General features: G+C 39.3%; 53 protein-coding genes and 1 pseudogene (1 of these 54 cut by a window edge). 13 read left to right on the top strand and 41 right to left on the bottom strand.

Features of this window, described 5'->3' with window-relative positions:
* From serA to F968_RS02025, 3 genes are all read left to right on the top strand, one after another.
* Positions 1–607, top strand: the final stretch of a protein-coding gene (gene serA, locus F968_RS02015; RefSeq protein WP_004789759.1) for a phosphoglycerate dehydrogenase. The gene continues 626 nt to the left of window position 1, outside the view; only the last 607 of its 1,233 coding nucleotides appear in the window; its start codon lies beyond the left edge, outside the window; the stop codon is at positions 605–607.
* 98 nt (positions 608–705) lie between these two features.
* Positions 706–1,590 (top strand): EamA family transporter, encoded by an 885-nt coding sequence (locus F968_RS02020; protein ID WP_004789761.1) that lies wholly within the window; start codon positions 706–708, stop codon positions 1,588–1,590.
* A 92-nt stretch (positions 1,591–1,682) separates the two neighbouring features.
* Positions 1,683–2,546, top strand: a complete 864-nt coding sequence (locus F968_RS02025; protein ID WP_004789762.1) for an EamA family transporter — start codon at positions 1,683–1,685, stop codon at positions 2,544–2,546.
* A gap of 7 nt (positions 2,547–2,553) precedes the next feature.
* Here F968_RS02025 and F968_RS02030 read toward each other — a convergent pair whose 3' ends face one another.
* The 3 genes from F968_RS02030 to truB form a co-directional block, all read right to left on the bottom strand.
* On the bottom strand, positions 2,554–2,997 hold the full coding sequence (locus F968_RS02030; protein ID WP_001019905.1) for a hemerythrin domain-containing protein: 444 nt from the start codon (positions 2,995–2,997) through the stop codon (positions 2,554–2,556).
* Between the two features lie 212 nt (positions 2,998–3,209).
* Positions 3,210–3,986: a sulfite exporter TauE/SafE family protein gene (locus F968_RS02035; RefSeq protein WP_004789764.1), complete on the bottom strand. Its 777-nt coding sequence runs from the start codon at positions 3,984–3,986 to the stop codon at positions 3,210–3,212.
* A 19-nt stretch (positions 3,987–4,005) separates the two neighbouring features.
* Positions 4,006–4,911: a tRNA pseudouridine(55) synthase TruB gene (gene truB / locus F968_RS02040; RefSeq protein ID WP_004789766.1), complete on the bottom strand. Its 906-nt coding sequence runs from the start codon at positions 4,909–4,911 to the stop codon at positions 4,006–4,008.
* 153 nt (positions 4,912–5,064) lie between these two features.
* Here truB and F968_RS02045 point away from each other — a divergent pair, with 153 nt between their 5' ends.
* Complete coding sequence (locus F968_RS02045) at positions 5,065–6,096, top strand: lipase secretion chaperone (RefSeq protein ID WP_004789768.1); 1,032 nt, start codon at positions 5,065–5,067, stop codon at positions 6,094–6,096.
* Positions 6,097–6,213: 117 nt separating this feature from the next.
* Positions 6,214–7,155, top strand: coding sequence for a lipase family alpha/beta hydrolase (locus F968_RS02050; RefSeq protein ID WP_081399461.1), 942 nt, complete (start codon positions 6,214–6,216; stop codon positions 7,153–7,155).
* A 53-nt stretch (positions 7,156–7,208) separates the two neighbouring features.
* Here the strand turns inward: F968_RS02050 and rplS are convergent, their stop codons facing one another.
* The 12 genes from rplS to ispH form a co-directional block, all read right to left on the bottom strand.
* Positions 7,209–7,577, bottom strand: a complete 369-nt coding sequence (rplS, locus tag F968_RS02055; protein WP_004789772.1) for a 50S ribosomal protein L19 — start codon at positions 7,575–7,577, stop codon at positions 7,209–7,211.
* Positions 7,578–7,796: 219 nt separating this feature from the next.
* A complete protein-coding gene (gene trmD / locus F968_RS02060; RefSeq protein WP_004789774.1) occupies positions 7,797–8,552 on the bottom strand; it encodes a tRNA (guanosine(37)-N1)-methyltransferase TrmD in 756 nt (251 codons plus the stop codon).
* A 42-nt stretch (positions 8,553–8,594) separates the two neighbouring features.
* Positions 8,595–9,143: a ribosome maturation factor RimM gene (gene rimM, locus F968_RS02065; RefSeq protein ID WP_004789777.1), complete on the bottom strand. Its 549-nt coding sequence runs from the start codon at positions 9,141–9,143 to the stop codon at positions 8,595–8,597.
* A gap of 20 nt (positions 9,144–9,163) precedes the next feature.
* Positions 9,164–9,415: a 30S ribosomal protein S16 gene (gene rpsP, locus F968_RS02070; RefSeq protein WP_000260334.1), complete on the bottom strand. Its 252-nt coding sequence runs from the start codon at positions 9,413–9,415 to the stop codon at positions 9,164–9,166.
* A 147-nt stretch (positions 9,416–9,562) separates the two neighbouring features.
* Positions 9,563–9,988 (bottom strand): type IV pilin protein, encoded by a 426-nt coding sequence (locus F968_RS02075; RefSeq protein WP_004789779.1) that lies wholly within the window; start codon positions 9,986–9,988, stop codon positions 9,563–9,565.
* Positions 9,985–10,467, bottom strand: coding sequence for a type IV pilin protein (locus tag F968_RS02080; protein WP_004789780.1), 483 nt, complete (start codon positions 10,465–10,467; stop codon positions 9,985–9,987). Before F968_RS02080 ends, F968_RS02075 begins: the two co-directional genes overlap by 4 nt.
* Before the next feature lie 10 nt (positions 10,468–10,477).
* A complete protein-coding gene (locus F968_RS02085; RefSeq protein WP_004789781.1) occupies positions 10,478–14,332 on the bottom strand; it encodes a PilC/PilY family type IV pilus protein in 3,855 nt (1,284 codons plus the stop codon).
* An 11-nt stretch (positions 14,333–14,343) separates the two neighbouring features.
* The gene (locus tag F968_RS02090) at positions 14,344–15,153 is read right to left on the bottom strand and encodes a PilX N-terminal domain-containing pilus assembly protein (RefSeq protein WP_004789782.1); all 810 of its coding nucleotides are present in this window, start codon (positions 15,151–15,153) and stop codon (positions 14,344–14,346) included.
* Complete coding sequence (locus F968_RS02095) at positions 15,150–16,154, bottom strand: PilW family protein (protein ID WP_004789783.1); 1,005 nt, start codon at positions 16,152–16,154, stop codon at positions 15,150–15,152. Before F968_RS02095 ends, F968_RS02090 begins: the two co-directional genes overlap by 4 nt.
* Positions 16,154–16,714 carry a type IV pilus modification protein PilV gene (gene pilV / locus F968_RS02100; protein ID WP_081399447.1) on the bottom strand — a complete coding sequence of 187 codons (561 nt, stop codon included), beginning with the start codon at positions 16,712–16,714 and terminating at the stop codon, positions 16,154–16,156. Before pilV ends, F968_RS02095 begins: the two co-directional genes overlap by 1 nt.
* Complete coding sequence (locus tag F968_RS02105) at positions 16,708–17,181, bottom strand: pilus assembly FimT family protein (RefSeq protein WP_004789785.1); 474 nt, start codon at positions 17,179–17,181, stop codon at positions 16,708–16,710. The genes pilV and F968_RS02105 overlap by 7 nt, the downstream gene beginning before the upstream one ends.
* Before the next feature lie 170 nt (positions 17,182–17,351).
* Positions 17,352–18,302: a 4-hydroxy-3-methylbut-2-enyl diphosphate reductase gene (gene ispH / locus F968_RS02110; RefSeq protein WP_004789786.1), complete on the bottom strand. Its 951-nt coding sequence runs from the start codon at positions 18,300–18,302 to the stop codon at positions 17,352–17,354.
* 122 nt (positions 18,303–18,424) lie between these two features.
* Between ispH and gmk the strand changes: the two genes are divergently transcribed.
* The 7 genes and pseudogenes from gmk (at position 18,425) to bfr (ending at position 23,372) form a co-directional block, all read left to right on the top strand.
* Entirely contained in the window at positions 18,425–19,054 is a 630-nt protein-coding gene (gene gmk / locus F968_RS02115) for a guanylate kinase (RefSeq protein ID WP_004789787.1), read from the top strand.
* Between the two features lie 72 nt (positions 19,055–19,126).
* Positions 19,127–19,405: a DNA-directed RNA polymerase subunit omega gene (rpoZ, locus tag F968_RS02120; protein ID WP_002116990.1), complete on the top strand. Its 279-nt coding sequence runs from the start codon at positions 19,127–19,129 to the stop codon at positions 19,403–19,405.
* A gap of 80 nt (positions 19,406–19,485) precedes the next feature.
* Positions 19,486–19,575 (top strand): annotated as a pseudogene (locus F968_RS20195) (hypothetical protein); the annotation flags it as partial.
* A 39-nt stretch (positions 19,576–19,614) separates the two neighbouring features.
* Entirely contained in the window at positions 19,615–21,720 is a 2,106-nt protein-coding gene (locus F968_RS02125) for a RelA/SpoT family protein (protein WP_004789788.1), read from the top strand.
* A 144-nt stretch (positions 21,721–21,864) separates the two neighbouring features.
* The gene (locus F968_RS02130; protein WP_004789789.1) at positions 21,865–22,248 is read left to right on the top strand and encodes a RidA family protein; all 384 of its coding nucleotides are present in this window, start codon (positions 21,865–21,867) and stop codon (positions 22,246–22,248) included.
* Positions 22,249–22,467: 219 nt separating this feature from the next.
* Positions 22,468–22,662 carry a bacterioferritin-associated ferredoxin gene (locus F968_RS02135; protein WP_004789790.1) on the top strand — a complete coding sequence of 65 codons (195 nt, stop codon included), beginning with the start codon at positions 22,468–22,470 and terminating at the stop codon, positions 22,660–22,662.
* Positions 22,663–22,907: 245 nt separating this feature from the next.
* Positions 22,908–23,372: a heteropolymeric bacterioferritin subunit Bfr gene (gene bfr, locus F968_RS02140; protein WP_000678123.1), complete on the top strand. Its 465-nt coding sequence runs from the start codon at positions 22,908–22,910 to the stop codon at positions 23,370–23,372.
* A 42-nt stretch (positions 23,373–23,414) separates the two neighbouring features.
* On the opposite strand, the gene F968_RS02145 is transcribed toward bfr, so the two are convergent.
* From F968_RS02145 to F968_RS02225, 17 genes are all read right to left on the bottom strand, one after another.
* Complete coding sequence (locus F968_RS02145) at positions 23,415–25,043, bottom strand: PglL family O-oligosaccharyltransferase (RefSeq protein WP_004789791.1); 1,629 nt, start codon at positions 25,041–25,043, stop codon at positions 23,415–23,417.
* A 111-nt stretch (positions 25,044–25,154) separates the two neighbouring features.
* A complete protein-coding gene (locus F968_RS02150) occupies positions 25,155–26,465 on the bottom strand; it encodes an O-antigen ligase family protein (protein WP_004789792.1) in 1,311 nt (436 codons plus the stop codon).
* Positions 26,466–26,520: 55 nt separating this feature from the next.
* The gene (locus tag F968_RS02155; protein WP_004789794.1) at positions 26,521–26,958 is read right to left on the bottom strand and encodes a pilin; all 438 of its coding nucleotides are present in this window, start codon (positions 26,956–26,958) and stop codon (positions 26,521–26,523) included.
* A 349-nt stretch (positions 26,959–27,307) separates the two neighbouring features.
* Positions 27,308–27,868, bottom strand: coding sequence for a TPM domain-containing protein (locus tag F968_RS02160; RefSeq protein ID WP_004789795.1), 561 nt, complete (start codon positions 27,866–27,868; stop codon positions 27,308–27,310).
* Positions 27,862–28,944 carry a TPM domain-containing protein gene (locus F968_RS02165; protein ID WP_004789797.1) on the bottom strand — a complete coding sequence of 361 codons (1,083 nt, stop codon included), beginning with the start codon at positions 28,942–28,944 and terminating at the stop codon, positions 27,862–27,864. The genes F968_RS02160 and F968_RS02165 overlap by 7 nt, the downstream gene beginning before the upstream one ends.
* 24 nt (positions 28,945–28,968) lie before the next feature.
* Positions 28,969–29,559: a LemA family protein gene (locus F968_RS02170; RefSeq protein WP_003653797.1), complete on the bottom strand. Its 591-nt coding sequence runs from the start codon at positions 29,557–29,559 to the stop codon at positions 28,969–28,971.
* Between the two features lie 130 nt (positions 29,560–29,689).
* Positions 29,690–30,577, bottom strand: a complete 888-nt coding sequence (locus F968_RS02175) for a metal-dependent hydrolase (RefSeq protein ID WP_004789800.1) — start codon at positions 30,575–30,577, stop codon at positions 29,690–29,692.
* 171 nt (positions 30,578–30,748) lie between these two features.
* Positions 30,749–32,170 carry an FAD-dependent oxidoreductase gene (locus F968_RS02180; protein WP_004789801.1) on the bottom strand — a complete coding sequence of 474 codons (1,422 nt, stop codon included), beginning with the start codon at positions 32,168–32,170 and terminating at the stop codon, positions 30,749–30,751.
* A 69-nt stretch (positions 32,171–32,239) separates the two neighbouring features.
* Positions 32,240–36,715 (bottom strand): glutamate synthase large subunit, encoded by a 4,476-nt coding sequence (gene gltB, locus F968_RS02185; RefSeq protein WP_171065142.1) that lies wholly within the window; start codon positions 36,713–36,715, stop codon positions 32,240–32,242.
* Between the two features lie 461 nt (positions 36,716–37,176).
* Entirely contained in the window at positions 37,177–38,055 is an 879-nt protein-coding gene (locus F968_RS02190) for a hypothetical protein (RefSeq protein WP_004789804.1), read from the bottom strand.
* Positions 38,056–38,071: 16 nt separating this feature from the next.
* Entirely contained in the window at positions 38,072–39,154 is a 1,083-nt protein-coding gene (aroB, locus tag F968_RS02195; RefSeq protein WP_004789806.1) for a 3-dehydroquinate synthase, read from the bottom strand.
* A gap of 28 nt (positions 39,155–39,182) precedes the next feature.
* Entirely contained in the window at positions 39,183–39,752 is a 570-nt protein-coding gene (gene aroK / locus F968_RS02200) for a shikimate kinase AroK (RefSeq protein ID WP_004789808.1), read from the bottom strand.
* A gap of 11 nt (positions 39,753–39,763) precedes the next feature.
* Positions 39,764–41,929: a type IV pilus secretin PilQ gene (gene pilQ, locus F968_RS02205; protein WP_004789810.1), complete on the bottom strand. Its 2,166-nt coding sequence runs from the start codon at positions 41,927–41,929 to the stop codon at positions 39,764–39,766.
* Between the two features lie 62 nt (positions 41,930–41,991).
* Positions 41,992–42,519: a pilus assembly protein PilP gene (locus tag F968_RS02210; RefSeq protein WP_004789813.1), complete on the bottom strand. Its 528-nt coding sequence runs from the start codon at positions 42,517–42,519 to the stop codon at positions 41,992–41,994.
* Between the two features lie 10 nt (positions 42,520–42,529).
* On the bottom strand, positions 42,530–43,279 hold the full coding sequence (locus tag F968_RS02215) for a type IV pilus inner membrane component PilO (protein WP_004789816.1): 750 nt from the start codon (positions 43,277–43,279) through the stop codon (positions 42,530–42,532).
* Positions 43,276–43,917 (bottom strand): PilN domain-containing protein, encoded by a 642-nt coding sequence (locus tag F968_RS02220; RefSeq protein ID WP_004789818.1) that lies wholly within the window; start codon positions 43,915–43,917, stop codon positions 43,276–43,278. Before F968_RS02220 ends, F968_RS02215 begins: the two co-directional genes overlap by 4 nt.
* Complete coding sequence (locus tag F968_RS02225) at positions 43,917–44,975, bottom strand: pilus assembly protein PilM (RefSeq protein WP_004789820.1); 1,059 nt, start codon at positions 44,973–44,975, stop codon at positions 43,917–43,919. The genes F968_RS02220 and F968_RS02225 overlap by 1 nt, the downstream gene beginning before the upstream one ends.
* A 161-nt stretch (positions 44,976–45,136) precedes the next feature.
* Between F968_RS02225 and ponA the strand changes: the two genes are divergently transcribed.
* Positions 45,137–47,704: a penicillin-binding protein PBP1a gene (gene ponA, locus F968_RS02230; protein ID WP_004789822.1), complete on the top strand. Its 2,568-nt coding sequence runs from the start codon at positions 45,137–45,139 to the stop codon at positions 47,702–47,704.
* 132 nt (positions 47,705–47,836) lie between these two features.
* Here the strand turns inward: ponA and F968_RS02235 are convergent, their stop codons facing one another.
* From F968_RS02235 to F968_RS02275, 9 genes are all read right to left on the bottom strand, one after another.
* Positions 47,837–48,661: a putative RNA methyltransferase gene (locus F968_RS02235; RefSeq protein ID WP_004789825.1), complete on the bottom strand. Its 825-nt coding sequence runs from the start codon at positions 48,659–48,661 to the stop codon at positions 47,837–47,839.
* Positions 48,662–48,663: 2 nt separating this feature from the next.
* Positions 48,664–48,996 (bottom strand): DUF7709 family protein, encoded by a 333-nt coding sequence (locus F968_RS02240; protein WP_004789826.1) that lies wholly within the window; start codon positions 48,994–48,996, stop codon positions 48,664–48,666.
* 59 nt (positions 48,997–49,055) lie between these two features.
* The gene (gene mraY / locus F968_RS02245; RefSeq protein WP_004789827.1) at positions 49,056–50,174 is read right to left on the bottom strand and encodes a phospho-N-acetylmuramoyl-pentapeptide-transferase; all 1,119 of its coding nucleotides are present in this window, start codon (positions 50,172–50,174) and stop codon (positions 49,056–49,058) included.
* Positions 50,175–51,575 carry a UDP-N-acetylmuramoyl-tripeptide--D-alanyl-D-alanine ligase gene (locus F968_RS02250; protein ID WP_004789830.1) on the bottom strand — a complete coding sequence of 467 codons (1,401 nt, stop codon included), beginning with the start codon at positions 51,573–51,575 and terminating at the stop codon, positions 50,175–50,177.
* A gap of 8 nt (positions 51,576–51,583) precedes the next feature.
* Positions 51,584–53,083 (bottom strand): UDP-N-acetylmuramoyl-L-alanyl-D-glutamate--2,6-diaminopimelate ligase, encoded by a 1,500-nt coding sequence (locus tag F968_RS02255; protein ID WP_004789832.1) that lies wholly within the window; start codon positions 53,081–53,083, stop codon positions 51,584–51,586.
* Between the two features lie 3 nt (positions 53,084–53,086).
* On the bottom strand, positions 53,087–54,919 hold the full coding sequence (gene ftsI, locus F968_RS02260) for a penicillin-binding protein PBP3 (protein WP_004789833.1): 1,833 nt from the start codon (positions 54,917–54,919) through the stop codon (positions 53,087–53,089).
* An 11-nt stretch (positions 54,920–54,930) separates the two neighbouring features.
* A complete protein-coding gene (gene ftsL, locus F968_RS02265; RefSeq protein ID WP_004789835.1) occupies positions 54,931–55,263 on the bottom strand; it encodes a cell division protein FtsL in 333 nt (110 codons plus the stop codon).
* The gene (gene rsmH, locus F968_RS02270; RefSeq protein WP_004789837.1) at positions 55,263–56,186 is read right to left on the bottom strand and encodes a 16S rRNA (cytosine(1402)-N(4))-methyltransferase RsmH; all 924 of its coding nucleotides are present in this window, start codon (positions 56,184–56,186) and stop codon (positions 55,263–55,265) included. Before rsmH ends, ftsL begins: the two co-directional genes overlap by 1 nt.
* A gap of 231 nt (positions 56,187–56,417) precedes the next feature.
* Complete coding sequence (locus tag F968_RS02275; RefSeq protein ID WP_004789839.1) at positions 56,418–57,410, bottom strand: sulfate ABC transporter substrate-binding protein; 993 nt, start codon at positions 57,408–57,410, stop codon at positions 56,418–56,420.
* Positions 57,411–57,671: the final 261 nt, after the last annotated feature.

Here is a 57,671-nt window from a genome sequence, read left to right on the forward strand (position 1 = left end):
ATTACATGTGCCTGATGTTCCATCTACACGCAACTTCTTCACTAAAGCACAATTTGCAAAAATGAAAGAAGGCGCAATCTTTCTAAATGCTGCACGTGGTACATGTGTAGTGATTGAAGATTTAGCAGATGCAATCAAATCTGGTCATATTGCTGGTGCAGCGGTTGACGTATTCCCTAAAGAACCAAAAGCAAATGGCGAAGAGTTTGTTTCTCCACTTCGTGGCTTAGACAATGTGATTTTGACTCCTCACGTTGGTGGTTCAACCATGGAAGCGCAAGCAAACATCGGTTTAGAAGTTGCAGAGAAATTTGTTGCTTACTCTGACAAAGGTATGACACTTTCTGCGGTAAACTTCCCAGAAATCGCGTTACCGTTGACTGCTGGCCAACACCGTTTATTGCACATTCACAAAAACGTACCGGGCGTATTGTCTAAAATCAACAACTTGTTTGCTGAACAAGGCATCAACATTTCTGGTCAATCACTCATGACTAAAGGCGACATCGGTTACCTCGTAATGGACGTTGACGCTTCTGCTTCTCACGAAGCTTTAGATATGTTGCATGAAGTTGAAGGTACAATTCGCGTGCGCGTATTGTTCTAATACGAACTGTAAATTTAAAAGCCACAGCATTGTCTGTGGCTTTTTTATGGACATTTACATTATCATGTGAAAAGTATACCAATCGATCAAATAATAAAATGTCCAGTTCGAACCAGAAATCTCAGCTACATGCGTTGGGTTTTCTTATTCTCGCTATGCTGAGCGTACAAAGCAGCGCATCTTTAGCTAAATTTCTGTTCCAGAGCTTTCCCACCCTTACCGTTTCAGCAATGCGCTTATGCTTAGGTGCAATTATTCTTGCCTTTATTTTTAGAATTTGGCGAATTAATTTTAGTCAGGTCCGCTGGAAAGCTATTTTAGCGTATGGCTTTGCTCTTGCAGGAATGAACGCACTTTTTTATCTGTCAATTGAACGGTTACCCATTGGTATTGCAGTTGCTTTTGAATTTATTGGCCCCTTAAGTGTAGCCTTATACCATGCACGCCAAAAATATGATTTTGTTTGGGTCTGTTTAGCGATTGTTGGCCTCATTTTACTTTTCCCTTTCAATCAGGCTCATAGTCTGGATTGGATCGGAGTGTTATTTGCGGTTAGTGCTGGCGCATGTTGGGCACTTTATATTATTGCTGGACAAAAACCTTCAGGTATATCTGGCAATCACACTGTGTGTTTAGGAATGAGTGTGGGCGCATGCATCTTATTACCCATTACTTTTTTCTCAGGCTCAATAGGTCAAGTTATCGAACTCCCTTATCTTTTTTATTTTATTGGTTTGGCAATTTTAGCCAGCGCATTACCCTTTTCCTTAGAAATGCTAGCCTTACGTAATTTAACGCCCTTAAGTTTCGGAACATTGATGAGCCTAGAGCCTGCAGTTGCTGCACTTTCTGGTTTTATCATTTTAGGTGAGTATTTGTTATGGAATCAATGGTTGGCACTTGCAACAATTATTGCAGCTTCGGTCGGTTGTACCATAACCACCCAAAAAGCACGTCAGGAACGTGAAAAAACAGTAAGTTAAATCGACTAAAACCACGAGTTAAAACATGGGATTCGCTATAATTAACCCTTGTTCGTTTTAAATAATATTAGATGAGGCCCTAGGGTATTTCCATGCAGAATCTTCCCATTATTGCTGTGCTATATATGATTCTGTCGATGGTCTCATATCAAATCAGCGCTTCATTTGCTAAGCAACTCATCGCGATATTAGACCCTCTCACTGTTACAGTTTTAAGGCTGAGCTTTGCAACGGTCATTGTCGCTATAATGTTCCGCTCATGGAAAATCTGGACACGCTTACCCTATTTAAAATGGCGTGATTTATTGATGTACTGCGCGTCTTTGGGCCTCATGAATATTTTATTCTATACGTCGCTTGGAAAATTACCTCAAGGAATTGCTGTGGGCCTAGAGTTCATTGGTCCATTAGGTCTAGCTCTACTTTCTATTAAACAAAAGAGTGACTACATTTGGGTGGCATTCGCGATGTTAGGTATTGCACTGATGGTGCCTTGGCAAGACCCAACGCAACACCACTTTTCCTACGTCGGTGCTGCCTGCGCGCTAGGTGCTGGATTTTGCTGGGCCTTCTATATTTATTTTGGTCAGAAAGTTGTGACCCAAAATATAGGGATGCACGCTTTAACCATTGGAATTGGATTATCTGCCCTAACCTTACTACCGATTAGCATCTGGCATAATGCTCCTGCATTACTTGAGACGCAGTACTGGGGTAAAGCATTACTTATTGCAGTTTTAGCGACGGCTATTCCATATGCACTCGACTTAATGGCACTCAAACAACTTACTAAATTAACTTACGGCACCCTAACGAGTTTAGCACCAGCATTGGCAGCATTAACGGGTTTCTTATTGCTTCACGAAGAAATCAGCATGCTGCAATGGGTGGCTTTAGGTTGTGTAATGTTGGCATCAATTGGCGTTACTTTAAGAAGTACTAAAAAAGTAGCATAGTTAAATACTATTGCTGCTTTTTATACTTTTTATATTCCTTTAAATATTTATTACCGAGTGTTTCTTTTTCACTATCTTTAAGAATTTTTCCCGCCTGTTGAAAAAATTTATGCTCTTCTTCTTTTAAATGATGATGAACTTTTTCACTCAACTGTTTGGCAGTTGCTAACCAGCTTGGGCTACTCATATCGGTTTTTTCAAGTTGTTCAACCAACTCATCCATTTCATGATGTTCGGATAAAGCATGTCTCGTAATATCTAAACCGACATCATCAAACATTAAAGGAATATATAAATAACGGTCTTCAGCAACTGAATGGGCATAAAGTTCATTTTTTAATGCATCAAATAATTCTTTTCGTTCTTCGGTTAAACCATGTGTCTGGATTAATTGCTCAGAAAGGTTGCGTTGATTTTCATGGCTTTCTCTTAATGCTTCGAAAATATTCATTCTCTTCCTCATTTTTAGCTAAAAAATCTTTTTTATTTCAAGGTTTATCATACGTTGAAATTTATAATATTTAAGTAGCTTAAAATGAGACTATTTTTTACACAGTTTTCTTTCTAGTAAGTTTCTGTAATGATTTTTATATTTTAAATTATGAAGGATACATAAAAAGTATGAACTGCTCTTTAAGATCAGTTCATACTTTTTTATCTTATTTAACCTGTAACAAACATTTGATAGCCCAAACGGCAAATTAGAATACTGACTAAAATTAAAAAGATAATACGGACAAAACCACTACCATATTTAAGCGCGGTACGCACCCCAACAATAGAGCCAAGCACGTTAGCTACCGCCATCATCAAACCAATATGCAAAATAGCGTGACCTGTTGGAATGAAGAAACTCAGTGCAGCCAAGTTTGTCATAAAATTACCAATTTTTGACAAAGCTGAGGCATGTAAAAAATCAACTTGTAAAAAACGGATAAAGAAAAAGATAAAGAAGCTACCGGTACCCGGACCAAAAATACCGTCATAAAAACCAATCGCCAAACTACCAATAGCAGCCAAAATTAACATTTTATTGGTAATTTTTTGCTCTGTATGGACTTGACCAAAGTTCTTTTTAATTAAGGTATAGATGGCTATTACAATCAACATTACAAACACAAAAGGACGTAATACCGATTGGGGAATTAACGATAAACAAGCCGCACCAGCAAAAGAACTAATCAGTGCACAAATAGCAATAACGGCTAAAAGCTTCCATTGCAACTTTACTCTTTTTGCAAAAGTATAAGCTGCAGATGCAGTACCAAAGATTGAAGATAATTTATTTGTACCAATAACCGTTGCAGTCTGCATGTTCGGAAAAGTACTCATGATACCGGGAATCTGGATGAGTCCACCGCCGCCTACAGCAGCATCAATTGCTCCCGCAGTAAACGCAAAAAAGATCAAACTAAGGATAACATCCCATTCCATACCCATGCTCTATACTCTACATCTACTACAAATTTAAGATACGCTTAGGTACCAACCGTTTTTTATCAGTAATCTCAGCTAAGCCTAAACAGCGCTCACCCGAAAACACCAAAACTTCTGCTTCTGCAGAATGCTCAATATTGCTTTCTAAACCGTTGCAAAAATATTTTTCACGTCCTTCTGGAACTTGAATTTTTAGGAAATGGTCAACTGGAGCATAAACAGGAAGTAACAATGCTTCTCTTTGCTCTTCAGTTAAGCTTTCCAGATATTCAATGGTATAATTCGGAATAAGCTCAAAATGTCCTGTTTGAGTCCGGTTTAGCATCGTTAAATGCCCACCACAACCAAGTGCTTCACCAATATCTTCACCGAGTACACGAATATATGTTCCTTTAGAACAAGTGACATCCAGAGTGATACTATTTTCGGTAAATTCAATGAGCTCTAAAGCATAAATTGTGACTGGGCGTGCTTCACGCTCAATCTCAATACCTTTTCGGGCAAGCTCATATAATGGTCTGCCTTCTTTTTTCAAAGCCGAGTACATCGGCGGAACTTGTTGAATATCACCTCTAAATTTTTCTAAGGTTTGTTCAATAAGCTCTGGGTTAAGAACAGGAACAGAGCGTTCTTGTAGAATCTCCCCTTCCACATCACCCGTCGTTGTGGTTTGCCCCAATCGAACAGTAGTTTGGTAGCGCTTTGTTGAGTCCAGCAAATAATGTGAGAACTTGGTGGCCTCTCCCAAACAAATCGGGAGTAAACCTGTCGCCAATGGGTCTAAAGCTCCAGTATGACCTGCTTTTTGGGCGCGATATAACCAACGCACTTTTTGCAAAGCCGCATTTGAGCTGAGCCCTAATGGTTTATTTAATAGAAATACACCACTGATATGGCGACGAGAAATTTTTTGATTTTTTGTCGTCATTTTTACTGGAACACAAAGCTAGAAAAAAGTGCCGACATGTTAGCAAATTCGGCAAGATATTTTCACAATATTTAGGTGCCTTTTCACTTATTTTATGGCACATTAATGATCGAGTAAAAAAACAACAAATTAAAACTTAAGGAAGATATCTTTATGCAAGGGATGCAGAAGAAGGTATTGTGGTGCGTGCTCGGTTTTTTTATTTTGAGCCTCATTGCATGTGTCTATTGGTTAAGTACTGACTCAAAAAATACATCAGCCCAAGTCAGTGAAAATACAGCTCAAAACTTAGCATCAGCCCCATCCACAGATCATTCATCGTTAAATGAAGATGCTTATCATAGTAAAAGTCAGCAAGACACTGAAGTTAACTGCCAGTTAAAAATTGATAGTTCCCAGCATTTAGTCGTTAACAGTCAAACACGCGACTGCTTTGAATATTTTATTACTCAATATGGCGAAAACGATTTAGAACAGATCAAAAATCACTTTGGGAAATTTATTCAAGGACAATATTTAGAACCAGCACGCTCACAGATTATGGATTTATGGGCCCGCTATTTAAAATATCGTGAACAACTTGCTCAAATCCAAACGCCTTCAGCAAAACAACAAGATAAAAATTATTTTCAAAAGATCTTTAATTCAATTCAAGATATTAGAAAACGTTTCTTTTCAACTTCTGAAATTGAAGGTCTTTTCTCGAGCGAAGATATCTATCAGAACTATACGCTAGATCGAATGCAGATACTCGAAGACTCTTCTCTAAGCGAAATTGAAAAAGCACGAAAACTTAAAGAACGTTTTGAGGAACTTCCAGAAGACTGGCAGCAAAACCTGCAAGAACTTTCTAAACTTGATGATTTACATACCCTGACCAAACAAATTAAAGCTCGTAAGGGTTCAGCAGAAGAACTTCGACAGATGCGTACAGCACTCGTTGGAGCAGAGGCGACTCAACGATTAGAAACTTTAGATACAGAGCGGAATGCTTGGCAACAAAGGGTCACAAGTTATCTCGATGGTCGAGATGAAATTATTAAAAGTAACATGAGTGATAGCGCCAAAAATCAAGCTATTCAACAGTTACGTCAACAACAATTCAATTCATCACAAGAACAACTAAGACTTCGAACTTTTGAAACGGTCCATGATCAGGGAGGTGAGCTGCCATTTAATTACTAAGCCTTTCCTTTTTTTGGAACTGGCTAAACATTCACTAGCAGTAAGAAGCTGCTTTTCATACAAAATAAAAATAGTGAGTAAAAAATGAAAAGGAAGTTAATGTTTTTCTGCGCTGCAATGCTCTCAGGACTGAGTATTTCAGCGGCCCATGCAACAAATGCTGAACAAGTTAAAAGCTCGTTCGTTTATTCATCTTACGCGCAAACAAAATATCCAATGGTTTTTAATCATGGTATGGCGGGTTTTAACAGAATTGGAACAGATACGCTTGGTCTCGATTACTGGTACCAAATTCTTCCTGATCTTGCCCGTAATGGAGGAAATGTCTGGGCTACAAGGGTCTCACCATTTAACTCAACAGAAGTGCGTGGAGAACAACTTGCCCAGCAAGTAGAAGAGATTATTGCCATTACTGGTAAACCTAAAGTCAACTTAATCGGTCATAGCCATGGGGGTCCAACAATTCGCTATGTAGCCGGTATCATGCCAGAAAAAGTTGCCTCACTTACCACGATTGGTGCGCCTCATAAGGGATCACCAATGGCAGATGTCATTCTGAACGTTGAGGGTACTCCTCTGTCTGGACTGGCAACGTTAGTAAATTGGTTTTCAGCAGCGATTACTTGGGCAGGAGGTCTAGATCCGACTAGCTATCCGCATGACTCTTTAGCAGGTGCGCATAGTTTATCAACTCAAGGTTCAGCTCAGTTTAATGCTCAGTTCCCTATGGGTGTACCAATCACTTCTTGTGGTGAGGGAGCATATCAAGAGAAAGGCATTTATATGTATTCTTTCTCTGGAAATAAAGCCTTAACCAATCCATTAGATCCATTTGATATTGCTCTTACAGGCAGTAGCTTAGTGATCGATCCATTTGGTGATAATGATGGACTAGTTTCCCGATGCAGTGCCAAATTTGGTAAAACAATTCGTGATGATTACAACTGGAATCATTTAGATGAAGTGAATCAAGTGCTGGGGATACGTTCTATTTTTGCTTCAGATCCGGTCTCGGTTTACCGTCAACATGCAAACCGTTTGAAACTTCAAGGACTGTAATTTTTTAAAACAAAAAATGCGCCAAAAGGCGCATTTTTTTACTCGCGATAAGCTTACGCTTTACGAGCTGGTAATTTTTCACGAATACGTGCAGCTTTACCAGACAAGTCACGGAGGTAGTAAAGTTTAGCACGACGAACGTCACCACGACGTTTCACTTCGATTTTAGCAACAACTGGTGAGTGAGTTTGGAATACACGCTCAACACCAACACCGCTAGAAATTTTACGTACTGTGAACGCAGAGTTCAAACCACGGTTTTTCTTAGCAATTACAACACCTTCAAATGCCTGAAGACGTTCACGCTCACCTTCTTTTACTTTAACTTGGACAATAACAGTGTCACCAGGAGCAAAAGCAGGGATATCAGATTTTAACTGTGCATTTTCAACAGCTTGAACTAAAGGATGTTTACCACTCATTGTGGGAATCTCCAATATGTGCGGAGTCAGAAGAGGTCTGAAATTCCGCTGGGGATAGAGGCTAAAGCGCATATCAACCCGTTTATCTTTCCCTTTACGACAAAATGTCTATAAAGAGCCTTAGAATATACACAAAACTATTCATTAAATAGAATCATGCTTTAACTCGAAGCATTGCTTCTCGTATTTTTGCAGAACTTCCGTTCCTGAGAATAGTGGTTAAGAATTACCACCGCTCTCTTGTGCATCTTTTAGCCATTTTTTCTGCTGCTTATTCAACTCTACTTTCTCAGTCAACTCTGGTCGACGTTCTAAAGTTCGTTGATAACGCTGCAAAAAACGCCATTTTTCGATATTACCGTGATGTCCAGATTTTAAAACTTCTGGTACATCCAGCCCCTCAAAATGGTCTGGCTTTGTATATTGTGGACAATCTAAAAGACCATCAACAAAAGAATCTTGTATTGCCGACTGTTCATCTGACATTACATTCGGCAAACGGCGAATAATACTGTCAAGTAACACCATAGCGGGCAGTTCACCACCTGATAAAACGTAATCACCAATTGACCATTCCTGATCAACATAATGCTGGATCAAACGCTCATCCACTCCCTCATAACGTCCACACAGTACAATTAAGCCGTCGTAATCAACAAACTGCTGTACTGCTTGTTCATTTAAAGTTTTGCCTTGTGGAGACATGTACACCACAGGAACATGAACATGTCCTGCTTGTGAGGCAAGCTGTTTGGCATGCGCAATTGCTTTCGCCAAAGGCTCAGCCATCATTACCATCCCAGGGCCACCACCAAATGGACGTTCATCCACTCTTCTGTAGTTTCCCTCAGCAAAATCACGAGGGTTAATACAAGTAACTTGTACAATATCTCGTTTTGCCGCACGTCCGCTGATGCCGTAGGCTGTAATCGCTTCAAACATTTCAGGAAAAAGCGTAATGACTGCAAAAAACATCACAGACTCCTCTATTTTCCTGCTGTATTAATCCTAAAAGGATTAATAATCTACGCCCCAATTGACGTAAATACGACCAGCTTCAAGATCAACACGTTGTACTACATCCTTATGCCAAGGAATCATGCGTTCTTCTGAATCAACGCTGTCTGGGGTAGCATGTACCACCATCACATCATTAGCTCCAGTTTCAAACAATTCATGAATTTTTCCTAAGTTTACTTCCTGCTCTTCATCATCCAGACCAAACACTGTTAAGCCTTTTAAATCTGACCAGTAGTACTCATCTACATCTGCTTTTGGCAGTTGAGACTTAGCAATCCAGATATTAGCGCCAACCAAGTTTTCTGCCCCTGTGCGATCACTCACACCTTTCAAAGCAACAACTAGGCCTTTGCCATGTGGTTTCCAACGTTTTACATCTATTGTTTGCCAACCGGCCTTGGTCTCAATGTACCAAGGCAGGTAGTCAAACATGTTGCTCATAGGTTCTGTATTTGAATACACCCAGAGCCACCCATTCAATCCATAAGCTGAACGTAACTGTCCAATCTGAATACGATCTTCGGGAACATTCTGTGTTGATGTCATGGGCTACCTACTACAAAAAATTATGCAGTAGCTTTTTTAGCTTGAGCAGCTAAAGAAGCAACACGTTCAGAAGGTTGAGCACCTTGAGAAACCCAGTGAGCAAAACGGTCTGCATCTAAACGAAGTTTTTCTGCTTGACCTTGTGCAGTCGGGTTAAAGAAACCGATACGCTCGATGAAACGACCATCACGTGCATTGCGGCTGTCAGTCACAACGATTTGATAGAATGGACGTTTTTTTGCGCCGCCACGTGCTAAACGAATAACAACCATGATAAAAGCCTTATAATTCTTACGGATTATCCCTGCGCCGACCATCGGCAACACTTCAAACCCCTTTCATAGAGGGCGACATTCTACGTGATTTTCGCCCTGAAAGAAAGATTATTTTTTGAGTTATCCGCAGTTTTGAATTTAAAATTACTGTAGCCAATTTGATGCGGCAGATAACGCACAATTCGCTGCACCTTTTGCCCAAAATTTTTGTCCTTGATCATTAAGACAAATGATCCCATCACCAGCTTGAGAAGTATTAGCAATAGGCGTAGCAGTTAACACCCAGTTTGAATCAGTTATGTTGGCAAAAGCTAAGTTATATAAGGCTTGGCCTTGTTGAGGACTTACATTAGAGCCATAAATCGAAGTAATAGTCGCATTTGATGGGTAACGATTGTGAACCATTTTTTCTGATTCTAATGTTTGGGCAATATTCATCATTTCAGATTGAACAGCTGTACGATGCCCTTTACGTAAATATTGCAAATATGAAGGTGTCGCTATAGCTGCTAAAATTGCAATTATTGCTACTACAATCATGAGTTCTATTAAGGTAAAACCATTCTTCATTGCCAATTCTCACTATTTGTTTCACATACATTGCAAGTGACTGTTCCACCACAGTCATTATCAACAGCCGTAGCTGTTAAACTTTGGCAACGCAAACCTGAATTCTTAGCAATAAAATTAAAGTTTCTGGAATCTGTAGTTGTCGCTTTAATGACCCATGTTTGCCCATTTGCAGCAGCATTCGTCAATAAATTTCCTGCCGTCGTATCATCACTAATTTCAATCGTATAACCACCCCGTGGCAAAGTTACAGATGTGGTCGTAAATCCTCTATAAGTAAAGTTCTTGGATTTATGTCGTTCCAACTGTTCTGCCAATTTTAGAATTTCACCTTTAGCAGCAGAGGCAGTCGCTCTGCGGCTATAACTTTGATATGAAGGGATAGCAATTGAAGCAAAAATAGCGACAATCACGATGACAACCATGAGCTCAATCAAGGTAACACCCTGATTAAAACGCAGAATATAATATTTATTCATCAGTCATCCCTTAACGATAACGCTCATACCAGCGCGCAGGAACTAAGTGACTTGTACATTGCCACTCGCCAGTTCCACTCTCGTTTCCAGACAGTTGTAATTTTCCACAACTATTAGTTACTGGAGGTTCATCTCTTTTTGGAACAAATGCTATGCCGCGAATACCTGAGCCAATAACGTTTTTATTACATTCAGAAGCTCCTACTGGGCAATTAGTACCAGTTTGTGTTCTGAATCCACTTCCATTCTCTTTATTTTGATCGATTGACCCATCAGAATTAAGGCAGGCGCCAAATGGTAAACAGAACGTCTGCTGGTCAGTTTCACCTACTACACGGGGTAAACATGGGTCTGCCGCTACAATACCTGTTCCCTGTGGGTCATAAACAGGCACAATTAAAGTCCCTGTAATTGCCATAGGCTCTTCAAAAGCTTTGAGACCTCCTTTAATACGGAAACTATTATTAGCTTTCTCTGTGCCATCGCTCATACTAGAAAGTGAGCGATACCAACCGTTTTGTCCCGTCCCCGTATTGGGAAAGAAAATCTGTGCTACGCGTGTTTCTCCAGATCGTAAAATTTGTGGATTTTTTCGAAACGTCGATCGAGTAATATCTTTCGTTTCAAGCTGGCTATCCGTTAAAGACATTAAATTCTTTTTAATAAAGTCTTTATCGATAATTCCATAAACGTTGTTTACAGGTCTTCCGCTTAATGCCGTACTCGGTGACATCCCCTCACGACCTGTAAGCGGGTAAACATCTAAAGGTGTACTACGGTCACCTGAAGCAATACCGACAGTAATAAAAGTGCGGATTCCGTAATCGTGAATTGTCACTGTTGGCGGTTCATAAAAACGCGGCGCATTCCCAGCGGTATAGTCGTTCGAGGCATCATAAGTTGAGTCATTCGTCGCTAAATTCGCTAATCGAACAACTCGAATACCGAAACTGCTATAAGTTGAATTTGTTTTTGTCTGGTTATTATTAAGATCGATACGGAAAATTTGCCCGCCTAAATCGCCAAAATATAAATGGTCTACCAAACCATCAGCATCTCGATCTAAAGTACTAATGCGACTAACAATACTATGTTTGATATTAGAATTATCTACACTAGAGCCTGTGTCACTCGTCCACCATAAGCGTTCCCCAGTCTTAGCATCAATAATATAGACAGCGTTTCCTTTTGCTTTTCCATTCGTAAAGCAAGAATTACTCAAAGTAATATTTGGGTTTTCATAACATTGGTCGTAGCCACCACCAACAATCATGACCCGTTTAATCACCCCGTTATAACGTATATTTGCAAGTACAGGTTTAGACCAACTCTGCCCCATACGACTATAATCAGTTTGGTCTGCTCCTACTCTAAAGAGGAGTTTAGGTGAAGCAGGATTTAAGACATTTAAGCCATAATAACTGCTGCCCCCCATTCGCATGCCACCATAAATATTCATTTGCTTTGCAGTTACTTTTGATACTGCTGAGCTACCGCTTCCCGTTGTAGTAATACTATATGCAGGGTCAGATACCCAAGCTCCATCCATACCGTGAGCAGGAGCTGTAGCATCACTTTGGCCAACAACTAAAGCTTTTGATGCAACAGGATTATTTAATATATCAGCGGGAACAAAAGCCATTTGTTCTACCCCTGTTGAGGCATCCACAATATGTAAACCACCTTCCATCGTTCCATAGAGAATGGATTGTTCACGCGCAGATGTTAAATTCCCATTTTCATCTAATGTTCCATTATAGGTAAGCTGTACTGGTAAAGAGTGAATACTACCGCCCATCGATAAATACGGTTCATTCGGAGTAACCAAAGATGAAGGTAAAGTCGTAGCGCTAATATCAGTTGAGTAACCTAAATAATTTAATATTTTTAATTTCAAGCTAATCGGGAAAGCTTTTAAAATATCTTGTCCAGTTGAGGCATCAAATTTTCCTAAAACATAACTTGCTGTATTAGCCACATTATCAAAAGGATTAGTTCCTTCTGGTGGAGCAGCAGGAATTCTTAGCAAATTAGTTCCAGAAGTCGATATTTTTGTTAAGCTACCATCCGCTGCAACGGCTGAAACATCAGTAAATAAGTTGCGGATTTTAGTTTGTACTGCGTAATAATATTTTGTGATATTTCCTTCTTCATCACGTGTTTCATTTTGTCCAGCAATTGGTAAAGGAACTTTTGCATATGAACCACCAAAAAAGACTTTACCTCCATCATTATAAGTAGAGCTATTCCAATAGTCTTTTGTTTCTGTCCTAAAAGCCCCACTTACATTGTAGACTAATCCACCAGTACTAGCTTCAAAAGCACCAGCATTTGTTCCCGATAAAACAACATGATATTTCTTTAAATTTCCTCGCCATGTTAAGTATGTGTTAGCCGGGTTTGGCTCAAAAGCACGTAAGTAACCATATTCCTGTAAATTTTTAGGATTTAATGCATCATAAGGAACCGAGATAGCACCTGTAGTTAAGGGTTCTAAAGGAACTTTATCTAAGTTATTAATAAATGCGATAACGCTGTCTGTTACACCTTGCGCACTTTGGGTAGGGAAAAAACCTCCATTTCCATAACCAGGTGCAGCGACCGCATTTGTGGTCTGATTCGGCGAACAATTATCATCACTTTTACGGTCAGATTGGGTTCTCGAACTTAAACGACAGGCATTTTTTACATCAGAAGAACTTAAACTAGAAAAGTCACTACCAAAACCAACAAACGCTGTTTGAATAGAAACTCCAGCTGGGTTTTTTGTTTTATCAAATAGTCGCTTCGCAAATTCTCCCATACAGGCCCAACCAGAGTCTGCTGTAGTGTTAGACAAACCTCCAGAACAAGTAAAATCAGCCCCAAAAGTACTACCTAAAGCGGTCGACATGACACTTGCCGAACGCGTATTTGTTGTATTGTTCGGTTCGCCATCTGATAAAAAGTAAATACCTTGCCCATCACAACTCTGGCGATTGGCCACCGCAGGCAAAGGAGATTGGTAAATAGCATTTAAGTTAGAGGCATTTCTATCTACAACAATATTCGGATTGCTAGCTGTATCGTTTGATTTTGATTTTGGGATACCGCTGTCTGCATTTGCTATCGCATAATTAAAAGTGGTGTAGTAATAAGTATAAGAATAGGTCCAGTCCGATGAAGTATCATAGGCTGTTGCTGTATCTACACCTGGATTAGAGGTTGACCAACTACTCCAATAATTTGTAGAGCGACAAGGCTGCCATAGATTTGCTGTATCAATTTGTGAGTCACGATAACTAGTGCAATATGAGTATTCCGTTCTATTATCAGATTTTCGCACACGCTTTATATAACTATCTTTTCGGATAGCATAATTCGCCTCTGAATAGGTTGTTGTACCCATCAAATAAGCGGCAGCTTCTGCATAAGCATGTGCCGAAGGTGTTGACCCGCCAGCAGTTAAATTTGCAACGGCCTGTTTTAATTTATAACGCTGAGAACCCACTGTGTTTAAAGTACTTGCATCTCCTAAAGGAGCAGCAGCCACTAAAACTTGCCCACTTCGGCTATCACCATTTGCAGAGAAATTTCCCAAGCCCACACGAGTATCATTCAAAATAGGATTATTGCTGGCTAAAAAAGCATTCATACCATTTTTAAGCATGGCCAACCGGTTTTCACCATAACTATTGTTGGTCATACTTCCTGATGTATCCAACATCATCACAATGGTTTTTTTACCCGCTGTAGGTGAAGCATAAATTTGTAAATCACTCGCCTGCACGACAGAGCTTGTCACCAACCATGTAAAAGTGACCGAGCTTGAACAGATGGCATACCATAAATTATTTGGCTTAAAATTCTTCAATTTTAGTTTCACGATATTCCCCGTTATGAACCTGGTGCCGTAATTTGAGTTAATTTATTGGTATAGTTAAATTCTTGAACTTGGGTGCTAAAAGGCACGTTATGATTTGCCAAACATTCCGCCAATGTTTGTTTAGTCGCTAATGCAGTATCAAAATTGTCGCTAATTTTTGCCGAACTCGTGCTTAAGCAATCAGCTTGTAAAGTTTCAATAGAACTAGAGGCGTATGCTGGCAAAAAAGCTGTTGTAATCACTCGAATACGTTGAGTAGACAGCATACTTTTAGGCAGTTGAGTACCTTCGGAAGTGTTTGTTCCTCGAGGTAAATTTGAACCAGGAATATCATTTGTAGCGTCTGTTGGAATACTTACAGCAACTTGCGTAACGACAGCTTGACGATTACTTCCATAGTCACTTGTTAAATCGCAGAAACCTGCGACTCCGCCATCTTCGACTACCGCATTATTGGCACTTCCTGCACGAAGTAAACTTGCACCTCTGGTCTGAGCAAAATTTGTTGCTGTAGAAACAGGCTTATAACAAAAGTTGTATTCTGCACCGGGGTTACTTTCGTGCTCTTTGAGCGCTGCCCCAATCACATTAGTAATATTAGTTAGGGTAGTAGGATTCATCTGTACAATGAGTTCTAAAGGCGTGTCAGATGACTGAAAATTTAATTGGCTAACTTGGCTATTGGTAGCAACTTTTAAAGATACAATAGCCACTCTTATTGCTAAAACACCTACAGAAATAACAACTAATAAAATAATAAGTACAACAATAAGAGTTGCCCCTTTTTCCTTAGATCTACTTTTCTGAATTAAATGGGTCATAAACTTTCCCCCATCGCATTGCGTAGAGCAATTGTTACGTTATAAGTGCGACGTAAGAATCGAGTTGTATTATCAGAAGCATGTACAGTTTGATCTAACATAAAAAAAGACTGGGCAGGATCTATTGCTCTGTTTTGGGCATTATTCGTGGAACGGGCTAGTACAGATATTTGTATTGAAAGAATTCGCGGTGCCATTACAGATGGTGTGGCATCTCTGGCAGCCTGTGCAGCAGCTCGATACTGGGGAATCGTATAGTAAGCAAAATTGCCAGCCGCATTTTTTGCACCGAATAACACATGAAAATGGTCAATACGCGGTAATACGATTTGGCCGGCGTCACCCAAGCCAGTAATAGTGGTAGGTTGAGCTGCGGCGGCTACAGCAGAGGGAGTATTTGCATCACATGCAAGTGCATAATCTTGCTGGGAGCTACCATTACTATCAAGACGTAAGAAATAACGCTCTACAATTAAATCTCCTGCAAGGACATTTATACCTTCACAATTAGTCATATTCGTAGGCGCAATAAATTGAATCGTCAGTTGATCACTTTGCACAGCAGCATTTGAACTATTCTGTATATTTGAAAGACCTTTCCAGTGATTACTCACAGTACTTACCGTATCGCTTGCACCACGACTTAGTAATGTGTCAGCAATATAAGTATTTGTTCCAACATTAGGGACAAAATTAACAGTGTTATTATTAGTTGCTGTTGAGCCAGTTAGCACAACCCCGCCCCAAGGCGTCGTATCGGTTAATATTGGGTTGGTTACATTTCCATAATTTAGAAGGCGTATATCACGGGCAATATATTCCAAACCAAAAATACCACTATCTTGTATTTCAGCATTTGCTTTTTGTAGGTGACTTGATAAAAGTCCACCAATAAATAATTGAGTTGCTGCAGCTACTAAAATTAGGCCTAAAGCCAATGCAACCATAAGCTCAATTAATGTAAAGCCTCGTTGTTTCCAGGATACAAATGAGTGAGCCATTAATATGCCTCCATCATCAAACAATTTGAATTATTGGCATAAACACCATCTGTACTCATACAGCTCGACACATCCGCGGTAGTGACTCCCCCATTTGTTGTAATTACTGGAGAGGTTTTTCCCCAAAAAACGAACAGACATTGCCTCTGCTGGGTCATTGTGCTTGTAACCCCAGGGCAATTTGTCATTGTGATTTTCATGCCAAGTTGATCAGCATTTCTCGCTGCTTGATACGCATCAAATTGAGCAAGTTGAGAAGGCGTACAAGCGGCATTGAAACACAACGAAGGGGCTGCAGTAGTAGATGAATAATTGCTATAACTACGAACAAATGCAGGATATTGACTAGCTTGAGAACTATTTACGCGAATATTTTCTGCTAATCCTCTCATAATCATAATGGCTTGAGATTTACTTAATGCTTCTGAAGAAGCATCCATAGCCCGAATTTGCAAAGCGACATATCCTAAAATTCCTATCGCAAGTAAAATTAAGGCGACCAATACTTCTAATAAACCAACCCCAGCTTGAGTTTTTTGCTTAGAGCCCCGCATTAACATGTCTCCTCAGCTTTAAAAATTAATGTGCCAAGCTTCGTTAAAATAATAATTTTCTTTTTATTTATTTTTGAATTACAAATAGATAAAAGTGTGTCTTGGGTGATATTACTTACAACTCCATTCGCATTAAAAGTTAACGTCGTCGCTGTTAGTGAACTCTGCGTACCATTAGCAGCAATATTTTTGAGCTCAAGAATATTATTGGCTGCAGCTTTCCAATTAAAAGATGTTGATGTATTTGAAGCTGTTGAATTCAGATTAATAGTTACATCTTGTCGACCAAGTATTGCTTGGCTTTTTGATTCAGACAAAGTATTGATTAAGTCTCGTTGATTTTCATCTAGTCGTTTACTTTCTAATAAATTCGACATAGACGGTGCGGCCATCATTGCAATGATGGTCATTACTATAATCGTCACCATAAGCTCAACCAAGGTGAACCCTTCTTGCGGAATAATTCCCCTCATCCCCAGAACCCCAAATAAACTTAAGAATTTTTTATTTATTATTTAAATTTTACGGTTTAGATTTACAAAACAAATACAAAGCAGATGAAGGGTATAAAAAAACAGATAACTGTCACATCAACAATTATCTGTTTACTATTTTAAAATCAGTATGTTAAATAAGTCACACTTTATGCTTGAGTCACATGAATACGTAATTCTTTAGGAAGACTAAAGGTTATGTTCTCTTCACGTCCATCTAATTCTTTAGGTGCTTGCGCACCCCAATCTTGTAAACGTTGAATCACTTGCTTAATCAGAATTTCTGGTGCTGAAGCACCCGCTGTCACACCAATTTTACAAGTCTCATTGAACCATGACTGTTCTAACTGGTCAGCATTATCTACAAGGTAAGCAGCTTTGCCCATACGCTCTGCAAGCTCACGTAAACGATTTGAATTTGATGAGTTAGGTGAACCAACAACTAAGACCACATCACACTGCTCCGCCAAGTCACGTACAGCATCTTGTCTGTTTTGAGTAGCGTAGCAAATATCATCTTTACGCGGCCCCTGAATATGAGGGAATTTTGCACGCAAGGCATCAATAACTTTAGCCGTATCATCAATAGATAAAGTTGTTTGAGTTACAAATGCAAGTTTTTCAGGATGTCTTACAGCAAGCGCAGCAACATCAGCTTCATCTTCAACTAGATAAATGTCACCACCTTTCAATTTATCATATTGACCCATTGTTCCTTCAACTTCTGGGTGCCCTTCATGACCAATTAAAATGGCTTCAGTACCTTCACGCGCATATTTAGTCACTTCAATATGAACTTTAGTAACTAAAGGACAAGTTGCATCAAATACTTTTAAGCCTCGACGCTCTGCTTCTTGTTGAACAGCTTTTGAAACACCGTGAGCACTAAAAATTACAATTGAGTCATCCGGAACCTGATCTAGTTCATCAACAAAAACCGCCCCTCTTTGACGCAAGTCATCAACAACAAATTTATTGTGTACAACCTCATGACGTACATAAATAGGAGGGTTAAAACATTCTAAAGCCCGATTGACGATTGCTATGGCTCGATCAACACCGGCACAAAAACCACGCGGATTAGCTAACACAATTTCCATAACAGCCTCAAAATTAATAAAACAGGGGAATTTCTCTTGAATATTTGCAATTAAAACTATTCAGTTTAAACGCACGGTACACTACAATAGCGAAGATATTTTATCATATCAGGAAAAATATCATGTCGGGTCTATTGTTTGTCGTTTCTGCTGCATCAGGAACGGGCAAAACATCTTTGGTGAAAGCCCTGCTTGACCGTGTGAGCAATTTACATGTTTCAGTCTCACATACTACCCGAGGTCAACGTCCCGGTGAATTAGATGGTGTTCACTATCACTTCACTACAAAAGATGAATTTCTAGACCAAGTCAACCATGACGGTTTTATTGAATACGCTGAAGTATTTGGTAATTACTATGGCACTTCTCAAGCAACTGTAAAACAACAGTTAGCTCAAGGACACGATGTTCTACTTGAAATTGATTGGCAAGGTGCAGAACAAGTCCGCAAACTTTTCCCTGAATCAAAGCAAATATTTATTTTACCCCCAACTCAATTTGATCTGCGTCAGCGTTTATCTAATCGCGGCACTGACTCAGTTGAAGTCATTGAGCATCGTTTAAGTTGTGCAGTTGAAGATATGCAGCATTACACGAACTTTGATTACATCATTATTAATGATGACTTTAATAAAGCGTTACATGAGATTGAAGCTGTAATTACAGCAAACCGTCTAGTGCTCTCTCAGCAAGCGAAACGTTATCAAACATTAATTCAAGACTTGATTACTCCTCAACCAAAACAGGAATAACTTGAGTCTAGATCGAAAGCCTTTTATACTGTTTAGTCTGTTCAAATTCACCATTCCAAAACGAGAACTTTTATGGCACGCGTCACCGTTGAAGATTGTTTAGATCATGTAGACAACCGTTTTGAGCTTGTGCTCGTTGCAAGTAAACGTGCTCGTCAATTGGCACGTCAAGGCATGGAGCCAACTGTAGAATGGGATAACGACAAACCGACTGTAGTTTCTTTGCGCGAAATCGCGGCAGGGCACGTTACGAAAGAAATTCTTAAGCAACGTGAACAAGATTATCAAACTTCTAGTCTTGATCTTGCTCTTTCTACAAACAGCTTGAATTTAGAAGGTTTTTCTTTCTAATTAATTCTGTTTCATAAAAAAACCATCGTTTTTCTGCGGTGGTTTTTTATTTGGCTTTGTCTTGAACTTAAAGATATTGAAAAAAGCAATTATTTTCATTGAAAAAAAAATACACTTTTTCAAATGAAAAAATTGACAAGTTCCGCAATATGCTTTTCATTAAGAAGTAGATAGATTTAGTTTTTCAGTATTAGGAAAAAGGGTGATTTATGCCAGGCGAAGAGGTCAGCCAAGCCAAGCAACAGCTTAAATTGATTATCGACCCTTACTTATCGGTAAGTGAGGTCGAGAAAGTGCTTGCTGCCTGTGATTTTGCCGATCTAGCGCATACTGGCATTACACGTAAAAGTGGTGAACCCTACATTCTGCACCCAATTGCTGTCAGCTGTATTCTTGCGAACATGCGTTTAGATGCTGAAACCTTAATGGCAGCACTTTTGCATGATGTTATTGAAGACACTCAATATACAAAAGAAGATATTACTGAAAAATTTGGCTTGACGGTTGCCGAGCTAGTTGACGGCGTAACCAAACTTAGCCAATCAAGTGATAAAGAATATAACAAAGCCGCCTCCTTCCGAAAAATCTTGCAAGCGACCCTACAAGATCCACGTGTCATTATTATTAAATTAGCTGACCGCTATCATAATATGACAACTCTAGGTGCTTTACGTCCAGATAAACGTGCCCGTATTGCTCAAGAAACTCTTGATATCTTTGTGCCAATGGCAAGATTAGTCGGCATGAATGAAATGGGTGATAATCTAGAAAATCTTTGTTATCAAAATCTTGATCTTGATATGTTTGATAACGTGCAAAATGCACTACGTCAAACCAAACCAGAGCGATGTAAATATCAAAGTATCTGGGAACAAAACCTTGCTGAACTTCTTCATAATTATCATATTCAAGGCCGCATTAAAAAGAAAAATAACAATATCGAATTATTACGCCATTTTGTTAAAAATGAGATGGATTTACAAGAGCTTACCCACAGCCATGCTTTTGAAATCGTTTTACAATCAATTGCCGACTGTGACCGCCTAGTTGATGCTTTAAGAGAAAACTTTCAGGTCATTCAATATCAGGACCATATCCGTCGTCCGCTACCGGGTGGCAACCAGTCTTTATTAATTAAGCTCAAAGGCGAAAAAACTACACTTTCTCTTACCATTCAAACCGAGCTTATGCGTAAAGCTGCTCGCTTTGGGGTAGTGCTTGGTGAAAATGCGCCACAAACTTGTCGTTCAGCTATTCAAGCCTCTATGCAAAACCTGAATACGCTTATTGATGGAGAATGTGCAAAAACGACTTTCAATGATTTATTAGATTACTTACATCAAGAAAAAATTTGGGTTTACACTCCACATGGCCAGCTCCACGAGTTACCACAAGGTGCTACCGTAGTTGATTTTGCTTATTCAGCCAGTTTATTTTTAGGTAACCATGCCGTTGGTGCAAAAGTAGATGGTGAGATTAAACCACTATCGACACCATTAATCAGCGGTCAGGTTATTGAAGTGATTACGGATGTTTTAGCAACACCAAATCCAGACTGGTTAAGTTTCATTAATACGCAAAAAGCTCGCCGTGCTTTACAGCATGTCCTTAAAGATCAAGATATTGAAGAACAACGTTTAGTCGGTGCGCAAGCACTTTCTCGAGCACTGAAACTCTTTAACCGTTCGATTAACGATCTCTCTGAATCCGACTGGTTAGATTTACTTCAATGGCGCCACATTGATAATAAAAATACATTGTTTGAACAAATTGCAGTTGGCGACCTACTACCTCAACTTGTAGCTAATCACTTATTTGCTCATGACAAGCATCCACAAGTGGAAAATTCAGATCGACTCATTCAAAGCACCGAAGGTATCGATGTTAAATATGCGCATTGCTGTAATCCAGTTTTGGGCGACCCAATTCAAGGACATTTAACACGTCGTGGGTTAATTGTGCATCGTATCCGTTGCCATAACTTGCTACATGAACAACATCTACATCCTGAAAATATTATGCCGCTTCAATGGAAAGCAGATGATGTAGACGATGTTCGTTTTACAGCCTACCTCGCTATAGAAATGGCAATGAATGATGAGCAGGTATCAGACCTGATCTATCAATGTCGTAAAAATAATGCAGGGGTAGAAATGGTTCACTCAAATGAGCAAAGAACTTTCGTTAATATTGTAGTGAACAATCGTAAACATATTGCAAAAGTCATCCGTGACTTACGCATGCATTATGGTTTTCCACGTATTGAGCGTTTGGATGCGCCTAATCCACAGATGGAAATTTCAAAAGTAAGCTAAGTCTTTACAAGGGCTATTGGTCAGATTTATGTTTCTTTAACAAAATCAAACTTTCCAAATCCACTTAATCAATTAAATCGATGATACTTTTGTCCAAAGCGATCATCGATTATGATGAAATGAGATTTAATCAAGGAGAACCAAATGTCCCGCCAAGTAATTCATACTGAAAATGCCCCTGCTGCTATCGGCACATACTCTCAAGCCATTTTAGTAGATAATACATTATATCTTTCAGGGCAAATTGGTTTAGACCCATACAGTATGGAACTTGTAGAAGGTATTGAAGCTCAAATTCGCCGTGTATTTGATAATTTAAAAGCAGTTTGTGAAGCTGCCGGCGGTTCTCTAGCAGACATTGCCAAGCTCAATATTTTTCTAACTGATTTATCAAACTTCCAACTTGTAAACCAAATTATGGGTGAATATTTTGCGCAACCGTATCCTGCACGTGCAGCACTTGGTGTAGCAAGTTTACCAAAAGGTGCTTTAGTTGAAATGGATGGTATTGTAGTTATTAATCAATAAGATATAAAAATATATTGAATATTTTTTGTTAAATTATTAACTCTAAATCATGAACCACCTTTGTATAAAATCTGAACATAACTCAGATTTCCGCTCAGGTGGTATTTTTTTATCCAAATTCCCAATAATAATAAATGAGATTTTAAATGAATTTCATTGACAAACGATAATAATTATCAATAATATCAATTATCGCATTTATATTTGGGGATCACTCCCATGTACGTTTGCTTGTGTCGTGGCATTACCGATCAAGATATTAAAGACGCTGTTGAAAATGGCGCAGAAAGCTATCGCGAAATTCGTGATTTGCTTGATCTTGGTACTTGCTGTGGACGCTGTGCACCAGAAGCACGTGCTATTATTAATGAAGAATTAGCAGAAATCGCTGCTCGTATTTCTGTAGCTGCGTAAAAGATTTATAAAAATTTAATAGTATTTATTAGCTCCTCCACCGCTTTTTGCGGAACGTTAATAGTTCCTCATTCAAGCGGTTTTTTTTGGTTGGAAACTCTCCTTTCCTAATATTGTGTTGTTTTTGATTGCGATTTTCATTTGCTGTTCTATAAATTACTCGCCATATCACTGTTTGTTCACTAGAATGGTTTTATAGATTGCCTTAATTGAATTAAGGCAGAAATTGTTTTGGAGTAGCTACAATGAAAGGCAATCGTGATGTCATTAATCAGCTCAACCAAGTGCTGTATCATCATCTAACTGCAATTAATCAATATTTTTTACATTCACGCATGTTTAATGATTGGGGAATTGAGCAGCTTGGCTCTGCTGAATACAAAGAATCCATTCGTCAAATGAAGCATGCAGACAAAATTATTGAACGTATTTTATTCTTGGAAGGTTTACCTAATCTTCAGCACTTAGGCAAACTTTATATTGGTCAACATACAGAAGAAGTTCTGCAATGTGACATTCGTAAAGTGAAAGAAAATATAGAAGCGATTCAAAAAGCAGTTGCACTCGCTGAAACAGAACAAGACTATGTGACGCGTGATCTTGTTCAAGAAATTTTAGAAAAAGAAGAAGAATATTGGGACTGGTTAGATACTCAAATTGACCTTATCGGCAGCGTTGGTATTGAAAATTACATCCAGAGTCAGATGTAATTTCTCATGAAAAAATCCCCTTGAATACAAGGGGATTTTTTATTACTTTTCTTTTAATAACTCTGGTAGCGTTATTTTTTGTTTATAGAGATGCTGTAAAATAAATATTTGCTGCTCTGCTTGCTCTACTTTTCCATTATAAGCTAGTAATTTTGCATATTTACGTAAGTTATAGGGAGTAGGTTTATTCTTTACGAAATTTTCCCAATGAACTAAGTCAGCTTCGGGTAATGCAGTTTCAGAATTAAGTTCAATCCATTTTAAACGCTCTTCAAATTGCGTTAAAACAAAAATCTTACTGCTTCCCATAAATTCAGCATTTGGACGCTTATTATTAAAAAGCAAATTACTATTTAGAACATACACATTGTAATCACGTAAGATCGCAATAATCAGTAATAAACTTACAACCCATATTAAGCGGAGAAGTTGTTTATTAAGCACAATTCCTTTGAGCACTGGACTCTGTGCTTGCACAACACCAAGTAAAAAACCACAAGTAAGTAAGAAATAAGCATAGCGCTGTGGGAACTCTAACATGGCATGAGTAAGCACGGTACATACCATCATAATCGCTACAATCGAGATGGTATTTTTAGCTTGTTGATTTAGCCAAAAGAACCAACATGTAAAGTAAGCAATGATTACAGTAGCTAATGGAATACCATTCCAGATAATTAAATCAAGTAATACATTATGGGCACTAGTCGTCCACTCTCCTGTCGAAAAAGCATGATAAACAGTAATTTGTGCCACACTGGTTTGATTCCAGCCATACCCCAACCAAGGGTGCTGCTGTACAGCAAGTAACATTTGCGACCAGATATTAAAACGTAAATACCCAGAGCTTGCTCGTTCCACCAAAGTACTTGCTTCGGTTACATTTGTACTTGACCATGCTTCAATGAGGTTTGTTGCAAAGGGTAAAATTATCCCTGCAATTACAAAAAAACCAACACACCACAAAAGACTTTGAATAAATCCAAAACGCTTTTGCTGTTTAAATTGCTTAACAACCCAATAGATGAATAAAAATGGAAAAACAATCCATGAGGTACGCGATTGACTCAATGCAACCGCGAACAAAATAATCAGTGCTGAAGGTAAGAGCAACCACAATGTTACTTTATTTTTTTCATATAAATATAAACATCCTAATAATCCAATAATTAGGAAGGTTGCCATATTATTGGGTTGACCAAAATTGCCGTATGGACGGTTACCAATCAGATGAAGCATATGAACAAAATGTGACTCGATATTTAACCACTGGCAAATTGCAATGAAGCTAGTAACAACAGATACAATAATTACGAGTAAGCTAAAACCCGAAAAGATTTGATCTCGCTTTTGTTGATCTAAAGACAGATTGTAACCAGCCAAGACCATAACCCAAAAACCTAGAAAGTAAAATGAACTCAATAAGGATGTGCTCAGATCAAAAACTAAACCAAAACCCCACTGCACTATCGGAATTAAAGTAAATGGCAGCAATAATAGCTGTGCTCTGGGAATTTTTATATTTTGCTGAATTAGGGCGGCTAATACGCATAATCCAGCCCCAAAAGTACTTACTTCACTCGAGAACATGACCCAAGGGCTGTAGTGAAATGGAGACAACCATGCAAAACCTAACAGGATTGCAGCGAGGAATAGGAAGAATACTTGCATAGTGACAGGTTAGAGGCTAAAACTTGAAAGAATTATACATGGAAGCCTTAAAGAAATTGTAACTACGCCCATTTATGTGATCAGTACCTCTAAACCCTACAGTAGAATAAATTAAGGAAGTTGTGTAGTTGAGACTAAATGCTCTGTACCACCATAAAACCAAAAATTTGGTGCCATCCGTCCAACATAACTCGCACATCCCCAACAAGTTAAGTCTTGTCCTAAATACATGATCGTAATATATAAAAATAAAGCCCCCCATAAACTGATAAGTATTTTTGTCATTGAATTATAAGGCTTTAAATTAATAGCTAATTTCATTTGAGAAAAAGCAAATGCCAAAAATAATATACAGGCCATTTGTGAAGCAGGATAAACCATACTTCCCGAGAACATCGCATCAATTAAAATTGCCGCAACACCAGCTTTTGCAATAGGTAAAACACTCTTATCTAAGAATAATCTAATAATTTGATATATCATCCACACTAAACAAATACATCCAACGACTCCCCACTCAAAAATTAACCTTAAATATAGGTTATGCATGTGATGTCCATATTTGTATTGAATTTTTGAGAGATAACCTCCTCCTACTCCAGACCATGGTTGCTCTTTCCATTGTTCAAAAACAAAACTCCACATCTCTGCACGCAACGATGTACCTGTTCGTATTACAGTCATTGTATTTTTATCAGCTAAATAAATAGTAGTTTTATAAGCCAAAAAAGCTAAAAAAATGTAAATACAGCTTTGCAAAATAAGCTTTCGATTTTCTTGAGAGTATATAAAGAAAACTAACAACCCTATCATTACTGCAAGTAAGGCGGATCTAGCACCATCAAAGCACCATGCTAGAGTAAAAAAGAAAATAGCAACTGGATAAAAATAATGAATATAAGGATAGTTTTTATTTTTCAAAAAAATTAAAAAAAAGAAAATAGGAACTATAACACTGTCATAAATTCGGATCGTGCCGGAGTTAAACTGCCAATCAAACCATTGTTTATAAAAAATAAAATTAATGATGGAAATACAAATAAATAAACAAGGAATAAATGCTGAAACAACGATTAATGCTAGGCCATTTTCTATATTTTTTACATTCCTTAACTCATATGTTAAAGCTGAAAATATAAATAATAATGCTATTGCAGAACAAAGTTCTTGAATCTGAAAAATGCTATAACTTGCTATCTGTATAGCAGTTAATACACCAATCAAAAAAAAAGTAATTTGAGTGAAAATTGAATATTCTATTTTTTTTGTAAAAATCAAAATTAACGAAGCACATAGTGCTAATGGGAATTGTAATAGACGAAGCTCATCGTATTGAAAATTAGACCAACCAATTTGATAACCCAATAATGCTGCAATAAGATAAATTACAACTAAAAGAAATAGAATAATTTTTTTTAACATATTTATTTTTTCAATAAAAAAGAGAGGTCTTAACCTCTCTTTTTTTAGCTATTTATTACGAAGCACCACATGATTTAGGACGTAAATTTGTTGCAACATCAGTTTTACAACGCCATGTACCCGTAGTGCCTGCTGTAGCACTATCAGCTGTTCGTTCCCAAGAAATTTTCTTACCGTTGATTTGAGAAGTACCTTGCAATGTACATTCAATTGTTGTCAATCCAGTAGTAGCAACAGATACTGAAATAGAAGAACAAGCATTACTTGAGCTTTGTAGTCCTACGTCAGATGCTGCAGATAAATTAGCTGCTAAACCTTCTGCTAATTTAGTTTCTGTATTAGTTTTACCAGCTGTAATATCGGTTAAACCTGTTCCTACTTGAGACTTAGCAATATAATTTTGATAAGCAGGAATCGCAATTGCCGCCAAAATACCGATAATCGCAACCACGATCATGAGTTCAATTAATGTAAAACCTTTTTGTGCATTCATAGCCTTTTCCCCAAAGATTGTATGTATGTTTTTATATAAGCCTTTTCAGCTATTAACTATATAGCAGCATCCATGCCAACTTTTATTTCAAATAAAAAACAAATACTTATATTAAATTCAACTATTCTTAAATATTAAACAGGTGTAAGTAAGTGACAAAAAATGTCATATAAATTTTTATAAAAACACTTCACGTATTAAAAAAAATAAAATACACAATTCAAAGTTTATATTTATTTATGTGAACAAAATCTCTTTAAAAAATAAATAAGTAGGTGACATTTTTTGTCAGTCACCTTTAAAAGTAAAATTATGAAAATTAGCTAATATAAGAATACTACAAGGCGAGTTAATTAAGAATAATCGGAGCATTTCCCAATTCATTGGATTGATCTGGCATGTTTTCATCATAAAAATGTGACAATACCTCTCCAATTTGCTGCACACCCATCACGACAGCTTGTTGATATTGTTTTTGTTTAAGTTTTTGAACGATAGACTCACAAATCTGCTGCCAGACCTGATCGTTAGTCGCATTTCTAATACCACGGTCAAATATAACTTCTACAGTACGTTCACATAAATTTAGGTATAACAATACGCCGCTATTTAATGCCGTATCCCAAACGCCTAACTCTGCAAATAACTGCTGTGCCCTTAAACGCGTGTTTTGTCTATAGGCTTGTAAACATGGAATATGGCCTTCAATTACAACCTGTATTTCTCCAACATGCCCATGTTCTGCCTGCTGTACCGCATCAGCAATGGCTTGTTTATCTTGTTTTGAAAAATAACGACTACTGGCTGGCAAGTAACAAAAGTGCTTGAACCAACGTTTTAGGCTAGGTTCTACTGATTCCTCAATTTTTGGTTGAGTAATAATTTGTGTTGTTTCTGATGTTGTTACCATGAGCCTGAAGCACCTCCACCACCAAAACGACCTCCACCACCGCCATAGCCTCCGCCAACACCGCCGAAGCCACCTCCGCGACCGCCCCCACCAGAACCACTTAAAATGGCCTGTAAAATAAGTTGGGCAATTGAAGTAATGAGTAAAAAGAAAATACCAAAACCAAGTAATAAGCTAGTCACTAGCCCAGCACCATTTACAAAACCTGCTACTGCAGCAGCGACACCTGCTGTAGAGGCACTAAGTGGACGACCGACAATAAATGAACCCACAATTCCAGCAACCAGAATAAATAAAGCCATTGTCAGCGTTGTTTGTTTGGCTTGTTGTTCTTCCGCAGCTTGATGTTGGCGTTCTTTTAAATCTTGAGCAGCTTGCTGAGCTACTTCTGGGTCAAGATTTAAAATTCTACCAATTTCATCCAGACCTGCATTTAAACCTTGCGCATATTGGGCTTGTTTAAAATAAGGTGTAATTTGGTTTCGAATAATCCGACTTGCCACAATATCAGGTAACACACCTTCTAAACCATAGCCGGTTAAAATTTGTATACGGCGGTCATTTACAGCGACTGCAATGAGTAATCCATTATCACGTTTAGATGATCCCAATTGCCACTTTTCACCAACACGTAACGCATAATCAAAGATATCTTCTTGGCCAGTGGTAGGAACAATCACAATACCAATCTGCGCTTTACCTTGTTGGTATAAACTTAGAATTTTTTGGTCAAGCTGCTGTTTCTCAGCCTCACTTAAAATATTAGCTTGATCAATAACAGGCTGATTTAAAGTTGGCAAACCACGAATTGATTCACCGTCTGCCATATCGTTAGAGACTTTAGGCGAGGCTGCAACACTTGAAGCAGCTTGTTCACCTGTCTTAGAGGCAGTGGCTTGATTTTGCTGTTTTTGAATGATTTTGCCCGCTACTACTGCATCGGTCTCATCAGTAGCAGTTGCAATATTACTTTCACTCCATGCTGTATTCTGAAAAAGAACACCACAACAGAGCAAAATTAAGGTCGCAATAAAGACCTTAATTTGCTTAGACTGAAGCAATATAATATTTCTCATACAGCACTCCTTTGATTTATTAAATTAATCAAAAGAAACTTTTGGAGCCTGTTGTGCAGAAGCTTCTGCAGAGAAATTGGCTTTAGGATGCATACCAATTACTTTTGCGGTCACTGCTTGTGGGAACTGGCGTACATATCCGTTGTAATCTTGCACTGTTGTAATATAACGATTACGTGCAACTGCGATACGGTTTTCTGTACCCTCAAGCTGAACTTGTAATTCTTGGAATTGAGTATTGGCTTTCAAATCTGGGTAGTTTTCAGACACAGCAATCAATCGAGATAATGCCCCTGTTAATTGACTTTGAGCCTGTTGATATTTTTCAAGTAAAGCTGGATCTTCTAGAACTTCTTTATCAACTTTTAAACCTGCAACATTCGAGCGTGCCTGTGTTACTTCGGTTAATACTTGCTCTTCATGTTTAGCATAACCTTTTACCACATTGACAAGGTTTGGCACCAAGTCTGATCGACGTTGATATTGGTTTTGTACTTCAGACCATGCTGCTGTTACAGCCTCATCTTTTACTTGTAGAGTGTTATAGCCACATCCCGAAAATAGTAAGGTGCTGGCAAGTGTTGTTGCGATCGCTAATTGTTTCAACGTTTTCATCGTCACATTATCCTCAAGTTTTTCTTTATATTTTTGACCTCTTTACCCGATTGTATGATGAATTTGGCATTATTGTGTTGCTTTTATTTTATTGATTTTTAAAAACCGGATTTTTAAATCCGGTTTTCTATTAACTTAATCTTTGATCTTTTTCTTGTTGAAAACTTGCCATTTGGTATTCTTCTGCTAAAGAACTTTTCCAGTAATCCACCATCTTGTCGTAATCTTTTTGACTAGGATGAAAATCTTTTTTGTAATATGCGAAGTATTCAGGCATTAATTGAACAAGCATCTTTATCAGCAAATATGAGCCAAATAAATTACCTCCGATTTTAGGTAAGCTATTCCATTTATCTTGCCAAAATAAACGAGTTGTCCCATAAAAAGCGAGACTCGCAAACCCAGTCGTGACGCTACGCATGAGTAAACGGCGTATACGGTCATCTCCATATACATGTTGATAGACATCGAATGCGACTGAACGATGCTCAATTTCTTCAATCGCATGCCATACCCAAAGTTTTAACGCATCTTGATCTAATGTTTTTAACAATTCTGGATGTTGTAAGACATATGCTCCAAGGAGAGCTGTAAAATGTTCAAAAGCACAGGTAAGAGCTAATTGCAGCTTAGGTGGAATCGTTCTTAAGTATTTATCGCGCTCATTTAACCAGTTTTGAAAACTATCCAGATTATAATCATCACGGCGCCAAGCTTCATTAAACTCGCCATGTGCTTTGGAATGCATAGCCTCTTGTCCAATGAAAGCTGCAATTTGCGCTTGTAATTGAGGGTCTGAAACTTTATCACGCACATTACGTACGCTATTTACAAAAAATTGCTCACCTACTGGAAACGTTGATGAGAGTGCAGTTAAAAAATGAGACATGAGCGGTGAATTTGCAAAATAGTGCCGCTTGATCGCCTTTGGATTAAATTCAAGACGACGCACTGTAATACCCAACGCTTTTCGACGATTTAAATATGATTTTTCTGCCGTCATACCTGCGATGTTCATACTCAACACCTATTGTATTGAAGAAGGAAGTTTTGAGTATGTCGCGAGCTTAAAAAGCTAAAAAGGGCAAAAAAGCTTATTATATTTGCCAAAAACATCAAAGTGACTAATGGTAGACAATAAAAAAGCCTACTTGAAGTAGGCTTTTTCAGTATTTAACAAACTAATTTATTAAACACCAAGGTAATCCAAAATGCCTTCAGCAGCTTGACGGCCTTCCCAAATCGCTGTCACAACTAGATCTGAGCCACGCACCATATCACCACCAGCAAAGATTTTCGGGTTTGATGTCTGGAATTTGAATTCTTGTTTTTCAGCTGCAACAACACGGCCTGAACCATCAAGATTAATATTCGCGTTACCAAACCAATCCGCTGGGCTTGGGCGGAAACCGAATGCAAGTAAAACAGCATCGGCTGGTAATACTTCTTCAGAACCTGGAACTGGTTCAGGACTACGACGGCCACGACTATCTGGTTCACCCATTTGTGTCGTTACTACTTTTACGCCTGTCACTTTGCCATTTTCACCAACGATTTCTATCGGTTGACGATTGAATAGGAATTTTACACCCTCTTCATAGGCATTTTTTACTTCACGTGCAGAACCTGGCATGTTGCTTTCATCACGACGGTATGCACACGTTACATCATGAGCGCCTTGACGTAATGAAGTACGGTTACAGTCCATCGCTGTATCACCACCACCAAGTACAATCACCTTTTTACCATCTAAGCTGATGTACTCACTTGGATCTTTTTCCCAACCTTGGCAGCGGTTCACATTAGAGATTAGGAAATCAAGAGCATCATAAACACCATTAAGATCTTCACCCGGGAAACCACCCTTCATGTAGGTATAAGTTCCCATACCCATGAACACCGCATCATATTCTGCAAGTAATTCATCAATGGTTACATCTGTACCAATTTCAGTATTCAAACGGAATTCGATGCCCATACCTGTGAAAATTTCACGGCGGCGTTTCATCACATCTTTTTCCATTTTAAATTCTGGAATACCAAATGTAAGTAAGCCACCAATTTCAGGACGCTTATCGAATACAACTGGTTTAACACCACCGCGAGCTAGAATATCTGCACAGCCTAAACCAGCAGGACCAGCCCCAATAATGGCAACTTTTTTGTCAGTCCATTTCACGCCTGACATATCTGGACGCCAGCCCAAAGCAAAGGCTGTATCGTTGATATATTTTTCAGCATTACCAATTGTTACTGCACCAAAACCATCGTTTAAGGTACAAGCACCTTCACACAAACGGTCTTGTGGACATACGCGACCACATACCTCAGGTAGTGTATTCGTTTGATGACAAAGCTCAGCAGCTTGGAAAATTTGGCCTTCAGCGATGAGTTTTAACCAGTTTGGAATGTAGTTATGTACAGGACATTTCCATTCGCAATATGGGTTACCACAACCTAAACAACGGTGAGTCTGATTAGTGACAGTTTCCGATGTAAAAGGCTTATAAATTTCCACAAATTCTGCTTTGCGGACAGTAATATCTTTTTTCTCTGGATCTTGGCGTGCTACATCCAGAAATTGAAAGTCATTATTTAGGCGTTCTGCCATGTCTCTCTCCGTGGGTAGGCGCGGTTTTCACTGTTGTCCGCACCTGCCTATGTCGTTGCAGTCGTGGAATTATTGTGGATCAGCTTGTGTTGTTTTCAAAAGCGTTTGTAAATTAGCAGCCTTTGGTTTCACAAGCCAGAATTTACGGCTGTAGAAATCGAACTCATTGCGGATCTTATAAGCCCAGGCACTACCTGTTTCTTTAATATGCTCATCGATAATACGCAACAAGAACTCTTTATGATCTTCCATAGATTCTGTTGAAATACGATTTAAATCAATCAATTCGTGGTTGTAGTAATCTACGAAGTCATTGTCAAGGTCAAGTACATAAGCAAAACCACCAGTCATGCCTGCGCCAAAGTTATGGCCTACTTTACCAAGTACAGTCACAACACCACCTGTCATATATTCACAGCAGTGATCGCCAGCACCTTCAATTACAGCAAACGCACCAGAGTTACGAACTGCAAAACGCTCACCCGCTGTACCCGCTGCAAAAAGCTTACCGCCAGTTGCGCCATACAAACAGGTATTACCAATAATTGCTGTGTTTTGAGTTTGGAAAGGTGAACCTTTTGGTGGGAAGATTGAGATACGACCACCTGCCATACCTTTACCCACATAGTCGTTTGCATCACCTTCAAGACGGATGTGTAAACCACCCGCGTTCCATACACCAAGTGACTGACCAGCTGTACCAGTTAAGTTCATCACAACTGGGTGTACTTCCATGCCTAAATTGCCATAGCGACGAGCAATTTCACCTGACACACGAGCACCGATTGAACGATCACAGTTCACAACATTGAAGTTGAACTGACCACCTGCACTTGATTCAATTGCAGGAAGCATTTCAGCAACCATTTTCTCAGCTAACACACCTTTATCAAATGGTGCATTCCCTTGTACTTCACAGTACTGCGCTTTACCTTCAGCAGATGGATGAGAAGTTAACAATGCACTTAAATCAAGATGAGCATGTTTTTCAGTTTCACCCGGCAATACTTCGAGTAAATCAACACGACCGATTAAGTCTTTCAATGAAGACACACCTAATGCTGCCAACCATTCACGTGTTTCTTCCGCAATGAAGTGGAAGAAATTGATGAGCATTTCTGGTTCGCCAATGTAGTGTTCTTGACGTAAATGATCTTGTTGAGTTGCAACGCCGGTTGCGCAGTTATTTAAGTGACAAATACGGAGGTATTTACAACCTAAAGCAATCATTGGTGTTGAACCAAAGCCGAAACTTTCCGCACCTAAAATTGCTGCCTTGATCACATCAAGACCGGTTTTTAAACCACCATCAGTTTGTACACGTACTTTTCCGCGCAAGTCATTTACACGAAGTGCTTGATGCGCTTCACTAAGACCCAACTCCCATGGAGAGCCCGCATGATGAATTGATGAAAGTGGAGATGCAGCAGTACCACCGTCATAACCAGAAATGGTAATGAAGTCTGCATATGCCTTCGCAACACCAGCTGCAATCGTACCTACACCCGGTTCAGATACCAGTTTTACTGAAACCATTGCTTGGGGGTTAACTTGTTTCAAGTCAAAAATTAACTGAGACAAATCTTCAATTGAGTAAATATCGTGGTGTGGTGGAGGTGAAATCAGTGTTACACCCGGCACTGAGTAACGTAAACGTGCAATTAAACCATTTACTTTACCGCCCGGTAACTGACCGCCTTCACCTGGTTTTGCACCTTGAGCAACTTTAATTTGCAATACTTCAGCAGAAGTTAGATATGCAGGCGTTACACCAAAACGACCAGATGCGATCTGTTTGATTTTCGAGTTACGAATTGTGCCGTAGCGAACTGGATCCTCACCACCCTCACCAGAGTTTGAACGACCGCCAATCGTGTTCATCGCAATTGCAATCGCTTCATGCGCTTCTGGAGAAAGAGCACCTAAAGACATCCCAGCCGAGTCAAAACGAGGCAAGATCTCTTCAACTGATTCAACTTGCTCAACTGGAATCGAATTCGTTGTTTTTAACTTGAATAAGTCACGAATAGTCGCTACTGGACGGTTATTTACCAACTCAGCATATTCTTTAAAGTGTTCGTATTTACCAGAGCGAACCGCTTTGTGTAATGAGTTAATCACATCTGGGTTAAACGCGTGATACTCTTTATCAAACACAAATTTAAGCAGACCACCTTGATCAATTGGTTTACGATTTGACCATGCTGTAGCAGCTAATTTTTTCTGGTCTTTTTCAAGATCAACAAATGTTGCACCCTGAATACGACTTGGAACACCCAAGAAGCACTGATCTACAACTTCAGATGATAAACCCACTGCTTCAAAAAGCTGACCACCACGATACGAAGCAACTGTAGAGATACCCATTTTTGAAAGAACTTTTAATAAGCCTTTCTCAATACCTTTACGGAAGTTCGCCTGAGCATGGATTGGATCACCTAAAAGCTCACCTTTCGCAATCAAATCATTAATTACGTCATATGCAAGGTATGGATAAACTGCTGTAGCACCAAAACCAAGTAATACCGCAAATTGGTGTGGATCACGTGCAAAACCAGTTTCAACCAAAATGTTTGCATCAGTACGCAAACCCGTCTTAATGAGGTAATGGTGTACCGCACCTGTTGCAAGTGCTGCATTTGCAGGTAAAAAACCTTGACGAATATTTTTGTCAGTTAAAATAATTAAGGTTTTACCATCACGAACAGCTTGTGCTGCTTCTTCACAAATGCGTGTAATCGCAGCTTGCAAACCTTCTTCTTCAGCATAGTTTAAATTGATGTCAACAGACTCATAGCCTGCACGATCAATAGTACGAATTTGCTGTATTTTTGAGTTAGACAGAACAGGACTCGAAATAATGAGTCGATCTGCGTGCTCTGGCCCCTGCTCAAATACATTCTGCTCACGGCCTAAACAGGTTTCGAGCGACATTACAATCGATTCACGTAACGGGTCAATTGGCGGGTTTGTTACTTGCGCAAATTGTTGACGGAAATAATCAGTCACATGGCGTACTTGACGAGACAATACAGCCATTGGCGTATCATCACCCATTGAACCTACAGCTTCCTGACCACTTTCAGCAATCGGACGCAACAACTGGTCGCGCTCTTCAAATGTCACCATAAACATTTTTTGAGCTGCTTTTAAAGCATCACCAGTTAAGCCTTGATCAACTAATTGTTCTTCAAGTTCAGGATTAGCATTTAAGCGAATTGCATGATCACGCAACCATTCACGGTACGGACGCATGTTTTTAAGATGTGTATTTACATCTTTTGTATCAAGTACTTTGCCAGTTAAAGTATCAACTACTAAAATTTGGCCAGGGCCTACGCGACCTTTAGAAATAACATCTTCAGGTTCATAACCCCAAACACCAATTTCAGATGCCAAGGTGATGTAATCATTTTTGGTAATGACCCAACGTGCAGGACGTAAACCATTACGGTCAAGCATACAGATGGCATGACGACCATCTTGAATTACTAAACCTGCTGGACCATCCCAAGCTTCCATATGCTTAGAGTTGAACTCATAGAATGCACGTAAGTCTGCATCCAAAGTTTCAACGTTTTGCCAAGCTGGTGGTACGAGCATACGTAACGCACGGAATAAATCCATACCACCACCCACCAAGATCTCAAGCATGTTATCTAAGCTTGAAGAGTCTGAACCAGTACGGTTCACAATCGGATTAAGCTCAGTTAAGCCCGGTAACAATGGATTTTCAAATTTAGGCGTACGCGCTAATGCCCAGTTACGGTTTGCTGTAATAGTATTGATTTCACCATTATGCGCAAGGTAACGGAATGGCTGCGCCAAAGGCCAACGCGGTAAAGTGTTGGTCGAGAAACGTTGGTGGAATACCACGATATGTGATTTTAAACGCTCATCTGCTAAGTCTGTATAGAACTCAGCAATCGCAGCCGGCATCATCAAGCCTTTATAGCTAATTACTGTCGAACAAAGCGTAGTCACATAGAATGATGGATCATTTTGTAATTGTTGTTCTGCACGACGACGTGCCAAGAATAGTTTACGGTTAAACTCAACTTCAGTTACACCCATTGGACAGTTCACAATGACCTGTTCAAAAGCAGGTAAAGATTGAAGTGCAATTTCACCTAGTGCATCGTTATTTGTAGGGACAACACGCCAAGCCAATACGCGTAAGCCATCAGCCTCAATTTCTTTAGTTAAAATATTTTTAGAGTGCTGTGCTAATGCCGGATCGACATTTAAAAATACCGTTCCTACAGCAAAAACTTCGCTAAGTGTAATATCGCTTAGTTTTTTTGCTTCATCACGGAAAAATTGCTTTGGCATCGCCAATAATAAGCCGCAACCATCTCCCGTCTTGCCATCTGCGGCAATACCACCACGGTGCGTCATGCAACTTAAACTGTGAATCGCGGTTTCTACAAGATGATGACTTGATTCACCCTTCATATGGGCAATCAGTCCAAAACCACAGTTATCCTTAAACTCATCAGGTTGATATAAACCTTGAGCGGGAGCTACAGTATTAGGCGATGGCATGTGCATAGCGTACCCTTCTTTCAATAAGGCTCTTTCGAGCGTCAAACAAACAACTTATTTCTGCGATATTGCCTACGGACGATAGTTAGCTCAATGTTTCGCAAAAAAAAATTTTGGGCTGATAAGCCAATATACGCTGTTCCATTTTTACGTACACTGGTTTTTGCTAGAAAAATGTTTTGACTTATTTCGCACTCTTTTAAAGCAGCTCGACCCCACGACTCTGCATAGACTTCACTCTTTAGAGCGCCAAAATAGTTAGCAGTACATTAATAAGCACAAGAATAAAGCAAAAACTATGCCAATATAATTTTCGTAGCTTAAGTGTTTATATTTCTTAAAAATAGATCAGTTTTATTCAGGCTATCATTTTAATAAATGACCAAATATGCACCACACTTGATCAAAAATTATATATATCTTTTGTTATTGCACTATATTTGTGCACATTATTCTTATCCTTAGTTCCCTCTTGTGCCCTCATTTGTTGCATTTTTAGGAGTAGCTTCAATTTCACGATTTTGCTGAGTCTTTTTAGAAGCATCTGCAGAATTCGACTGGTGTACATCCACAACATTTCCTTCAGCATCTCGGCGAATAATGGTCGTCCGGGTTGTAGAGTTCGTTGCTGGAGTAGTTACTTTCGGCTGCGTACTTATCGTACCGTTTACACCTGCACCCATGAGCAAAGACTCATCAATTTTAGGCAATGCAGCTGGACGTAAACGCACTTCATAAGTTTGGCTAATTCCACCTTTCATTTCGTCCGCCCCTAAATCATTCACTAATGATGCATAGGTTGAAAATTGTTGTGGTTGAGGTTTGATTGACTCAGGCAAATCAAGATTTAGTTGAGTTAATTCTTGAATCGCATCTTCAGAACGTTTAAATACACCATAGCTCAATACATATTGTTCAGATTGCTTATCTCCGCTTAAACGGAAATAGATAAATTTATTACGATCAGTACGATTTTTTAAAAAGTTTTTAATAATATCTTCGTCAGATGCACGAAATAGCTCAAGCGTCCACTGTTTCTTGTTTTCGTTAATAAATTTTGTACCGCGGAACTCTGCCTCATGCTGACCTGAAGCAACCGTACGAGTCGTTAAATCAAGAGGCCTAACTTCATCAGCTAAAGCCCCTAAATTAGCAGTTGTTGCTACTTTTTCTGGTTGAATTTGCACTGGCGTATCTGAATCAGCCGATTTTTCAACTTCAACCAGCTTCTTACTATCGGTCATGACCCAGAAAAGAAAAGCGAGAAACAAGCAGACGATACCACCCACCAACCAGATATATTGTTGAACATTCTGCCAAAGTGTACGTGATACAGTCATGTGTTACCTTAATTTATTATCCGTGTTGATTTGCCAAAATAGCTTGTTTCATGAGTTCAACATCAAAGTCTTTAGTAATTACTGCTCGTCCAAGTTGCTTTAACAACACTAAGCGTAATTGACCATTGAGGACTTTTTTATCATGAGCCATATATCCAAGGAATTCATCCAATGGAATTTTCGGACATGATATCGGCAAATTAGCGCGTTGAATAATTTTTTTTGTACGCTCTACATCATCACTTGAAATCCAGCCTAAACGCTGTGATAAATCCGCTGCCATGACCATGCCTGTAGCTACTGCTTCACCATGCAACCAATTTCCATAACCTAAGTAAGATTCAATCGCATGACCAAAAGTATGACCTAAGTTAAGTAAAGCTCGTTCACCTTGCTCTTTTTCATCGTTTGCAACAATACGGGCTTTATGAGCACATGAGCGATAAACAGCTTCTGCTAAAAGGTCAGCATCTCGTCCAATTAACCCATCCATATTCTGCTCTAACCAAACAAGAAAGTCAGCATCACCTAACAAGGCATATTTAATGACTTCTGATAATCCAGCTGACAATTCTCGATCCGGCAAAGTATTGAGTTGAGCCATATCAGCCAAAACAACTTGAGGTTGCTGAAATGCGCCAAGCATGTTTTTACCCAGTGGGTGATTAATACCAGTTTTACCGCCTACACTTGAATCTACTTGTGAAAGAAGCGTAGTTGGAACCTGAACAAAATAAACACCACGCTGAAAACATGCTGATGCAAAGCCAGCCATATCACCAATAACACCGCCACCTAAAGCTAAAACCGTACAATCTCGGTTAAAACCAGCTTCAAGGAGTGCATCAAAAATTAAATTTAAATGTTGAATATCTTTATATTTTTCACCATCGGGCAAAATACAAGTCGCTACAGTTTTACCCAAACTTTTTAATGCTTCTTGATAGTTAGATAAATATAAAGGTGCGACCGTTTCGTTACTCACAATCATGACCTGTTGACCATGAATATAAGGTTCAAGCAACTGTTTAGGATCAAGTTGACTGCCAATAAAAATAGGATAACGGCGTTCGCCTAATTCAACATGTAAAGTTTGCATGAGTTTATTAAACCACGAGTAAGTTTGGCTATTTTAGCGTGTTAGACAAAATAAGTTGCAGAATCTTTTGAGCAAGATCGCGTGCAGCACCCTGATTGGTTTCAATCGTGTAATGAGCAACTTCACGATATAAAGGATCACGTATTTTTAACAAATCTCGCAATTTTTGTTCAGGGTTTTCAACTTGTAATAGAGGTCTGTTTTTATCGCGATAAGTTCGTTGTAATTGTAATTCCACAGGAGTGTAAAGATAAACGACAATACCACGTTGCTTTAGAAACTCACGATTGGGTGCTTGAGTAATCGCACCACCGCCTGTTGCTAAAACCAAAGCCTTACGGGAAGTTAACTCATTCAACACTATAGTTTCACGAGCACGAAATCCGAATTCCCCTTCTTTTTCAAAAATCCAAGGAATAGTAGCCCCTGTTTTGCGTTCAATTTCATGATCACTATCTAAAAATTCACGCCCTAATATTTCGGCTAAATGACGTCCAACGGTTGTTTTTCCTGCCCCCATGGGCCCCACCAAATAAATATTTGGCAGGGTTTCAAACGCTTTGCTTGGCAAGGCGCCACCTATTTCAATTGCTTTCATTAAAAAATATATTAATGATTTCTCACCAAAGTGTCATTAACAATTCGTGGCGTAACGAAAATCAGTAATTCTTGTTTATCATCAGATTTCACATCTTTTCTAAATAAATGTCCAAGTACGGGAATATCACCAAAGAAAGGAACCTTGGTTTGTGAGTTAATTGTCGTCTGCTCAAATACCCCTCCTAAAATGACTGTTTCACCGTTATTAACCAATACATTGGTGTTAATCTGATTTTTATTTAAAATTAACTCTCCATTAGGAGCAGCACCAGCAACGGAATCTTTCGAAATATCTAATTTCATTTGGATCTTACCGTCAGGCGTAATACTTGGTGTTACGTTTAGGCTTAGCAGCGCATCTTTAAATGATGTACTTGCTGTAGCACCCGCAGCGGAATTAGTCGTGGTCTGATAAGGGACCTGCTGACCTGTTGCAACTTTCGCTGGTTGTTTATCTGCTGTCATCACTTTAGGTGTAGAAATAACCTCACCGTAACCATCGGCTTGTAACGCTGAAAGTTCAAGATCAAGCATAAAATCAGACATGCTAATCAAACCAAAAGCAATACTTCCAGCTGGGTTGGTTACCCCTAAATCGACGTTTAAGTTATCTGGACGTTCAATCGTGTATTTATATCCTCCCGTAGTCTCATCTTTTTTGGGTTCTCGTAAATTCCATAAAGTTGTTTCACTACCACCAACCAGCAAGTTATTATTATTGGTAATTCCTTGAGATAGTATTCCCCACTTAACGCCAAGCTCTTTGGTAAAAGAAGTAGATGCTCTAACAATACGTGCCTCAACCATCACTTGCTTAACTTGCACATCCAGTAAATCAATCATTTTACGAATTTGATCAATCGACTGAGCCGTATCATTAACAATTAAAGTATTGGTACGATCATCTTGAGTAATTGTTCCACGTGGACTCAATAAACTTCCTACGTTATTTCCTAAACTATCGACACCCGTATTTAAGTTAGTAGAGGTTGAAGTACCTCCACCTGAAGTATGCTGCAAACCATTGCTATTATTTGAACCTTGAGTAATTAAACCCATAATATCGCCAGCTTTAGCGTATTTAAGTTGAATATATTCGGTTTGTAATGGAGCAAGTTTGACACTTTGTGCGACAGCTTTTGCTTCTTCTTCTTCAGCCTTAATCAATTCTGTAACAGGAGCAATCCAAATAACATTACCATTTCTACGTTTATCCAGATTTTTGGTTTTTAAAATAATATCAAGGGCCTGATCCCACGGAACATCTTTTAAGCGCAAAGTGATATTACCCTGAACACTATCGGCAGCTACCATATTAAGGCCAGTAAAATCGGCAAGTAACTGTAAAACGCGACGGACTTCAATATCTTGGAAATCAAGAGAAAGCTTATTACCAGAGTAATTAGGTGTCTTATATAAAGAAGTTACGTTTTTATCCTGCGGACGCTTTAAGCTAATAGTGAGTTTATTTTCGGCCTGATAAGCCATATATTCATAACTACCAGTAGATTGAATCGTAATAACGCCATTGCCTTTTTCATTATAAGATTCAATTGTCGAAACAGGCGTAGCAAAATCATTTACATTTAAGCGTTTAACTAAGTGTGTAGGAATTTTAGAGCCTAACGTTCTCACCACGACCTTGCTGCCTTGTTGTTGAACATCAACAGGGGTATTACTTCCCAGCAAGTCAATAACAATAAGACCTTCACCTTGACTACCGCGCTGGAAACCAATATTTGAAACACCTTGGGGTTGCACGACACTTGTTGGTACGGGTTTCGCTACAGCTTGAGCTGAATTAATTTTTAAAATAAAAGTATTGCCTTCAATACGAGTAGTAAAAGCACCTGCCTCATTTAAATTTACTGTTAAACGTGAACGCTGATCATCAGAGCTTACATCGACCGAGCTCGCCTCATTAGTTCCAATCGCTACTTTTGTCTGTGTGAGATTCTGCTGCGCTTTATTAAAATCTAAAATTAAGCGTGAAGGATTTTCAAGTTGATATGCTTGTGGTTGCGGCGGCAAACCATTAAACATCACTCGAATTTCCGTACCCTGACCCGCTATTTGCGTCGGTACAATATTGGTCATGCTGACCTGTGCAGATGCAACCTGCATAATTGCAACCGCTACAGCCCCCATAGAAAACTGACTGAATACGTGATTCATTGTCTAACCATCCCCAATTAAATAATCTTTAAAAATACTTTTTCTTTGTTATTCCCTAAATTTTAGGGTGCGGGTCCAATTAACACTAAGGTTCTTGGTCTCTCCACATAGCCTTCGCGCCCATCAGGGACAATCTCCACCAGATCAATCTGGGTTGGACCAATATGGGTAATACGCCCTTGGTTCATCCCGATATAGTTCCCCACCTGTACCCGTTCAATTTGCTGATCGGGTGATTGGATAAGAGCCAATACTTGCCCACGGTTATTACGCATGCTTCCTTTCATGTTTAAGGATTCTAATGCATAACTTTCTAGAGGCTGAGGTGCACGTGAGAAATTTGGATATACCCGTTTTCCTGCCATAATTTTGAGCTCAGCAGCAAGTGAGCTTGGTAAAAATGGACTCTTTAGCTGATGAGCCGCATAGTTAAATTGTGGCACAGGCGTGAAAACAGGTGCTGGATCTATCGGTTGTGGTGGCTGATTACGTATATTTGCCATTTGCTGATTTACAGCATCAATTCTCGAGTCACATCCAACTAAAACTAAACATGCCAAAATAGAAAAAGAAATTTGCTTAAGTTTCATTGTAATGCTCCTATTTCGACTGTTTATTAGCAGTAGAGGAAACAGGTGCTACAGAAGCCGAAGCGTTGTTTTCCGGATGTTCAGCATTTTCTACGGCGCCCATATAGCGATAAGTTTTTGCTTTAATAGAATAATTAAGTACAGGAATATCTGACTTACTATCTTTAACAGGTGCAGCTTCTACAACAAAGTCATGCATCGTTACAATACGTGGTAATGCCGCAATACTACTCACAAAAGCACCAAAAGCGTGATAATCGCCAGTTGCTTCCATCGCAATGGGCTGTTCAATAAAGATTTCCTGCTTCACTTCATCTTCTAAACGAATATTTTTAAACTTCAGACCAGAGCTCACACCGGTTAAGTTAATATCCTCAACCAAGCTTGGAATCTCGGTTTCTTTTGGGAGTTGTTCTAACTGCTGATTAAAGTTTGCTTGCATCTCTTGAAGTTGAAGTTGATATTGCTGCAAGTTACGTAATTTTGAATCCTTTTCGCGAAACTCATTCAACAAATTACTTTCTTGCGCCTGTGCATTATCAATTGCTTGTAACTTTGGCTGAATAACAACAAAGTATCCTAAAGCCAATACAGCAAAGAAAATAAAAACCCAGCACGTAATTTTCACAGATAATGGCCAGCTACCATAACTGTTCATATCCAGGGTGTTAAATTGCTGAAGAAATTTTTCTAAAGTAATCTGTTTTTTCTTAGATGGAGCTTGTTCTAACGACAACTCATGAAGTTCATCTGGACTCATTTAACCGCCCCCTTATCCGCACTTACAGACGTATTGGCGGTTTCATCTGTTGTAGTCCCCCCCATTTCTCCTAAATCAACAGTCACAACAAAACTGCCATAACTATCTTCTACTCTAGGAAGCAGCGAACTTGCCGTCTTATCTTTTTTCTCTTCGGTCGCCAAGAAAGAGTTCATAAAAGCATTGCGATACCATGGTGATGCCTCGAGATTACGTAATAACTCCGCGACCGTATTTGGACTTTCTGCTTTACCTTCAATGGTAAATTTATCTCCAGTTCTGCTAAATTTAGTCAAATACATCGCTGCCGGAGTCACCCGCACCAATTCATCCACCAAACGCACAACAACAGGACGTTGACTTTGTAACCCCTGAATAAGTTTCATACGTTCGATAATGGCATCGCGCTGTTCTTGTAAGCCATTTAAGGTTTTAAGCTGTTGATCAAGACTCTGGTTTGTACTGGTGATGAGTTGATTAGCTTGTTCTTGATCATCTAATTTTTGATTTAAATAAAACCACCCAGAAGATACAGTGGTAATCCCCAGCACAACGACCCCAAAACAGAAAATAATAAATTGTTTTTTGCGCTGTTCCCTAAGCCCATCACGCCAAGGGAGTAAATTAATTGTTGCCATTAATCAAAACTCCTTAAAGCCAAACCACATGCCACCATTAACGATGAGGCATCATTTTCAAGTTTTTGAACGTTGACTTGAGGAGAAAAACCCATTTGTAAAAATGGATTGGCAATGGTCACACGGTAACCAAGTTTTTGCTGCAACAATTTGGCAAGTCCAGGAATATTGGCGTTCCCACCTGCTAGTAAAATATGGTCTATTTCATTGAACTGTGATGAAGAAAAGAAAAATTGTAGAGATCTGGCAGCTTGCTGCACAACGGCATCTAAAAATGGCTCTAAGACTTCGATGTCATAGTCATCGGGTAAAGAGCGTTCTTTTTTAGCTCGTCCCGCTTCTTCCAATGACAAACCATAACGGCTTTGAATTTCCAGAGTAAGCTGCTTGCCGCCGAAGACTTGTTCCCGGGTATAAATGATTTTGCCACTTTGCATAACCGATAATGTAGTCATGGTATGGCCGATATCTAAAATACCAATGGTATTTGCACCCATGGGTAAGCTATCAGCAAATACACTAAAAGCACGTTCGACAGCATAACTTTCAACATCAGCAAGCTTAGGCGTTAGATCAACCAGTTCCAGCACTTCTACTCGTGTTTCAACATTTTCTGTTCTTGTTGCAACTAGAAGTACATTTACACGGTTTGGATTAGGCAGTCGATCTGGTAAAACCTCAAAATCAAGACTCACTTCATCCAAAGGGAACGGTATATACTGCTCCGCATCTAAACGAATCTGAACTTCTCGTTCATCATCATTCATATCTGCATCCATTTCGATGATTTTATGAATAACCGTCGATGTTGGAACAGCAATTGCAGCGTTACTGGTTTGGGGATTTGCTAAATTCATCGCCCGTTCCAAAGCTTCTGCTACTGCCTCTGGATTCAAGATATTTTTTTCAACTACACTGCTCTCGGGTAAAGGCATCAAAGCATAGCTTTCCACCCAATATTTACCGTTCTTAACAGAGAGCTCTAACAACTTAACAGAAGTCGAACTAATATCGACACCCATTAACCCCTTATTCGGTTTACGATATAACCTGAGCACACTATTGTCCTATTATTTTTTTATCCCCAAAAAAAATTACAAACCAATAATCTAGGTCTTTATTTTTACACGGATACAATATCTCATCTAACAATCCGCATGTCTAAAGGCTATACTGACCACAATTAGTTTGTATTCGATCTTATTAAAGCTTACTTATCATGAAAAAGCTATCCAGTTTGGGCTTCGTGCGTCCAATTTTTTTGATCATTATTATTATCTTAGTCTCACTTCCGATGGGCTTTTATGGCATGTATCTCTATATCGCCCCATCGCTCCCTGAAATGAGTTCACTAAAAAAAGCTCCGCTTTTAAAACCTCTACAGGTCTATACCTCGGATAATCAACTGATTGCCGAGTATGGTGGTAAGCTTTCTATTCCAGTTGAATACAAACAAATTCCTCCTGCTTTTATTCATGCATTTTTAGCAGCAGAAGATTCTTCTTTCTTTGAACATAGCGGGATCAGTTTTAAAGGTTTAGGGCGTGCTTTAAGTGAAAGTGTGACTGGTTCTGATGTGCAAACTGGTGGTTCAACCATTACCATGCAGGTTGCAAAGAACTATTATTTAAGTCCAGAAAGAACCTTAAAACGCAAAATAACCGAGATCTTTTTAGCTCGAAAAATTGAGCAAAATTTATCTAAAGAAGAAATTCTCAGTCTTTATGTGAATAAAATCTTCTTAGGAAAAAATGCCTACGGTATCGCAGCAGCAGCCAAAATTTATTACAACAAAAGTATTAATGAGCTTAGTATTGCTCAAATGGCAATGATTGCAGGTTTGCCGAAAGCGCCTTCTAAATACAATCCTGTAGTTAATCCTGAACGCGCACTTGAACGCCGCAACTGGATTTTAGGCCGTATGTTACAGCTGGGTTATATCTCTCAAGGAGAATATCAAAAAGCTGTAGCTGAACCGATTAATCTAAACATGCCCAATCGGGATTTAAATAATATTCACCCGTATGCGGGCGAAATGGTTCGTTTAGAGCTTGTAAAGCATTTTGGTGAGCAAGCTATTGATTCTGGCTATAAAGTCTATACAACCATCAACGCTAAACGCCAAGCGATTGCAGAGAAATCTGTACAAGATGGTCTTGAAGCTTACGATCGTCGTCATGGCTGGCGCGGTGCGGAAGCACACGATAAACCATTAAATGAATTTAGAGCATATGCCAATACCTACCCGGCACAAGTTACCAAGGTAAATAGCAGCTCTTTTGAAGCACTAATGCAAGATGGTACCACCGTTACTGTACAGTGGTCAGGCATGTCATGGGCTCGTCCCTATCGCAATGCGAATAGTGTAGGTGGTGCTCCTTCACGTGCATCTCAAATTGTTCAAGTTAAAGATATTGTTCGCTTACGTCCAAATGATGCAAAAACAGCATGGTCTTTAGTTCAGGTTCCAAAAGTTCAAGGTCAACTTATTGCGATTAACCCGAATGATGGTTCAATTGAAGCAATTGTAGGTGGTTATAATTTCTATCAATCGAAATTTAACCGTGCCTTACAAGGCTGGCGCCAACCTGGTTCAACGATCAAACCGTTTGTCTATGCACTGGCACTTGAACGCGGTATGACGCCGTACAGCATGGTGAATGATAGTCCTATCACAATTGGTAAGTGGACACCGAGAAACTCAGACGGTCGTTATTTAGGGATGATTCCATTACGTCGTGCTTTGTATTTGTCTCGTAATACCGTGTCGGTACGCCTTTTACAAACGGTGGGAATTGAACGTACTCGCCAATTATTCATGGATTTTGGTTTACAAGAAGATCAAATTCCACGTAACTACACCATTGCTCTAGGTACACCTCAAGTTTTACCAATTCAAATGGCAACTGGATACGCAACTTTTGCAAATGGTGGTTATCGCGTTCAACCACACTTTATTCAGCGTATTGAAGATGCATACGGTAAAGTGATTTATCAAGCTAAGCCAGAATATGCATGTATTCCATGTATTAATGCGCCAGACACAACTGATGACGAACAGAAGGCTACGACAACAGATGATGAAGTGATTGAGGTTACTAACAAAGATGTAGAGCAGAAAGAAAAGGCAGCTAAGCAACTTAATCTTAAACAAACTGATAAAGCGAATAGTGAATATCGCCAAGCTCAACGTATTTTAAAATCAAGCTCTGCTTACGATATGGCGAACATTTTACGTGATGTAATTGAGCATGGTACAGGCCGTGCCGCACTTAAAATTGGCCGTAGTGATTTAGGCGGTAAAACAGGTACAACCAACGATGCAAAAGATGCATGGTTTGCAGGCTTTAACGGCAAATTAGTGACTGTAACATGGGTTGGATTCGACCAACCGACAACATTAGGTCGACGTGAGTATGGTGGTATTGCTGCATTACCAATCTGGATTAACTTTATGGGTCAAGCATTGCAAGGTACGCCAGCATCTTGGGTTCGTTTAGATAAAGATGCTCAAGGTCCTATTTCACGTGACAAACAACAAACTACTACTGAGACTGAGGTAGGCGATAAGAAAACTTATCGTGCAGCTCCACCATTAGCACGCCCGCTATATCGCCCAGCACCACCCCAACCAAAACTAAGCAATGACAATGACTTTTCCGATTTACCGGGTGAGGAAATTGTTATTCCATCAAAAGCTGCACCTCCTGCCATGAAACCGTCACAGGGAGCAGCGCCGAAGCGTGAGAAAGATGAACTAGAAAATCTGATTAATCAGATTGAATAGCAAAAAAAGAAGCCATCATCAGATGGCTTCTTTTTTTGCGCTCTTAAAAATAAATCATCAGATGGCTTCTTTTTTTGCGCTCTTAAAAATAGATTGTATGATGACTTTTTTTACGCTTTTAAAAATGTACGGTTAGCTAGCTGTTTTATTACGTTTCTGAAAAACATAGATTTGAAAAGATGCCGTTACCTCTAATTGCGACTGCTGCTCTAACTGCAAACGACGCTCAGGAGATGCTTTATAAGCATAAGGTGTCATAGCAATCAGATTTTTTAAAGCCTGTTGATCAAGCACAAAAGGGGCATTAATAATTTGCTCTTGTTTAAGCTCAAACAAATCTTGCAACTGCTCTACAAACTTTTCTGGTGTATGAGGGTTAACCTGTTCAAATAAAGCTTCACGCATTGCATATAAATGCTCAGATGCAGGAGTGACAACAATTAAATATCCATCATCTTTTAAAACTCGAGCAATTTCTGCTTGTGGAATTGGGCTAAACAAACTGGTACATGCATCCATGCTGTGATCAAGCACAGGCAAAGTCGCACCAGTTCCCACAACCCAAGTCACCTCAGCATTAAGCTTTGCTGCGCGCTGTACCGCATTTTTTGCAATATCAACACCAACACATTGCTCAACGACTTGCTGCATAGCACTGGTGTAATAGCCTTCACCACACCCAATATCAAGTACGGTTTTTACATCTAATTGTTTTAATAAAGCGACTACAGCATGTTGTAAAGGCTGATAATAACCACCTTGTAAAAAAGCTCTTCGTGCATCGACCGACTCTGGGGTATCTCCAGGATTTTTACTATGTTTATGTTGCACAACATGTAAGTTCACATAACCTTGTTTAGCGACATCATAACTATGCCCTTGTCCACATCGCCAAGTTTTTTCATTTAAATCGAGAGACTGACGACACACAGGACACATTAAAATTTGCTTAGTCACTTTTAATTATTCTCTTGTTCTTTATGTTGTAAATAAGACTTTGCATGCATTCCCACAAATGTACGCCCTGCATTTGTTCCCTTAATCCATTCATCTACCTGAAATAAATCAAATAGCCCCACTTTGACTAAAGTTGGAATAGCAATCTTTAATTCTTCCTCAATCTGGCCTCTTTGGCCTGTATTATATAATTCAATATTATGCAGCATTGTAGCGACAGTTCCTGTTTGCACCTGACTTCCATCTTTAAGCACAACTTGAGGTAATACTTCGCCCTCTCCAATTACTTTCTGATTAATTACAGATAATTGGTCTAGACCAGCAACTTTTGTCATTCATCTCTCCAATAAAAAAAGCCAGTAGAACTGGCTTTATATTGACACTAAAATAAGATCTATCGCAATTTTAAAGTCATTAGACCTAAAACTACTAATATAATTGTAATAATCCAAAAACGAATCACAACTTGGGTTTCTTTCCAGCCCTGCTTTTCATAATGATGATGTAGCGGCGCCATTAAGAACACGCGTTTATTACGCATCCGCAGCGACCCAATTTGCAAGAATACTGATACAGCCTCCATTACAAACACACCACCCATAATCGCAAATACGATTTCTTGGCGTACCATAACAGCAATTGTTCCAAGCATCGCGCCTAAAGCTAATGCGCCAACATCACCCATAAAGATTTGAGCTGGGTGTGCGTTATACCAAAGAAATGCCAAGCCTGCACCAATCATGGCAGAGCAGATTACAACAAGCTCAGAGGTATATTTCACATATGGAATATGCAAATAGTTAGCAAAACGAATGTCACCTGACAAGTAAGCAAATACACCTAAGCCCGTAGCGACCATGACAACAGGCATGATTGCCAAACCATCTAAACCATCAGTTAAGTTAACGGCGTTAGAGGCACCATTAATAACTAGATAGGTAAATACAATAAATGCCAAGCCCAAAGGAACCATAGAGAGTGGAATTGACAGATTCTTAAAGAATGGAATCAATAAATCCAGCATGTTTGCAGTATGTTCAGCATTCGACTGTTGGGTTGCAATTAAATATAAAGCAATACCCGCCCCAAGCGATGCAACAGAAGTCCAGAAAAACTTCTTACGGGCAGGTAAACCAGCATTGTCTTTATAGCGGATTTTAATCCAGTCATCTGCCCAGCCCACAGCGCCGAATACAACCATTACACCAAGCACAATCCAGACATAAGGGTTAGATAAATCAGCCCAGAGTAAAGTACTAATACCAATTGAAAGCAGAATTAAAATCCCGCCCATGGTTGGTGTACCCATCTTTTTAGCATGATTTTCAGGAGCAAATGAACTTACTGCCTGACCGTATTTTAACGCTTGTAATTTACGAATCATGATCGGTCCGAGGACCAAACCAATGGTCAGTGAAGTTAATACACTGAGTAAAGAACGTAATGTTAAATAACGAACGACCTGAAACGAACTGTGATAGCCCGCAAGTTGTTCAAACAACCATAACAGCATTTAAAGTTTCTCCATCAAATCAGCCATCAACGTTTCCATATGAGTAAAGCGAGAACCTTTAAACAGGAAACTCATGGACTGTGGTTGATGTGTTTGGATTAGATTGATTAGAAATGGAAGCGCCTCAGCTTGTGTCTGAAATGCTTTCACTTTATTGGAATGAGAGTCTGCACCCTCGAGAGCGGCTGGAGCAAACTGCCCAACTGCAATAATATGATCTAAATGAAGCTCAGCAAGATCACGACCTAAATCGTAGTGTTCTTGCCAACTGCTATCACCTAACTCACCAATATCCCCCATGACCATCACTTTTACGCCTTGTTGTTGCAACAACACTTGTGCAGCAGCGCGCATTGAAGTCGGATTGGCATTGTAAGTATCATCAATAAATAAGTAAGGTGACTTTTGAATAAAGTTAAGACGACCTTTGGCCCCCTGAGCTTGTTCTAAGCCTTGGACAATATCTTCTAGTCCAATACCAATTGCTAAAGCAAAAGCTACAGCCGCAGTCGCATTTTGAACATTATGCTCACCTGCAAAAGGGAGTTTAACGGCACTGACGCCTTGCGGTGTGTGTAACGTAAAATTTGTTGATTGAGGCAATAATTCAATATCTGTTGCATACACATCTCCACCTACACCAAATGTGGAAATACGATGTGCTTTTGCGGCGTCAAGAATCTCAGCAGTGAAATCATCTTGTTGCGGCACGATTGCAACGCCATTTGGCAAAATATGACGATAAATTTCCGATTTAGCTCGGCAAATACCTTCACGCCCACCAAATTCGCCCAGATGAGCTGTACCAATATTTAAAATGCCTGCAACATGGGGCTGAACTAATTTAGAAGTATAGTCAATTTCACCTTGATGGCTTGCACCCAACTCCATCACCGCATATTGATGTTCCTTACGAAGCTCTAGCAGCATCATGGGTACACCAAGGTCATTATTTAAATTACCACGGGTGATTAATGTCGGAGCTAAGCGCGATAATATACTTCCCAACATTTCTTTAGTGGTGGTTTTACCGCTACTGCCTGTTAAAGCAATCACTTTTAATTGGGTATTTTGCTCACGACGATAAGCGCCGAGTCGCCCCAAAGCCAAGCGAGTATCGGCAACAACTAACTGTGCAATATCTACATCTAAAGGGCGGTCAACAATGGCGATTTGACAACCATTCGCGGCAACCTGAGTTACAAAGTCGTGTGCATCAAAACGCTCACCTTTTAGTGCTAAAAAGGCATCCCCAGTTTCCGCATGACGAGAGTCAGTCAAAATACGTTTAATTTCAGTTTGAGGGATCTGGTCTTTATGCCAATAACCCTGCGTTGCCTGTTGTAATTGTTGAGCTGTCCACGGTTCCAAAGGCACGGTACTGGTGGTTGAAGTATGCATAAATAATCCTATTGTGCAGGGTAAGCAGCGTCTACAGTATGGTGTTGCGCAGCAATTGCTGATTGTACTTCGACAACATCATCAAACCAGTGGCGTACACCATTAATTTCTTGATAATTTTCATGACCTTTACCAGCAATAACCACAATATCACCAGCTTGAGCTTGCTGTGCAACAAATTTAATTGCTTCACGGCGATCATGAATTTCCTGCATGCGATGCCCAGAGAAATCAATTCCTTGCTTCATATCAGCAAAAATTTGTTCAGGCTCTTCAGTTCTTGGATTATCCGAAGTCAGAATAATCGGATTCGCCCCATCCAAAGCGGCTTGAGTCATGAGTGGACGTTTACCACGGTCACGATCCCCACCACATCCGAATACTGCCCAAAGCTGATTAGATACATGACGTTTTAAAGTTTTAAGCACCTGAATCAAAGCATCTGGGGTGTGAGCATAATCCACAACAAATAAACGTTCGCCATCACGAATGACCTGCATTCGTCCCGGCGCACCAATGAGTTTGGGAACAAAAGCGACTAAAACTTCTAAATCGAAACCTGCTTGCTCTGCAGCAATAAGTGCTGCAATCAGGTTTTCAACATTGAAATGCCCCAATAATGGACTTTGAACAGCAAAAGAACCTTGTGAGCTGACTAAATTAAAAGTCGCCCCTGCCAAACTGTAACTTAAGTCACTAATATAATAATCAGCAGTATTTTGGGTAAGTGAATACGTCAGAATCTTTGGCTGAGCAGGATTTTGTTTTGCTGCATTGATCATAAGAGCAGCATGTTCATCATCAAGATTAATAACAGCTACTTTTAAAGAATTAAAACGGAATAAAAGAGCCTTTGCTTCTGCATAGGCTTCTAAAGTGCCATGATAATCCAGATGGTCACGACTCAAATTACTATAAACAGCAATTTCAATCGCACAACCATTTAAACGGCCTTGCTCTAAACCATGTGAACTTGCTTCCAAAGAAGCGAAAGTTGCACCCTGTTTAGCATAATCATGCAATGCATTTTGTAGTTGTAAAGCATCGAGCGTAGTATGAGTTGATGGCGTCAGATCAGGCAAAATACCATTACCAGTTGTGCCCATCACCGCACAGCGCTGTTGTTGTGAACTAATTAATTCAGCAACTAAACGTGAAATTGTCGTTTTACCATTTGTGCCTGTTACTGCAACAATACGTACTGGCGTAACAGGGTCAATATGTTGCAAATAACGCTCTTGCCATTCGCCCATGCGCTGACGTACATCAGGGCATACCCATTCATTTGCCACACCCAACTCCGTCTCGCTAATGATTGCAAGTGCACCATTAGCTAAAGCTGACTCTGCAAAAGCACGTGTTTTTTCAGGTTGGCTATAACTGGTCAAAGCAATAAAAATTTGGCCTGACTCAACCTTACGGCTGTCTAGACTGAAGCCATGAAAAGGCTGCTGAGACCACTGTGCATTAATCTCGACTGGATTAATTTCTTGAAAAGAAACAGACATAGCTTACCTGCGAATAGGATTTACTGAAGTATCAAGGGGCTTATCAAGCGGCACATTCATTAAACGTAATGATTCTTGCATAATGCGTGCAAAAACAGGGGCCGCAACTAAACCACCGTAATAACGGCCTTGTGGGTTTTCAACAACGACAATAACAGCTAAACGTGGGTCACTAATTGGCGCAACACCAGCAAATAAAGCACGGTATTCATTATTTGAATAACCTTTACCGTCTGCACGAAGTTTGTGAGCTGTACCTGTTTTACCACCAACGCGATAACCAGGAATATTAGCTTGCTTTGCAGTACCACCAGGCATCGTAACTTGCTCTAGCATAAGCAAAACCTGATCAGCAATTTTTGGAGCAAGAACTTGCTCCCCTTTAGGTGCTTGATCGAGCTTATGCAAGCTTAGAGGCATTTTTACACCATGATTTGCAAGCATTGCATAGCCTTGTGCCAACTGAAGAATAGTTGCGTTTAGGCCATAACCATAAGCCATGGTACCAATTTGAGAAGAGTTCAATTTACTTACTGGAAGCACTAAACCTGAACTTTCCCCCGGAAACTTCACAGCCGAGCGTTTACCAAAACCGGCACGATTAAAGAAGCTTGGTAGTGTTTCTTTTGGAAGTGACAATGCAATTTTTGCAGAACCCACGTTTGAAGATTTGATAATGACGCCACTAACAGTTAAAGCACCATAGTTGTGGGTATCACGAATCGTATGCCAACCTAAACGCATAGAACCTGGAGAAGTATTTACAATCGTGTTAGGCGTATATTGCCCAGTTTCTAATGCAGAAGAAATTGTAAATGGCTTCATGGTTGAACCTGGTTCGAACATATCAATCGCACCGCGGTTACGCATGGCATCTTTATTAGACAAACCGTTTTTATCATTCGGGTTATATGACGGCCAGCTGGTCATTGCCAGAATTTCACCAGTTTTAACATCTACAGCAATTGCCGTTGCCGAACGGGCATTATTTGCAACACCAGCTGCAGTCAACTCTCTATACATAATATATTGCAAACGAGAGTCGATACTTAAAGTGATATTTTCGCCTGGCTCACCCTCACGGATAACCTCTGAAACTTTTAAGCGATTTCCGCGCTTATCACGAATAATTTTTTGCTCGCCATCCACACCCGACAGCTGTTTATTGAGCTGCATTTCTAAGCCTTCAATCCCTTGGCCTTCACTGTTGGTTAAACCAATAATCTGGGCATTTGGCTGCGGTTGAGGATAATAACGCTTATAGGTTTTCTCGGCATAGACGCCTTGAAAGTTACCCTTCGTAATAAGGTCTGCCTGTTGCGGTGGTATTTCTTTTTTCAAAACCAGATAACGAGAACGTGGCCGTGCATTCATCTGCTTTTTAAGATCGGCACGATCTAAACCAACGACATCTGCCAACTCATCAAGATTTAAGTTTTTATCGGGTAATTGTCGTTTTAATTTACGATTATTCGGATCTTTCTTTAATTCCGCTGTAATTTGGTCATATAAATGCTTTGTATCGAAATAATCACGCGGATCCATTACGATTTTCATGATTGGTGTACTAATTGCTAAAGGAACACCATGGCGATCACTAATCACGCCACGCATAGCTTCCACACGCTCAGTACGCAAAATATTGGCATTAGCCTTGTTTTGTAAAAAATCCTTATTAATTACCTGTACATAAAATGCACGTGCAATTAAAACAACAAAACAGAGTAACACTACTGCCCAGAGCAGATAAAACCGCCACATATCAAAGGCAAGAGTTGGTTTTTCCGAAATAGACTGCTGTTTTTTCCGTGTTTGTTTTGTTCGCTTATCTACCATACAGCAAGGCCTTACTTATTTTGCTCTGAGGTCATTGGTAAAGAAATTACCACCGTTTCTGCAGCCGGTGGAGAAAACATCCGTAGCTGAGTTACAGCACGTGTACCAATCTGTGCCGTTGCACCAAAGGTTTGTTGCTCAATGAGCAAACGCCCCCATTCAGCATTGAGATCATCACGTTCACGCATATAAGAGCTAAGCTCTCTATAATCATGACGATATTCAAATACTTGAAATACCACCATCATGGCACTTATAAAAACAAGTGCCACCAAGACTGTATACACCACAACTTTTTTCACCACTTTGTTTTCTGTGGTTGCGATTTCATCACTGCTTTTCATTACGCGCCTTTTTCTTCCAAGCGTTCAGCAACCCGAAGCCATGCACTACGTGACCGAGGGTTCGCTTTTACTTCTTCTTCACTCGCACGAACCCGTGAAATTTTCTTTAATCTTCTTGTATCTACCCGCTGCTCTGGCATTCCCCAACCGAAATCTTCTGCTAACGTAGATTCTTTTTGAATAAACTGCTTAATCAGTCGGTCTTCAAGAGAATGGAAACTAATAACAGACAAACGCCCTTCCAGTTTGAGTAAGTCTACAGCTTGCGGCAAAAACACTTCAATATCTTCGAGCTCTTTATTAATAGCAATACGAATAGCCTGAAATGTACGTGTCGCTGGATGTTTATGTTTTTCCCATTTTGGATGAGCTGTTTTTACAAGTTCCGCCAATTGAGCTGTTGTATCTAGTTTTCCAGCATTTTTAATGGCTTTAGCAATACGTCGACTATAACGCTCTTCACCATATTGATAAATAATATTTGCTAATTGTTCTTCTTCAATTTCAAGTAACCACTCAGCCGCAGTTAAACCCTTAGAATTATCCATTCGCATGTCCAACGGACCATCTTGCATGAAACTAAAACCACGTTCTGCCTGATCAAGTTGAGGAGATGACACTCCCAGATCAGCCATAATGCCATCAACACTCATCACGCCAATTTCCTGCATCTTCTCTTTGATATCAGCAAAACTCGCATGAATGATTGTAAATCTTGGATCTTCTTGTGCCAAAGCAGCAGCAACTTCCAGTGCTTGAGGGTCTTTATCAAATGCATATACTCGTGCATTTTCATCAAGTTTAGAGAGCAATAAACGTGTATGCCCACCTCTTCCGAAGGTTGCATCGATATACACCCCTGTTGTGCGATCTGCCAATAAGCTCTCAACGGTCTCAAAAAGTAAGACAGAAATATGCGACATAGGTGTTAAATCATTGCGTAAAAATGTAACTGCACATTATCACCTTGTTTATGATCAACACCAAACGGCTTTTTGTAGGAAAATATTAATTTTTCATAGATAAAACCGTTTTGTTAGCATTTTTTAAGCAAAAACAGAAAGCAAGCTCACTTTTTTTAAGTTTGCTTGCTTTCTCTATAACTATTTAGTTTTTAAGTTTTCTATTTGGTTACTGTTTTTAAAACATTTTATTTACTGCTTCCCATCGTAAATTTGATCAAAAATGGCCCCATTGGCAAAATGAGTTTTTTGAGCTTTAGCCCAGCCACCAAAAACATCATTAATAGTAAATAATTTAATTTTTGGGAATTGTGCTGCATATTTAGCAGCCACTTGTGCATTGCGTGGTCGGAAATAATGTTTAGCCGCCAACTCTTGCCCCAACGGTGAATATAAGAAGTTCAAATAGCCTTTTGCTAAAGTTCGATTGCCATCTTTATCTACGGTTTTATCTACAATTGCGACAGAAGGCTCTGCCAAAATTGAAATTGATGGGTAAACAATCTCATCTTTATCAGGTCCTTTTGTCGCCAATAAAGCTTCGTTTTCCCATGATAATAAAACGTCACCAATTCCACGCTCAGCAAATGTTGTTAGCGAACCACGTGCTCCCGAATCAAGCACTTTAACATTGTGATAAAGCTTTTTAACGAGTTCACGAGCTTTAGCATCATTTCCACCCGGCTGTTTTAAAGCATACCCCCACGCAGAGAGATAAATCCAACGCGGTGCGCCTCCTGTTTTAGGATTAGGGGTGATAATTTCCACACCTGGTTTTGTTAAGTCATTCCAGTCACGTATATTTTTTGGATTACCTTTTCGCACGAGGAACACAACCGTAGACGTATAAGGTGCAGAATTATTTGGAAATTCTTTTTGCCAATTTGGTTGGATAAAACCTGCTTTCACAATCTCATCAATATCATTCGCTAATGCTAACGTTACAACATCGGCTTCAAGACCCGTAGCTACTGCCCGAGCTTGTTTACCAGACCCACCATGCGACTGTTTAAACTCAACATCCTGACCTGTACGCTGTTTCCAGAACTTCCCAAAAGCCTGATTATATTCTTGATAAAATTCTCGGGTCGGATCATAAGAAACGTTTAAAAAAGAAGTAGCGGCCTGAGCTGCTGTTGCCATTCCCAAGTACACCGCTATAGCCATTATTGATATTTTTTTCATTTACAAAATCCATCATTGGTTTTAGTTTTACTATATTTTTAATTTTATAATTTACAATCAATTACTTATATTAATATATTTTTTATTAATCTCTTTAAAATATATAGATTAAGATGTTTAACTCATTTCATTTTTGAAATTTTTTGTAATTATTCTTCCAACTTAATGAGGGCCTTCACTTTATCTACACATTAATTTGTTAAATAATGAAGCGTAAAGGATACATATGACCTACATTTGGGTCGAGTAGATCAAAATATA

This window comes from Acinetobacter sp. NIPH 817 (assembly GCF_000368405.1).
GTDB lineage: Bacteria > Pseudomonadota > Gammaproteobacteria > Pseudomonadales > Moraxellaceae > Acinetobacter.

Bases quoted from the DNA above. Each gene is read 5' to 3' on its own strand.
- F968_RS02045 (WP_004789768.1), top strand. From the start codon at position 5,065: ATGCAAGGGATGCAGAAGAAGGTATTGTGGTGCGTGCTCGGTTTTTTT.
- truB (WP_004789766.1), bottom strand. From the start codon at position 4,911: ATGACGACAAAAAATCAAAAAATTTCTCGTCGCCATATCAGTGGTGTA.
- aroK (WP_004789808.1), bottom strand. From the start codon at position 39,752: ATGAAAGCAATTGAAATAGGTGGCGCCTTGCCAAGCAAAGCGTTTGAA.
- F968_RS02105 (WP_004789785.1), bottom strand. From the start codon at position 17,181: ATGAGGGGAATTATTCCGCAAGAAGGGTTCACCTTGGTTGAGCTTATG.
- rpsP (WP_000260334.1), bottom strand. From the start codon at position 9,415: ATGGTTGTTATTCGTTTAGCACGTGGCGGCGCAAAAAAACGTCCATTC.
- ispH (WP_004789786.1), bottom strand. From the start codon at position 18,302: ATGGAAATTGTGTTAGCTAATCCGCGTGGTTTTTGTGCCGGTGTTGAT.
- F968_RS02250 (WP_004789830.1), bottom strand. From the start codon at position 51,575: ATGCATACTTCAACCACCAGTACCGTGCCTTTGGAACCGTGGACAGCT.
- ftsI (WP_004789833.1), bottom strand. From the start codon at position 54,919: ATGGTAGATAAGCGAACAAAACAAACACGGAAAAAACAGCAGTCTATT.
- F968_RS02150 (WP_004789792.1), bottom strand. From the start codon at position 26,465: ATGTTAAAAAAAATTATTCTATTTCTTTTAGTTGTAATTTATCTTATT.
- F968_RS02255 (WP_004789832.1), bottom strand. From the start codon at position 53,083: ATGTCTGTTTCTTTTCAAGAAATTAATCCAGTCGAGATTAATGCACAG.
- F968_RS02215 (WP_004789816.1), bottom strand. From the start codon at position 43,279: ATGAGTCCAGATGAACTTCATGAGTTGTCGTTAGAACAAGCTCCATCT.
- aroB (WP_004789806.1), bottom strand. From the start codon at position 39,154: ATGCAAACTTTACATGTTGAATTAGGCGAACGCCGTTATCCTATTTTT.
- gmk (WP_004789787.1), top strand. From the start codon at position 18,425: ATGTCGGGTCTATTGTTTGTCGTTTCTGCTGCATCAGGAACGGGCAAA.
- ponA (WP_004789822.1), top strand. From the start codon at position 45,137: ATGAAAAAGCTATCCAGTTTGGGCTTCGTGCGTCCAATTTTTTTGATC.
- mraY (WP_004789827.1), bottom strand. From the start codon at position 50,174: ATGCTGTTATGGTTGTTTGAACAACTTGCGGGCTATCACAGTTCGTTT.
- F968_RS02210 (WP_004789813.1), bottom strand. From the start codon at position 42,519: ATGAAACTTAAGCAAATTTCTTTTTCTATTTTGGCATGTTTAGTTTTA.
- F968_RS02275 (WP_004789839.1), bottom strand. From the start codon at position 57,410: ATGAAAAAAATATCAATAATGGCTATAGCGGTGTACTTGGGAATGGCA.
- F968_RS02180 (WP_004789801.1), bottom strand. From the start codon at position 32,170: ATGGCAGAACGCCTAAATAATGACTTTCAATTTCTGGATGTAGCACGC.
- F968_RS02175 (WP_004789800.1), bottom strand. From the start codon at position 30,577: ATGAACATCGCAGGTATGACGGCAGAAAAATCATATTTAAATCGTCGA.
- F968_RS02145 (WP_004789791.1), bottom strand. From the start codon at position 25,043: ATGCAAGTATTCTTCCTATTCCTCGCTGCAATCCTGTTAGGTTTTGCA.
- F968_RS02095 (WP_004789783.1), bottom strand. From the start codon at position 16,154: ATGGCTCACTCATTTGTATCCTGGAAACAACGAGGCTTTACATTAATT.
- F968_RS02030 (WP_001019905.1), bottom strand. From the start codon at position 2,997: ATGAATATTTTCGAAGCATTAAGAGAAAGCCATGAAAATCAACGCAAC.
- F968_RS02190 (WP_004789804.1), bottom strand. From the start codon at position 38,055: ATGACTGTATCACGTACACTTTGGCAGAATGTTCAACAATATATCTGG.
- ftsL (WP_004789835.1), bottom strand. From the start codon at position 55,263: ATGAAAAGCAGTGATGAAATCGCAACCACAGAAAACAAAGTGGTGAAA.
- pilQ (WP_004789810.1), bottom strand. From the start codon at position 41,929: ATGAATCACGTATTCAGTCAGTTTTCTATGGGGGCTGTAGCGGTTGCA.
- rimM (WP_004789777.1), bottom strand. From the start codon at position 9,143: ATGACATCAACACAGAATGTTCCCGAAGATCGTATTCAGATTGGACAG.
- gltB (WP_171065142.1), bottom strand. From the start codon at position 36,715: ATGCCATCGCCTAATACTGTAGCTCCCGCTCAAGGTTTATATCAACCT.
- F968_RS02130 (WP_004789789.1), top strand. From the start codon at position 21,865: ATGTCCCGCCAAGTAATTCATACTGAAAATGCCCCTGCTGCTATCGGC.
- trmD (WP_004789774.1), bottom strand. From the start codon at position 8,552: ATGTTTTTTGCAGTCATTACGCTTTTTCCTGAAATGTTTGAAGCGATT.
- pilV (WP_081399447.1), bottom strand. From the start codon at position 16,714: ATGTTAATGCGGGGCTCTAAGCAAAAAACTCAAGCTGGGGTTGGTTTA.
- F968_RS02020 (WP_004789761.1), top strand. From the start codon at position 706: ATGTCCAGTTCGAACCAGAAATCTCAGCTACATGCGTTGGGTTTTCTT.
- F968_RS02080 (WP_004789780.1), bottom strand. From the start codon at position 10,467: ATGAATAAATATTATATTCTGCGTTTTAATCAGGGTGTTACCTTGATT.
- F968_RS02240 (WP_004789826.1), bottom strand. From the start codon at position 48,996: ATGACAAAAGTTGCTGGTCTAGACCAATTATCTGTAATTAATCAGAAA.
- F968_RS02035 (WP_004789764.1), bottom strand. From the start codon at position 3,986: ATGGGTATGGAATGGGATGTTATCCTTAGTTTGATCTTTTTTGCGTTT.
- F968_RS02165 (WP_004789797.1), bottom strand. From the start codon at position 28,944: ATGAGAAATATTATATTGCTTCAGTCTAAGCAAATTAAGGTCTTTATT.
- rpoZ (WP_002116990.1), top strand. From the start codon at position 19,127: ATGGCACGCGTCACCGTTGAAGATTGTTTAGATCATGTAGACAACCGT.
- F968_RS02125 (WP_004789788.1), top strand. From the start codon at position 19,615: ATGCCAGGCGAAGAGGTCAGCCAAGCCAAGCAACAGCTTAAATTGATT.
- F968_RS02170 (WP_003653797.1), bottom strand. From the start codon at position 29,559: ATGAAAACGTTGAAACAATTAGCGATCGCAACAACACTTGCCAGCACC.
- F968_RS02155 (WP_004789794.1), bottom strand. From the start codon at position 26,958: ATGAATGCACAAAAAGGTTTTACATTAATTGAACTCATGATCGTGGTT.
- F968_RS02025 (WP_004789762.1), top strand. From the start codon at position 1,683: ATGCAGAATCTTCCCATTATTGCTGTGCTATATATGATTCTGTCGATG.
- rsmH (WP_004789837.1), bottom strand. From the start codon at position 56,186: ATGTCGCATATTTCTGTCTTACTTTTTGAGACCGTTGAGAGCTTATTG.
- F968_RS02135 (WP_004789790.1), top strand. From the start codon at position 22,468: ATGTACGTTTGCTTGTGTCGTGGCATTACCGATCAAGATATTAAAGAC.
- bfr (WP_000678123.1), top strand. From the start codon at position 22,908: ATGAAAGGCAATCGTGATGTCATTAATCAGCTCAACCAAGTGCTGTAT.
- F968_RS02090 (WP_004789782.1), bottom strand. From the start codon at position 15,153: ATGACCCATTTAATTCAGAAAAGTAGATCTAAGGAAAAAGGGGCAACT.
- F968_RS02220 (WP_004789818.1), bottom strand. From the start codon at position 43,917: ATGGCAACAATTAATTTACTCCCTTGGCGTGATGGGCTTAGGGAACAG.
- F968_RS02160 (WP_004789795.1), bottom strand. From the start codon at position 27,868: ATGGTAACAACATCAGAAACAACACAAATTATTACTCAACCAAAAATT.
- F968_RS02050 (WP_081399461.1), top strand. From the start codon at position 6,214: ATGCTCTCAGGACTGAGTATTTCAGCGGCCCATGCAACAAATGCTGAA.
- rplS (WP_004789772.1), bottom strand. From the start codon at position 7,577: ATGAGTGGTAAACATCCTTTAGTTCAAGCTGTTGAAAATGCACAGTTA.
- F968_RS02075 (WP_004789779.1), bottom strand. From the start codon at position 9,988: ATGAAGAATGGTTTTACCTTAATAGAACTCATGATTGTAGTAGCAATA.